Source organism: Mesorhizobium sp. WSM4832, from assembly GCF_055811115.1.
Genome location: NZ_JBVVQH010000002.1, coordinates 226,587 through 284,257 on the forward strand (window position 1 = coordinate 226,587; position 57,671 = coordinate 284,257).

At 62.8% G+C, this 57,671-nt stretch carries 50 protein-coding genes and 1 tRNA gene (2 of these 51 cut by a window edge); 24 read left to right on the plus strand and 27 right to left on the minus strand.

The features are described from left to right. Positions 1-81, plus strand: partial view of a PA3715 family protein gene (locus AC0L2L_RS04150; protein WP_473576373.1) — the end only. 756 nt of this gene lie to the left of the window's left edge; 81 of the gene's 837 nt are visible here — the last part of the coding sequence; the start codon falls outside the window, past its left edge; the stop codon is at positions 79-81. A gap of 42 nt (positions 82-123) precedes the next feature. Here the strand turns inward: AC0L2L_RS04150 and AC0L2L_RS04155 are convergent, their stop codons facing one another. The 3 genes from AC0L2L_RS04155 to AC0L2L_RS04165 all read right to left on the minus strand — a co-directional run bounded on the left by AC0L2L_RS04155 (position 124) and on the right by AC0L2L_RS04165 (position 2,278). Then, positions 124-381 (minus strand): hypothetical protein, encoded by a 258-nt coding sequence (locus AC0L2L_RS04155; RefSeq protein ID WP_473576375.1) that lies wholly within the window; start codon positions 379-381, stop codon positions 124-126. After that, positions 378-749 (minus strand): hypothetical protein, encoded by a 372-nt coding sequence (locus AC0L2L_RS04160; protein WP_473576376.1) that lies wholly within the window; start codon positions 747-749, stop codon positions 378-380. The genes AC0L2L_RS04155 and AC0L2L_RS04160 overlap by 4 nt, the downstream gene beginning before the upstream one ends. Positions 750-865: 116 nt before the next feature. After that, positions 866-2,278, minus strand: a complete 1,413-nt coding sequence (locus AC0L2L_RS04165) for a pyridoxal phosphate-dependent decarboxylase family protein (RefSeq protein WP_473576377.1) — start codon at positions 2,276-2,278, stop codon at positions 866-868. 182 nt (positions 2,279-2,460) lie between these two features. Between AC0L2L_RS04165 and AC0L2L_RS04170 the strand changes: the two genes are divergently transcribed. Both AC0L2L_RS04170 and AC0L2L_RS04175 read left to right on the plus strand, forming a co-directional pair. Continuing rightward, positions 2,461-3,414: a LysR substrate-binding domain-containing protein gene (locus AC0L2L_RS04170; RefSeq protein WP_473576379.1), complete on the plus strand. Its 954-nt coding sequence runs from the start codon at positions 2,461-2,463 to the stop codon at positions 3,412-3,414. A gap of 314 nt (positions 3,415-3,728) precedes the next feature. Then, entirely contained in the window at positions 3,729-4,136 is a 408-nt protein-coding gene (locus tag AC0L2L_RS04175; protein ID WP_473576381.1) for an MAPEG family protein, read from the plus strand. A gap of 57 nt (positions 4,137-4,193) precedes the next feature. On the opposite strand, the gene AC0L2L_RS04180 is transcribed toward AC0L2L_RS04175, so the two are convergent. Next, positions 4,194-5,648: a glutamate synthase subunit beta gene (locus AC0L2L_RS04180; RefSeq protein WP_473576383.1), complete on the minus strand. Its 1,455-nt coding sequence runs from the start codon at positions 5,646-5,648 to the stop codon at positions 4,194-4,196. A 143-nt stretch (positions 5,649-5,791) separates the two neighbouring features. After that, entirely contained in the window at positions 5,792-10,528 is a 4,737-nt protein-coding gene (gltB, locus tag AC0L2L_RS04185) for a glutamate synthase large subunit (protein WP_473576384.1), read from the minus strand. A 491-nt stretch (positions 10,529-11,019) separates the two neighbouring features. Here gltB and AC0L2L_RS04190 point away from each other — a divergent pair, with 491 nt between their 5' ends. Then, positions 11,020-12,069 carry a threonine aldolase family protein gene (locus AC0L2L_RS04190; protein ID WP_473576645.1) on the plus strand — a complete coding sequence of 350 codons (1,050 nt, stop codon included), beginning with the start codon at positions 11,020-11,022 and terminating at the stop codon, positions 12,067-12,069. Between the two features lie 25 nt (positions 12,070-12,094). Then, the gene (locus tag AC0L2L_RS04195) at positions 12,095-12,988 is read left to right on the plus strand and encodes an MBL fold metallo-hydrolase (protein WP_473576386.1); all 894 of its coding nucleotides are present in this window, start codon (positions 12,095-12,097) and stop codon (positions 12,986-12,988) included. 130 nt (positions 12,989-13,118) lie between these two features. Here AC0L2L_RS04195 and AC0L2L_RS04200 read toward each other — a convergent pair whose 3' ends face one another. Beyond that, on the minus strand, positions 13,119-13,871 hold the full coding sequence (locus tag AC0L2L_RS04200) for a sulfite exporter TauE/SafE family protein (RefSeq protein ID WP_473576387.1): 753 nt from the start codon (positions 13,869-13,871) through the stop codon (positions 13,119-13,121). A 139-nt stretch (positions 13,872-14,010) separates the two neighbouring features. Beyond that, positions 14,011-14,475, minus strand: a complete 465-nt coding sequence (locus AC0L2L_RS04205; protein ID WP_473576388.1) for an Hsp20 family protein — start codon at positions 14,473-14,475, stop codon at positions 14,011-14,013. 520 nt (positions 14,476-14,995) lie between these two features. On the opposite strand from AC0L2L_RS04205, the gene AC0L2L_RS04210 reads away from it, so the two are divergent. Further along, the gene (locus AC0L2L_RS04210; RefSeq protein WP_473576389.1) at positions 14,996-15,952 is read left to right on the plus strand and encodes an alpha/beta fold hydrolase; all 957 of its coding nucleotides are present in this window, start codon (positions 14,996-14,998) and stop codon (positions 15,950-15,952) included. Positions 15,953-15,997: 45 nt separating this feature from the next. On the opposite strand, the gene hisN is transcribed toward AC0L2L_RS04210, so the two are convergent. Together hisN and AC0L2L_RS04220 are read right to left on the minus strand one after the other, a co-directional pair. Next, complete coding sequence (hisN, locus tag AC0L2L_RS04215) at positions 15,998-16,771, minus strand: histidinol-phosphatase (RefSeq protein WP_473576390.1); 774 nt, start codon at positions 16,769-16,771, stop codon at positions 15,998-16,000. Between the two features lie 357 nt (positions 16,772-17,128). Continuing rightward, complete coding sequence (locus AC0L2L_RS04220; protein WP_473576647.1) at positions 17,129-18,046, minus strand: N-formylglutamate amidohydrolase; 918 nt, start codon at positions 18,044-18,046, stop codon at positions 17,129-17,131. Positions 18,047-18,234: 188 nt separating this feature from the next. On the opposite strand from AC0L2L_RS04220, the gene cpdR reads away from it, so the two are divergent. The 3 genes from cpdR to AC0L2L_RS04235 all read left to right on the plus strand — a co-directional run bounded on the left by cpdR (position 18,235) and on the right by AC0L2L_RS04235 (position 19,265). Next, entirely contained in the window at positions 18,235-18,597 is a 363-nt protein-coding gene (gene cpdR, locus AC0L2L_RS04225) for a cell cycle two-component system response regulator CpdR (RefSeq protein ID WP_006199474.1), read from the plus strand. Positions 18,598-18,712: 115 nt separating this feature from the next. Then, positions 18,713-18,787: transfer RNA gene (locus tag AC0L2L_RS04230), tRNA-Val, on the plus strand. 265 nt (positions 18,788-19,052) lie between these two features. Next, positions 19,053-19,265: a hypothetical protein gene (locus AC0L2L_RS04235; protein WP_473576392.1), complete on the plus strand. Its 213-nt coding sequence runs from the start codon at positions 19,053-19,055 to the stop codon at positions 19,263-19,265. Between the two features lie 87 nt (positions 19,266-19,352). Here AC0L2L_RS04235 and AC0L2L_RS04240 read toward each other — a convergent pair whose 3' ends face one another. Further along, positions 19,353-20,084 carry a hypothetical protein gene (locus AC0L2L_RS04240; RefSeq protein WP_473576393.1) on the minus strand — a complete coding sequence of 244 codons (732 nt, stop codon included), beginning with the start codon at positions 20,082-20,084 and terminating at the stop codon, positions 19,353-19,355. Positions 20,085-20,973: 889 nt separating this feature from the next. Next, positions 20,974-21,321, minus strand: a complete 348-nt coding sequence (locus tag AC0L2L_RS04245) for a DUF1330 domain-containing protein (protein ID WP_473576649.1) — start codon at positions 21,319-21,321, stop codon at positions 20,974-20,976. Positions 21,322-21,694: 373 nt separating this feature from the next. Between AC0L2L_RS04245 and AC0L2L_RS04250 the strand changes: the two genes are divergently transcribed. Continuing rightward, on the plus strand, positions 21,695-23,755 hold the full coding sequence (locus AC0L2L_RS04250; RefSeq protein WP_473576395.1) for an alginate lyase family protein: 2,061 nt from the start codon (positions 21,695-21,697) through the stop codon (positions 23,753-23,755). Between the two features lie 85 nt (positions 23,756-23,840). Here AC0L2L_RS04250 and AC0L2L_RS04255 read toward each other — a convergent pair whose 3' ends face one another. Beyond that, entirely contained in the window at positions 23,841-24,995 is a 1,155-nt protein-coding gene (locus AC0L2L_RS04255) for a dihydrodipicolinate synthase family protein (protein WP_473576397.1), read from the minus strand. Between the two features lie 242 nt (positions 24,996-25,237). On the opposite strand from AC0L2L_RS04255, the gene AC0L2L_RS04260 reads away from it, so the two are divergent. The 14 genes from AC0L2L_RS04260 (at position 25,238) to AC0L2L_RS04325 (ending at position 41,239) form a co-directional block, all read left to right on the plus strand. After that, positions 25,238-26,281 carry a LacI family DNA-binding transcriptional regulator gene (locus tag AC0L2L_RS04260; RefSeq protein WP_473576398.1) on the plus strand — a complete coding sequence of 348 codons (1,044 nt, stop codon included), beginning with the start codon at positions 25,238-25,240 and terminating at the stop codon, positions 26,279-26,281. Continuing rightward, positions 26,278-27,294: a Gfo/Idh/MocA family protein gene (locus AC0L2L_RS04265; RefSeq protein ID WP_473576399.1), complete on the plus strand. Its 1,017-nt coding sequence runs from the start codon at positions 26,278-26,280 to the stop codon at positions 27,292-27,294. Before AC0L2L_RS04260 ends, AC0L2L_RS04265 begins: the two co-directional genes overlap by 4 nt. Then, positions 27,291-28,892: an acyl CoA:acetate/3-ketoacid CoA transferase gene (locus AC0L2L_RS04270; protein WP_473576401.1), complete on the plus strand. Its 1,602-nt coding sequence runs from the start codon at positions 27,291-27,293 to the stop codon at positions 28,890-28,892. Before AC0L2L_RS04265 ends, AC0L2L_RS04270 begins: the two co-directional genes overlap by 4 nt. Next, entirely contained in the window at positions 28,885-29,661 is a 777-nt protein-coding gene (locus AC0L2L_RS04275; protein ID WP_473576402.1) for an enoyl-CoA hydratase/isomerase family protein, read from the plus strand. Before AC0L2L_RS04270 ends, AC0L2L_RS04275 begins: the two co-directional genes overlap by 8 nt. A gap of 9 nt (positions 29,662-29,670) precedes the next feature. Next, positions 29,671-31,182 (plus strand): aldehyde dehydrogenase family protein, encoded by a 1,512-nt coding sequence (locus tag AC0L2L_RS04280; protein ID WP_473576403.1) that lies wholly within the window; start codon positions 29,671-29,673, stop codon positions 31,180-31,182. Between the two features lie 59 nt (positions 31,183-31,241). Further along, positions 31,242-32,495, plus strand: a complete 1,254-nt coding sequence (locus tag AC0L2L_RS04285; RefSeq protein ID WP_036257900.1) for an ABC transporter substrate-binding protein — start codon at positions 31,242-31,244, stop codon at positions 32,493-32,495. 125 nt (positions 32,496-32,620) lie between these two features. After that, a complete protein-coding gene (locus tag AC0L2L_RS04290) occupies positions 32,621-33,580 on the plus strand; it encodes a carbohydrate ABC transporter permease (RefSeq protein ID WP_473576405.1) in 960 nt (319 codons plus the stop codon). Next, on the plus strand, positions 33,577-34,521 hold the full coding sequence (locus AC0L2L_RS04295) for a carbohydrate ABC transporter permease (protein WP_473576406.1): 945 nt from the start codon (positions 33,577-33,579) through the stop codon (positions 34,519-34,521). The genes AC0L2L_RS04290 and AC0L2L_RS04295 overlap by 4 nt, the downstream gene beginning before the upstream one ends. Positions 34,522-34,544: 23 nt before the next feature. Beyond that, complete coding sequence (locus tag AC0L2L_RS04300) at positions 34,545-35,660, plus strand: ABC transporter ATP-binding protein (protein ID WP_027165212.1); 1,116 nt, start codon at positions 34,545-34,547, stop codon at positions 35,658-35,660. 6 nt (positions 35,661-35,666) lie between these two features. Continuing rightward, complete coding sequence (locus tag AC0L2L_RS04305; protein WP_473576408.1) at positions 35,667-37,184, plus strand: FAD-dependent oxidoreductase; 1,518 nt, start codon at positions 35,667-35,669, stop codon at positions 37,182-37,184. Further along, the gene (locus AC0L2L_RS04310; RefSeq protein WP_473576409.1) at positions 37,181-37,942 is read left to right on the plus strand and encodes a 3-ketoacyl-ACP reductase; all 762 of its coding nucleotides are present in this window, start codon (positions 37,181-37,183) and stop codon (positions 37,940-37,942) included. The genes AC0L2L_RS04305 and AC0L2L_RS04310 overlap by 4 nt, the downstream gene beginning before the upstream one ends. A 12-nt stretch (positions 37,943-37,954) precedes the next feature. Further along, entirely contained in the window at positions 37,955-39,583 is a 1,629-nt protein-coding gene (locus AC0L2L_RS04315) for a GMC family oxidoreductase (protein ID WP_473576410.1), read from the plus strand. Positions 39,584-39,593: 10 nt separating this feature from the next. Next, entirely contained in the window at positions 39,594-39,911 is a 318-nt protein-coding gene (locus tag AC0L2L_RS04320; protein ID WP_473576411.1) for a Dabb family protein, read from the plus strand. 92 nt (positions 39,912-40,003) lie between these two features. Continuing rightward, the gene (locus AC0L2L_RS04325; RefSeq protein WP_473576412.1) at positions 40,004-41,239 is read left to right on the plus strand and encodes an MFS transporter; all 1,236 of its coding nucleotides are present in this window, start codon (positions 40,004-40,006) and stop codon (positions 41,237-41,239) included. Here the strand turns inward: AC0L2L_RS04325 and AC0L2L_RS04330 are convergent. From AC0L2L_RS04330 to AC0L2L_RS04400, 15 genes are all read right to left on the minus strand, one after another. Beyond that, a complete protein-coding gene (locus AC0L2L_RS04330; protein ID WP_473576413.1) occupies positions 41,226-42,071 on the minus strand; it encodes an EamA family transporter in 846 nt (281 codons plus the stop codon). The two genes, AC0L2L_RS04325 and AC0L2L_RS04330, sit on opposite strands and share 14 nt — an antisense overlap. A gap of 7 nt (positions 42,072-42,078) precedes the next feature. Further along, positions 42,079-42,996, minus strand: coding sequence for an endonuclease/exonuclease/phosphatase family protein (locus AC0L2L_RS04335; protein WP_473576415.1), 918 nt, complete (start codon positions 42,994-42,996; stop codon positions 42,079-42,081). Positions 42,997-43,207: 211 nt separating this feature from the next. Beyond that, positions 43,208-44,761 (minus strand): cation:proton antiporter, encoded by a 1,554-nt coding sequence (locus AC0L2L_RS04340; protein ID WP_473576417.1) that lies wholly within the window; start codon positions 44,759-44,761, stop codon positions 43,208-43,210. Between the two features lie 138 nt (positions 44,762-44,899). Further along, on the minus strand, positions 44,900-45,964 hold the full coding sequence (locus AC0L2L_RS04345; protein ID WP_473576418.1) for an ABC transporter ATP-binding protein: 1,065 nt from the start codon (positions 45,962-45,964) through the stop codon (positions 44,900-44,902). 16 nt (positions 45,965-45,980) lie between these two features. Continuing rightward, positions 45,981-46,772 carry an ABC transporter permease gene (locus AC0L2L_RS04350; protein WP_473576419.1) on the minus strand — a complete coding sequence of 264 codons (792 nt, stop codon included), beginning with the start codon at positions 46,770-46,772 and terminating at the stop codon, positions 45,981-45,983. Then, the gene (locus AC0L2L_RS04355; protein WP_473576421.1) at positions 46,769-47,686 is read right to left on the minus strand and encodes an ABC transporter permease; all 918 of its coding nucleotides are present in this window, start codon (positions 47,684-47,686) and stop codon (positions 46,769-46,771) included. The genes AC0L2L_RS04350 and AC0L2L_RS04355 overlap by 4 nt, the downstream gene beginning before the upstream one ends. Positions 47,687-47,750: 64 nt before the next feature. Continuing rightward, positions 47,751-48,857, minus strand: coding sequence for an ABC transporter substrate-binding protein (locus tag AC0L2L_RS04360; RefSeq protein ID WP_473576422.1), 1,107 nt, complete (start codon positions 48,855-48,857; stop codon positions 47,751-47,753). A gap of 246 nt (positions 48,858-49,103) precedes the next feature. Continuing rightward, complete coding sequence (locus AC0L2L_RS04365; RefSeq protein WP_473576423.1) at positions 49,104-50,276, minus strand: iron-containing alcohol dehydrogenase; 1,173 nt, start codon at positions 50,274-50,276, stop codon at positions 49,104-49,106. 20 nt (positions 50,277-50,296) lie between these two features. Then, positions 50,297-51,682 carry an aldehyde dehydrogenase family protein gene (locus AC0L2L_RS04370; protein WP_473576424.1) on the minus strand — a complete coding sequence of 462 codons (1,386 nt, stop codon included), beginning with the start codon at positions 51,680-51,682 and terminating at the stop codon, positions 50,297-50,299. A gap of 15 nt (positions 51,683-51,697) precedes the next feature. Beyond that, the gene (locus tag AC0L2L_RS04375) at positions 51,698-52,117 is read right to left on the minus strand and encodes a type II toxin-antitoxin system VapC family toxin (RefSeq protein WP_473576425.1); all 420 of its coding nucleotides are present in this window, start codon (positions 52,115-52,117) and stop codon (positions 51,698-51,700) included. Further along, positions 52,107-52,607, minus strand: a complete 501-nt coding sequence (locus AC0L2L_RS04380) for a DUF7662 domain-containing protein (protein ID WP_473576426.1) — start codon at positions 52,605-52,607, stop codon at positions 52,107-52,109. Before AC0L2L_RS04380 ends, AC0L2L_RS04375 begins: the two co-directional genes overlap by 11 nt. Before the next feature lie 73 nt (positions 52,608-52,680). After that, the gene (locus AC0L2L_RS04385) at positions 52,681-54,051 is read right to left on the minus strand and encodes a glutamine synthetase family protein (protein WP_473576427.1); all 1,371 of its coding nucleotides are present in this window, start codon (positions 54,049-54,051) and stop codon (positions 52,681-52,683) included. A gap of 86 nt (positions 54,052-54,137) precedes the next feature. Then, positions 54,138-55,694: an amino acid permease gene (locus AC0L2L_RS04390; protein ID WP_473576429.1), complete on the minus strand. Its 1,557-nt coding sequence runs from the start codon at positions 55,692-55,694 to the stop codon at positions 54,138-54,140. 209 nt (positions 55,695-55,903) lie between these two features. After that, positions 55,904-57,433 (minus strand): amino acid permease, encoded by a 1,530-nt coding sequence (locus AC0L2L_RS04395; RefSeq protein ID WP_473576430.1) that lies wholly within the window; start codon positions 57,431-57,433, stop codon positions 55,904-55,906. A gap of 20 nt (positions 57,434-57,453) precedes the next feature. Continuing rightward, positions 57,454-57,671, minus strand: the 3' portion of a protein-coding gene (locus AC0L2L_RS04400; RefSeq protein ID WP_473576431.1) for an N-formylglutamate amidohydrolase. Its footprint extends 607 nt past the window's final position; 218 of the gene's 825 nt are visible here — the last part of the coding sequence; the start codon falls outside the window, past its right edge; the stop codon is at positions 57,454-57,456.

The window sequence follows — 57,671 nt, forward strand, 5'->3', positions numbered from 1 at the left end:
CTGAAGCGGACCTATCGGCTGCGCTATGACGGCAGCCGCTATGCGTATCCGGCGTCGCTCAAGGCCCTGGAGCCGCCGTGAGACGGCCTCTCAGGTCACTCAGACATCGTGTGCACGCCAGCGTCATTTGCCCGGGATGACGGGCCTGGGAGCGCGCGAGCGTAAAACGATAAGGGTTACCGTGCGCGGCGTTGCAAGCATTCCGCGCATAAGTTGCAAAATTGGCGAAAAATGACTAAAGGTCGGCTCTTCTCCCACGATGGCGGACTGCTCACAGCGTGCTTGGCCGGACCCCGGTCGCCCGAATGAAGGTGAATACGCCTTGCCCTTGAACGACAACGCTTCGACAATGGCGGCATCGCCATCGATTTGAATACTCAATCGTCGAGCCAGTAATAGCGAAAACATCCGAATTTTTGCGTGCCAGGCGCGAGCTTGGCAGCAACGGCTATGCCGGAAGGATTCTCCGATGACGTGGGCGATACGGGCACGATGACGTAGCCCTGATTGGCGAATTGCAGTTTCATCTCGCCGAGATGGCGCTTGAAGCCGCCTTCTATTTGACTCCGAGGATATCGCATGCCGTTAAGGCAGGCACGGATCAGAATATCTGAATATAATTGGGCGCTGGCAATTCTCACAGCCTCTTCGGAAATCAACTTCTCTCGGACATTCGCGTTATCGCACAGGACAGGCCCCGCCGACAAAGCCAACACCAGCATCGTAGCCAAGACAAACGACCTTCTCATGGATGCCTCCTGATCAGGATCGGGTAACGCTAAGCCTCACTTGTCGACATTGCATCGGACACATCGAGGCCGCGATCCGATCCGTTCCGGTCCATTTTCGTGTCGATTCAACTTCGTCAATTCGCGACGCTTTCGGCAAATTCCCGCGTTAATACCGCGGCTGCGGCCGCAATGGCTCGCTTCACATCCTGTTCGGTAGTGCGCCAGTTGACCACGCTGACCCGCATAGCGCGCCGCCCGCGCCAAGTTGTTCCGGAAAAGAAAGCCTCCCCTGTGGAATTGATCCTTTGAATCGTTGCATCGGTGAAGGCATCGTTCTGTTCGGATGATGCGCCCGGACGGCTGAACCGAAGCAGGCCCTGATTGAGCATCGGCCGGGCCAGAATCTCGGCTCCGGGCAGTTCGCCGATCCCTTCGACTATGTCGGCGCAGTGAGCGCAGCAGCGGTCAACCAGTGCCTCAACGCCGCTTCGGCCAAGTTCCTTGAGCGCGGCGTACACAGGGATGCCCCTCGCGCGGCGAGAATATTCTGGATTCCAGTCGACTTGATCGCGCACGTCGGTGGCGGGTGCGACGTAGGACGCGCTTGAAGCCATCGCCGCGCGATGTGACACGGAGTCCCTGACGATCACAATACCACAGTCGAACGGGACGTTCAGCCATTTGTGCCCGTCGGTGGCCCAGCTATCAGCTAGCTCCACTCCGTCGAGCACGTGGCGATGTCTGCGGCTCGCCCGCGCGAACAGACCGAAGGCGCCATCGACGTGAACCCACGCTCCTGCAGACTGCGCCACCGGAATCAGTTCCTCGAATGAATCGCACGCGCCGATGTTAAGATCAGCGGCATTCAGCACGAGCAGCGCAGGACCGTCGTTGGCGGAGAGTGCCTTCGCAAGTGCATCGGGAAAAACCCGGCCGAATTCGTTAGTTGCGAGCAGTTCGATAGCTTTTCGGCCGATGCCGAGAAGGCGCGCTGCACGCTCTACGGTGACGTGCCCTTGGTCGCTCGTGAGGACCTTGATGGGCGGCGCTCCGAATAGCCCGCTTTCTTCGACATTCCAGCCGATGCGCTTCAGTAGCGCGAACCTGGCCGCCGCCAGCGCCGTCGCATGCGCCATCTGACAGCCGCTCGTGAAGGCAAAGGACGCCTCGCGCGGCAGGCCGAGCAGATCCTTGATCCATTCGCCTGCTGTGTCTTCGATCACAGCAGGCGCAGGGCCGGCGGAATAGAGTGCTGCGTTCTGATCCCAAGTGGCGACAAGCCAGTCGGCTGCGAGGGCGGATTCCAGTGCGCCGCCGATCACCCAAGCAAAAAAACGTCCGCCCGCGCTGCCATGCATCCCGGCGTTGGCTCCCGCAGTCAGCGACTTAATGACTTCTTCCGGGCTGCTGCTCTGGTATGGCAGGGGACCCGAAAAGGATCGCCTAAGCTCCTGCAGCGTAGCCGTCGCCGCCACGGATCGGCATCCCAAGCCGTCGATCCATTCACGTGCTGCCTGGTAAGCGAGGTCTAGAGCCGTGCCCATCATGTATCCTTGTCTTGTTGCGCGCGGTTGCCGCAACGTTCACGCCACTTCTCGGAGACTGTTGCGTCGGGAGGAAACGGACCATTCCCTCGTGCAGCCAGCTTGCCGGATATTTATTGATTGCACGAACGAAAAGGCTTTAGGTTGGACATCAGCAAGGTTGGCGAATGGGGCACTTGCCGCTTATGACCAGGCACGCAAGCTCACTGCTGGATACCGGCATCCTGCTGGGACTGGACAGCTCTCTTCTACGAACACTGCTTGCCGTAGTGGATGCAGGCAGCTTTGTTGGCGGTTCGCGGATAGTCCACCGGACGGCATCCGCCGTCAGTATGCAGATGAAAAGGCTGGAAAGGCAGGTCGGACGTCCAATATTTGCGCCTTATGGCCGTTCGGTAACATTGACGCCCGAAGGCGAAGCTCTGCTCACATATGCTCGGCGCATTCTCGACATCGCCGAGGAGGCGGTAACACGCTTCAATTGCATCTCCCCCGAAAGCTTAGTGCGGCTGGGCATTCCGGATCTTTACGCTTCAGTGTTTCTTCCCTCTATTCTCGCTAGCTTTGCAGCGAGGTATCCATCCATCGAAATTGACGTGACTTCCCGCGTGAGCACTGCACTATTCCATTTATTGGACGACGGCGAACTTGACATTGCTCTCATCACGTCAGGCACCCTGAATAGGGTAAGTTCGCCTGAAGCGCGGGTCTTTCGTGATCAACTCATTTGGGCCGGGCTTCCAAACGGAAACGCTCACCGTCAGCGCCCGCTGCCTATTTCCGTCCCCCCACTTAGCTGCCCATGGCGGAAAGCAGCCGTCGATGCGCTGGATGCCGCCGGCATTTCTTACCGCGTCTCGTGCACCAGTGAAAACTTCGCCGGTCAGCTTGCACCTGTCCAGGCCGGCCTGGCGGTCGCGCCATTACCTCGTGTGACTCTGCCAACCGATTTTGCGTCATTCGGAGCCGACCACGGGCTTCCGCCAATCGGTTTTTGTGAACTGGACTTGAGATACGCCCCTGGCAGGCGCAACCAAGTGGTTTCAGCCGCCGCCGACCATATCCGGGTATACTTCGAAGCTACGACGTTCGGGGACCGGGCGATGTCTGGTAAGGTGAGTCCCGCTTGGCAGCGCTGATGAGCTTCGGTCAGACTGGCCCAGAACCTGCCATCGCAGCCATTCGCTCCGAGAAATTTCAGGTGCTCTGACACCGCTGGTTGTCTTCTGAGGGCCGTCCGAGGCGTGGTGCAAACTTATGTGCGACGGTCGCCCGGAATCGACGGGTTGTGTGTCGACAGTTGCAATCCGGATGGCGAATGCCTGAGAATCATCAACAATTTCAAGTGCAATGAGTCTAGGCTAATCTGGCACCGAACAACCGCGCCAGATGGAACAATGGCATTATCCACTGACGGCAATATCCCACGGCTGCGGTCAGGATTGGGGGCGAAATGTCAGCGACGGGCTACGCGTTGACCGGGTTCATAGCTTGGGCGCTTTGCTTGCTCATCTGGATGGAGGTCGTGCGGACCTATCTCGTTGTGACGGGCCGGGTGCCAGCAAATGGTTTCAGCCCCGACAACGCCGGCCTGTCGCCCTTTATGCAGCGACTGGCGCGGGCTCATGCGAATTGCATCGAGGGCCTGCCCATATTCGGAGGTCTCATGGCGCTGGCGATCATGACCTCTCGCGTTTCGATCACCGATCCTGTTGCGTACTGGTTCCTCGCGGCTCGTGTCACGCAGTCGATCATTCATTTGACGTCGACAAGCCCAACGGCGGTCAAGGTCCGATTTTCGGCGTTTGCGGTCCAGATGGCCGTCGGCGCCTACTGGGCGGCAGCGCTACTGGTGAGCTAGCCCGAGCATTTTTTCGCCCGAGCGGAAGCACTTGACGTTCATAGAACGCGTCCGACCTCAGCGCGGCAGTACCGTCGATCCCATCAGCGCCTCGTCGATCGAGCGCGCCGCCTGGCGGCCCTCGCGGATCGCCCACACCACCAGCGACTGGCCGCGGCGCACGTCGCCTGCCGCATAGAGCTTGTCGACGCTGGTTTTGTAGTCGCGGTCGTTGGCCTCGACATTATTCGAGCGGCGGCTGTCGGTGACGACCTTGATCTCGCCGTCGAGCTCCTTCATCAGGCTGTCGCTCGCCGGTCCGGCAAAGCCGATGGCGATGAAGGCGAGGTCGGCGCGGATCACGAATTCGCTGCCGGCGATCGGCTTGCGCTTGTCGTCCACCTCGCAGCAGCGGACGCCGGTCAGCTGACCGTCCTCGCCGATGAATTCGAGCGTCGCCACCTGGAATTCGCGCTCGGCGCCCTCGGCCTGCGAGGAGGACGTGCGCATCTTCGTCGCCCAATACGGCCATACCGACAGCTTGTCTTCCTTTTCCGGCGGCTGCGGGCGGATGTCGAGCTGGGTCACGCGTACCGCGCCCTGGCGGAAAGCGGTGCCGATGCAGTCGGACGCGGTGTCGCCGCCGCCGACCACGACGACATGCTGGCCGCCGGCGATGATCGGGTGCGAAGGCCACGCCACCGACTGGATCGGCTCGCCGCCGACACGGCGGTTCTGCTGCACCAGATAGGGCATGGCGTCATAAACGCCGCTGAGATCGCTGCCCGGAATGCCGGCCGGACGCGGCGTTTCGGAGCCGCCGCAATAGAGCACGGCGTCATATTCTTCGAGAAGTTCGGCGACCGGCTTGTCGACACCGACATTGACGCCGCAATGGAAGGTGACGCCCTCGCCCTGCATCTGCTCGATGCGCCGGTCGATGTAGTGCTTCTCGATCTTGAAGTCCGGAATGCCGTAGCGCATCAACCCGCCGGGGCGGCTCTCGCGCTCATAGACATGCACGTCGTGGCCGGCGCGGCCGAGCTGCTGCGCCGCCGCCATGCCGGACGGGCCGGAACCGATGACGGCAACCCGCTTGCCGGTCTTCTTTTCCGGCGGATAGGGCCGGATATGGCCGGTCTCGTAGGCCTTGTCGGCGATCGCCTGCTCGACCGTCTTGATGGCGACCGGAATGTCCTCGAGGTTCAGCGTGCAGGCTTCCTCGCAAGGCGCGGGGCAGATGCGGCCGGTGAACTCCGGGAAATTGTTGGTCGAATGCAGGTTGCGGATCGCGTTGTCCCAATCGCCATTGTAGACGAGATCGTTCCAATCCGGGATCTGGTTGTGGATCGGACAGCCGGTCGGCCCGTGGCAGAACGGAATGCCGCAATCCATGCAGCGCGCGGCCTGTTTCTCGACCTCCTTGTCCGACATCGGCAGCGTGAATTCTCGGAAATGCCGGATGCGGTCCGAGGCAGGCTGGTACTTGTGCACCTGCCGGTCGATCTCGAGAAAGCCTGTTACCTTGCCCATAGTCCAGTTCCTGCTGTCCGAAGGCACGCTTTTGTCGGCGCACCCGTTAACCCCATAAGGCTGTCATGGCAACCGCAGTCCGGGGTCAGGATTGTTGGTGAGGATGGCGGCCGGAAAGTCATCTTCCCGGCCATGCCCGAAGCCTATTCCGCCGCCACGCTCATGCGCATGCGTTCCATCTCGATCAGCGCGCGGCGGTATTCGACCGGCATGATCTTGCGGAATTTCGGCCGGAAGTTCTGCCAGTCGTCGAGGATTTCGCGGCCGCGCACCGAACCGGTGAAATGCACGTGGTTCGAGATCAGCTGATAGAGACGTTCCTCGTCATGGCTGGTCATGTCGCCCGACACGTCGACGCGGCCCTTGTGGTCGAGGTCGCCGCCGTGATGGAGCAGCCTCTCCATCAGGTCGTCCTCTTCCGGAACCGGCTCCAGCTCGACCATCGCCATGTTGCAGCGCTCGGCGAAATCGCCCTTCTCGTCCAGCACATAGGCGACGCCGCCCGACATGCCGGCCGCGAAGTTGCGCCCGGTCTTGCCCAGAACCACGACGATGCCGCCGGTCATGTATTCGCAGCCATGGTCGCCGACGCCTTCGACGACGGCCGCCACGCCCGAATTGCGCACGGCGAAACGCTCGCCGGCGACACCGGCAAAGTAAGCCTCACCCTCGGTGGCGCCATAAAGCACCGTGTTGCCGACGATGATCGAGTCAGCCGCCACGATCTTGGCCTCGTCCGGCGGGCGGATGACTATGCGGCCGCCCGACAGGCCCTTGCCGACATAATCATTGCCGGCGCCGACGAGCTCGAAGGAGACGCCGCGGGCCAGGAAGGCGCCGAAGGATTGGCCGGCGGTGCCGGTCAGCTTCACCTGGATCGTGTCTTCGCGCAGGCCTTTGTGCCTGAAACGCTTGGCCACTTCGCCCGACAGCATGGCGCCCGTCGACCGGTCGACATTGCGGATGTCCACCTCGATCTTGACCGGCTGCTTGGCATCCAGCGCCGGCTTCGCCAATTCGATCAGCTTGCGGTCGAGCACGTCGTCGATCGGATGCTTCTGCCGCTCGGTCCAGTGCAGCGCCTCATGCGGCGCGTCCGGCTTGAAGAACATCTTCGAGAAGTCGAGCCCGCGCGCCTTCCAATGCTGGATGACGTCGCGCTTTTCCAGGAGATCGGTGTCGCCGATGATCTGGTCGAGATGCGTGAAGCCCATTTCGGCAAGCAGCGCCCGCACCTCTTCCGCCACGTAGAAGAAGAAGTTGATGACATGCTCGGGCGCGCCCTTGAAGCGCTTGCGCAGCACCGGATCCTGCGTCGCCACGCCCACCGGGCAGGTGTTGAGGTGGCACTTGCGCATCATGATGCAGCCGGCCGCGATCAGCGGCGCGGTCGAGAAGCCGAACTCGTCGGCGCCGAGCAACGCGCCGATGATGACGTCGCGCCCGGTGCGCAATCCCCCGTCGACCTGCAGCGCCACTCTGCTGCGCAGGCCGTTGAGCACCAGCGTCTGGTGCGTTTCGGCCAGGCCCATTTCCCAGGGGCTGCCGGCATGCTTGAGCGAGGTCAGCGGCGACGCGCCGGTGCCGCCATCATAGCCGGAGATGGTGATGTGGTCGGCGCGCGCCTTGGCGACGCCCGCCGCGACCGTGCCGACGCCGACCTCCGACACCAGCTTGACCGAGACATCGGCCGCCGGATTGACGTTCTTCAGATCGTAGATCAGCTGCGCCAGATCCTCGATCGAATAGATGTCGTGATGCGGCGGCGGCGAGATCAGGCCGACGCCGGGCGTCGAATGCCTGACCTTGGCGATGGTGGCGTCGACCTTGTGGCCAGGCAGCTGACCGCCCTCGCCGGGCTTGGCGCCTTGGGCTACCTTGATCTGCATGACATCGGAATTGACCAGATACTCCGCCGTAACACCGAACCGCCCCGAGGCGACCTGCTTGATCGCCGAACGTTCCGGGTTCTTGCCGCCGCCGGGCAGCGGCAGATAACGGTCGGCCTCTTCGCCGCCCTCGCCGGTGTTCGACTTGCCGCCGATGGTGTTCATGGCGCGCGCCAGCGTCGTGTGCGCTTCCCGCGAGATCGAGCCGAACGACATTGCCCCGGTCGAGAAACGCTTGACGATCTCGGCCGCCGGCATGACGTCCTCGATCGCCACCTTCTTGCGCCCGGTCTGTTCCGCCAGCCTGATCTTGAACAGGCCGCGGATGGTCTGGGCGCGTGCGGTCGCGCTGTCGATTTGCGCCGAATAGTCCTTGAACGTATCCCATGAGCCCTGCCGCACGGCGTGCTGCAAGGTGGCGACAGCGTCGGGCGACCACATATGCGCCTCGCCGCGCATGCGGTACATGTATTCGCCGCCGACTTCGAGGCTGTTGCGCAGCACCGGATCGCTGCCGAAGGCATCGCTGTGGCGGCTGAGCGTCTCGGTGGCGATCTCGTCCAGGCCGACGCCTTCGATCAGCGTCGCCGTGCCGGTGAAATACCTCTCGACGAAATCCGACTTCAGCCCGATGGCGTCGAATATCTGCGCGCCGCAATAGGACTGGTAGGTCGAGATGCCCATCTTGGACATCACCTTGAGGATGCCCTTGCCGATCGACTTGATGTAGCGCGAGACGACCTCGTGCTCGTCGACCTCTTCCGGCAGCTCGCCGCGCTTGTGCATGTCGAGCAGCGTGTCGAAAGCGAGATAGGGGTTGATCGCTTCCGCGCCGTAGCCGGCCAGGCAACAGAAATGATGCACCTCGCGCGGCTCGCCGGATTCGACGACCAGCCCGACCGACGTGCGCAGGCCCTTGCGGATCAGGTGGTGGTGCACCGCCGCTGTCGCCAGCAGCGAAGGAATGGCGATGCGGTCCGGACCGACCTGGCGGTCGGACAGGATGATGATGTTGTAGCCGCCGGCGACCGCCGCTTCCGCCCGCTCGCAGAGCCGGTCGATGGCGCCCTGCATGCCGGCAGCGCCTTCGTTCGAGCCGTAGGTGATGTCGATCGTCTTGGTGTCGAAGCGATCCTCGGTGTGGCCGATCGAGCGGATCTTCTCGAGATCGCCATTGGTGAGGATCGGCTGGCGCACTTCGAGCCGCTTGCGGCGCGATGTGCCGACGAGATCGAAGATGTTCGGCCGCGGTCCGATGAAGGACACCAGGCTCATCACCAGCTCCTCGCGGATCGGATCAATCGGCGGATTGGTGACCTGGGCGAAGTTCTGCTTGAAATAGGTGTAGAGCAGCTTCGACCTGTCCGACATCGCCGAGATCGGCGTGTCGGTGCCCATCGAGCCGACAGCTTCCTGCCCGGTGGTCGCCATCGGCGCCATCAGGAGCTTGGTGTCCTCCTGCGTGTAGCCGAAGGACTGCTGGCGATCGAGCAGGCTGACATCCTTGCGCAGCGCGCGCGGCTCGACCGGCTTCAAATCCTCGAGGATGAGCTGCGTGTTGGCCAGCCAGGTCTTGTAAGGGTGTCTGGTCGCGATCTCCGACTTGAGCTCCTCGTCGGAGACGATGCGGCCCTTCGCGAGATCGATAAGCAGCATGCGGCCGGGCTGCAGCCGCCACTTCTGCACGATCTTCTCCTCCGGCACCGGTAGCACGCCGGCCTCCGACGCCATGATGACGCGGTCGTCATCGGTGACGATGTAGCGCGCCGGGCGCAGGCCGTTGCGGTCGAGCGTGGCGCCGATCTGGCGGCCGTCGGTGAACACTACGGCTGCCGGACCGTCCCACGGCTCCATCAGGGCGGCATGGTATTCGTAGAAAGCCTTGCGGTCGGCGTCCATGAGCTTGTTGCCGGCCCAGGCTTCCGGGATCAGCATCATCATGGCATGGCTGAGCGAATAACCGCCCTGGAACAGGAACTCGAGCGCATTGTCGAAGCACGCCGTGTCCGACTGTCCTTCATAGGAGATCGGCCACAGCTTCGAGATGTTGTTGCCGAACAGCTCGGAATCGACCGAGGCCTGGCGCGCCGCCATCCAGTTGTTGTTGCCGCGCACCGTGTTGATCTCGCCATTATGCGCGACCATGCGGTAGGGGTGCGCCAGCTTCCACGATGGGAAGGTGTTGGTCGAGAAGCGCTGGTGGACCAGGATCAGCGCCGTTTCGAAGCGCGGATCCTTGAGGTCCTTGTAATAGGCGCCGACCTGGTAGGCCAGGAACATGCCCTTATAGACGATGGTGCGCGCCGACAGCGACACACAGTAGGAACCGATGTCCTTGTTGTCGTTCTCGGCATAGATGCGGCCCGAGATCACCTTGCGCAGCAGATAGAGCCTGGCCTCATATTCCTCGTCGTCGGGAATGTCGGCCGTGCGGCCGATGAACACCTGCCGGTGGAACGGCTCGGACGCCACGATCTCGGGCGCCTTCGACAGCGACGAATTGTCGACCGGCACGTCGCGGAAGCCGATGAGCGGCAGTCCTTCCGACTGCGCCGATTCGGCGATGATCTCCTCGATGTGGGCGCGAAGCGCCGCGTCCTGCGGCATGAACCAATGGCCGACGCCGTACTGGCCGGCCGGCGGCAGCTCGACGCCCTGCGCCGCCATCTCCTCGCGGAAGAACCCGTCCGGGATCTGCACCAGCAAGCCGGCACCGTCGCCGACCAGCGGATCGGCGCCGACGGCGCCGCGATGGGTGAGGTTCTCCAGCATCATCAGACCGTCCTCGACGATCTGGTGCGACTTCACGCCCTTCATGTTGGCGATGAAGCCGACGCCGCAGGCATCATGCTCGTTGCGCGGATCGTAAAGGCCTTGCGCGGTCATGCCGCTGGCAGTTCGGAGGTCTTTGGTCAGGACGGTATTTTTAACGGCTGGCGCTTTCGTCTGCGCGGCCTGGCCGTTCATCGCAGATGGCGTCAGTTCCGTCATCGTCCTATCCTCCGTTCTTCACCTTGACCTGAATTGTCTCAGGGCGCTGGTTTGCCTTGGGAAGCACAATGCTTCCCCTTCATCCTGCTGCACGTCTCGCGAAATCCATCGAACCATATGGCTATACGCCCGGTTCGCATCCGGTATCGTACAGGCCAGAGCCGGGCCGTCTACCCGCCGCTCGCGACAATGGCCGGAATGGCAGTGATGATACGCCAGTCCAGCCTGTTTTGTGCGACAAAATAAGACAGCACTACTGTCCTAAATTTTTTATGGCAGAAATCCGGCAGCCACACAAGACCGATTCACAAAAATCTTGGCAGCACTGCGACACAAAATTTCGTGACAAGCGCTGGAAACGCAAGCTTTGGTCCCGGCCTTTTTCGGCTGCTGGCTGGCTTCACCGCTTTGCCAGCGATTGGCCCTTGCGCTTCGACGGTCGAAGCGGTCAAGTCGCGCCGCTTTTTGCCAATAACGATATGGACCTCTCGATGTTCTTTGCATCCGACAACTGGGCGGGCGTCCACCCCGACATTTCAGCCAACCTGTCGCGCCATGCCGCCGGCATTGCGACCGCCTATGGTGACGGCGACCTTGACCGCTCCGTCTATCGCCGCTTCAACGAAATCTTCGAGCGAGAGGTGCAGGTCTTCTTCGTCGCGACCGGCACTGCGGCCAACGCACTTTCGATGGCTGGATTGAACCGTATCGGCGGCATCGCGCTTTGTCATTCCGAAGCGCATATGAATGTCGACGAGTTCGGCGCGATGGGCTTCTACACCGGCGGCGCGCGCACGGCGCCGGTCCCGGGACCGCTGGGGCGAATGAACCCGGAAGCTCTCGACCGGGCTATAAAGCGCTATTCGCAAGATCTGGCCCCGGCCGGTCAGCCGATGGCGGTCACTGTCACCCAGGCAACCGAGGTCGGCACGATCTACAGCGTTGACGACGTCAAGGCGATCGCTGAGGTGAGCCGTCACCATAAACTGCCGCTGCACATGGACGGCGCGCGCTTCGCCAATGCCATTGCCGCGACAGGCGTCAGCCCGGCCGAAATGACCTGGAAGAGCGGCGTCGACCTCATCTCCTTCGGCGGCACCAAGAACGGCTGCTGGATGGCTGACGCGGTGGTTATCCTCAATCCGGACGTCGGTAAGGATTTGCGCCTGCTGCGCCAGCGCGCCGGACAGACCTTCTCCAAGGCCCGCTTCATCTCGGCCCAGTTCGAGGCCTATTTCACCGACGATCTGTGGCTGCGGATGGCCGGGCACGCCAATGCGATGGCCGCGCATCTGGCTGAGACGATCGAAGATGCGCCGGCCGGCAAGCTCGCCTGGCTGCCGCAGGCCAATGAGGTGTTCGCCATCCTCGGCCGCGCGACAGCGGAAAAGCTGCAGGCAGCCGGTGCCAAGTTCTACGAATGGGGCGTGCCGCAGGGTTTCGAAGGGCACCTCGGTGACAATGAAGCGATCTATCGCTTCGTCGCCAGCTTCGCGACCACGACGGAAGAGATCGACCGCCTCGGCCAGTTGCTTGGCTGAGCTTCCTGCAATTGGGACCAGCTAGATGACAAGGCCTTCCCTTGGTTCAACGATGCGGCTGGTTCGTCCGGCGCCGAACGTGCTGGGCTTCTACGATGGCCGCATCGATGGCGTTCGCATCTGGTCGGACGAACCGAATTGGCTCGATGACGGCGCTTATACGCTCGGCATCTGCACCTATGCGATCGTCGATGGATCGCAGGCGCTTGTCTATGACACGCACATATCCCTGCCGCATGCCCGCTACATCAGGCGAACGCTCGAAGAGATGGGCGTAACCTCGATACGTGTCGTGCTCAGCCACTGGCATGACGACCATATTGCCGGCAACGAGGTGTTCAAGGATTGCGAGATCATCGCCAACCGCCTCACTGCCGCGGCGCTTGAACGCGGCCGGGCCGACATCGAGGGCGGCAATCCGCCGATCAGGCCGCTCGTGCTGCCCAACAGCATGTTCGAGAACAGCCTCAGCCTGACGGTCGGATCAATCCCGATCGAACTGCGCCAGGTCGAAATCCACAGTCATGACGGCACGGTGCTGCTGATGCCCGACGCCGGCCTGCTGCTGGCGGGCGACACGTTGGAGGACTCCGTCACCTATGTCTCGGAGCCGGAACGCCTGAACGAACATCTGGTCGACCTCGAGCGCATGGCCGGCTGGCGGTTCGATCGGATCCTGCCCAACCACGGTTCCTTGGAGGCAATCGAGGCCGGCGGCTATGACAGAAGCTTCATCGCGGCGACCCAGGCCTATGTTCGAAAGCTGCTTGCCTGCCGGCAGGACCCCGACTTGGCGAACCATGACCTGAGGACCTTCGGCGCCGACATATTTGCCACGACCGCGACCGAGTATTTCGCGCCATACGAAGCGGTCCACCGGCAGAACGTCGCGACTGTTGTCGCGGCAAAGGACCAATAGGATGCGCTAGAGCAATTCCAGGAAAAGTGTGAGCGTTTAAGTCCGACGTCTTCGCCGTAACCTTCCGTCCGGAATTGCGTTAAAACAAAGAGATAGAGCGGTTCGCCGTTTCCGTGAAACGGGAAACGCTCTAGGCCAGGAAGGGCCGCATCAAAAGTTCGAAGCCGAGCAGGATCAGGAAGATCAGGAACCATCTGCGAAAGGTTGCCGGACTGATCTTCCGGCGCAGGATCTGCCCCAGCCACATGCCGAGCAAGGCCGGCAGCACGGCAAGCGAGGACATCGCCAGATGTCCGGCGTCGAACGCGCCATGCGAGGCAAGGCCCAGCGCCAACGCGATTGTCGACACAGTGAAGGAAAGACCGAGCGCCTGGATGAGATCGTCCCGGCTCAGGCCCAGCGCCTGGATATAGGGGACGGCAGGAACCACGAAGACGCCGGTGCCGCCGGTAACCAGGCCGGTGAGGAAACCCACGACAGGCGAAAACCAGCGCTCTGCTCTCACAGGAAGCGAAGGCTGCCGCGCCAGCAATGTGTAGGCGGCGTAAAGAAAGAGAGCCGCGCCGAGGCCGGCCGTCGTCCATTTGACATTGTCGCTGGCGAGCAGCCAGGCGCCGATAATCGTGCCCGCCAGAATGCCGGCCATCATCAGCCAGAGACGGCGCAGGATGGCAGAGAAGCTCGGGCCGGCGAAAAGCTGCCAGACATTGGTAATGAAGGACGGCACGATGAGCAGCGATGCCGCCGTCACCGGCGGCATGATGGTGCCCAGCAATCCCATGGCCAGCGTCGGCAGGCCCATGCCGGTCACGCCCTTGACGATACCGGCGAGCAGGAAGGTGATTGCGATCGTGGCCGTCGGCAACACGGAAAAATCGGACATCGCCCTTCATGATCCGCCGCTGCGTGGTTCAAAAGAGCCAGAAAGCCTCGTTGCCGATGGCACAACAAAAAGCGGCGCCTCGCGGCGCCGCTTTCGTCTCGGGAGGGAGACGACTTGGGTCTTGGATCGAGCTCGCGGGTTACGCGGCCTTGGCTTCGATCTGCTTGGCCTTGTCCGAGGACTGGGTGATCGCGATCTTTCGCGGCTTCAGCTCCTCGGGAATGTTGCGCGTAAGGTCGACGAAGAGCAGGCCGTTCTTCAGCGTAGCGCCCTGGACCTCGACATGATCGGCAAGCTGGAATCGGCGCTCGAAGGAACGCGAGGCAATGCCGCGATAAAGCAGCTCGGAACCCTCGCTGTTGTTCTCTTCCTTGCGCTCGCCCTTGACGGTCAGCACGTTGCGGTGGGCTTCGATCGAAATCTCGTCTTCCGAGAAGCCGGCAACGGCCATCGAGATGCGGTAGGCGTTCTCGCCGGTGCGCTCGATGTTATAGGGCGGGTAAGTCTGCACGCTCTCGGGCTGGCCGAGCGAGTCGAGCATGGTGAACAGCCGGTCGAAGCCGACGGTCGAACGATAAAGCGGGGAAAAATCAACGTGACGCATGAGGTGTTCTCCTGTTGAGCAACATGGTTTGCGTATGGCCCGGTGCGAAACCCTCGAAAGGCGTTCCGGGTAGGCCAGCGGCCCCGGTATCGGCGGCCGCAACCTTCATTTGGGAAGCGGAAAAAGCCATTTCAAGGTTTTTGACCGGCACAAAGCCGCCATGTTGATGAACGGCAGATGAACCCGGGCTTCGGCATCCGTTCAGCCAGGCCTCGCTAAGCTTCGGCCAAGTTGGAGCAATTCCAGGAAAAGTATGAAGCGGTCAGGCTCGGCGACTTCACCGCAGCCTTTCCATCCGGAATTGCGTCAAGACGAAGAGACAAGCGGCGCCTTCACCCGGCGCCGCGACGAGGCCGAACCGGGTGCAACGTCCCTTCCTCCCGGATCGACAGAGGCCGGAAGTGCGCCGCAGGCACTTCCGGCCTTCCACGTTCGTGACGCCTTTGCTTTTGCCGCCTGGCCGTCTATCACCATGCCGACGCCTCGCCCGTCCGGGCAACAACAACCAGCGACGCGCCGAATGACGGATCTTTTCCACCACACCGAGGATAATCCCGCGCCGCAGAATGCCGCGGGCGGCTTCTTCACCACACCTGACGGCAAGAAGATCCGCTACGGCGTCTTTGCCGCCGTCGCTCGCCCGCTGCAGGGCACGGTGGTTCTGCTGACCGGGCGCAACGAATGCATCGAGAAATATTTCGAGACCATCCGCGACCTCGCCGATCGCGGCTTCGGCGTCGCCGTCCTCGACTGGCGCGGCCAGGGTGGTTCCAGCCGGCTGCTGGGTAACCGCCAGCGCGGCTATGTCCGCAGCTTCCGCGACTATACGCGCGACCTCGAGCAATTCTTCGAGGAGATCGTGTTGCCCGACTGCCGCGGCCCCTATTACATCCTCGCCCATTCGACCGGAGCCGTGATCGCGCTGCTTGCCTCGCCGTCGATGGTCAATCGCGTGCGCCGCATGGTGCTGCTGGCGCCTTTCCTCGCCGTGCCCGATCTGCCGGTTTCGATAGGCACACTGCGGCGCGTCTGTGCGGTCCTCTGCGCGCTGGGACTCGGCCGGCTTTATGCCGCCATGGGTCCACGGCCGAAAGTGCCGCCGCCTTTCGAGGCAAACAAGGTGACGTCGGATCCCGCGCGCTACCGGCGCAATGTCGGCATCTACGAGGCCTGGCCGCAGCTCGCGCTCGGCGGCCCGACCATCCGCTGGCTGAAGGCCGCCGCCGCGGCCGCGGAAGCCGTCAGCGATCCGGATTTCATGGCAAGGGTCCAGGTGCCTATGCTGATCGTCGCGGCTGGCGCAGACCGCGTGGTCTCGACCAGGGCCGTTGAAGCCTACGCCAGGAAACTGCGCGTCGGCTCGCTGCTGATGATCGACGGCGCGGAACACGAACTCCTGCAGGAGAAGGACATCTACCGCGAACAGCTCTTGGCGGCTTTCGATGCCTTCATCCCCGGCACCGGCGACGCCGCCTGATCGCGCTTTAAATCCGGCCGCTGCCGGCCGTCGCCGCGGCGCCGGTCAACCGCGCAGCGCGGCCATTGCCGCCGCATGAAGCTCGGGCGTCGCCGCCGCCAATATGTCGCCGCCGTTTTCCGCCGGCCCGCCTTCGAAAGTGGTGATGACGCCGCCGGCCTTCTCGATGATCGGGATCAGCGCGACGATATCGTAGGGTTTCAGGCCCGGATCGGCGACGATGTCGACGCTGCCCGCCGCCAGCATGGCGAAGGCGTAGCAGTCGGTGCCGTAGCGGGCGAGCTGGACCTTTGTCTCGAACTGGTCGTAGCGCTTGCGCGCATCGCCGTTGAACAGCGCAGGCGTGGTCGTGAACAGCGTCGCTTGCGCGAGATCGGTCGTCTTTCGGGTTGTGAGCCTGCGCGGGCCGCCCGGTCCTTCGAAATGCGAACCGGAAGCGTTGGCATAAAACAGCTCGCCGGTGAAAGGCTGCGACATCATGCCGGCGACCGCGTCGCCATCGACGGTCAGTCCGACCAGCGTTCCCCAAACCGGGATGCCGGAGATGAAAGCGCGCGTGCCGTCGATCGGGTCGATCACCCAGACATGACGGCTGGTTATGTTCTGGCTGCCATGTTCCTCGCCGAGAATGCCGTGATCGGGATATTCGGAAGAAATCAGCGCCCGGATCACCCGCTCGGCCTCACGATCGGCCTCCGTCACCGGATCGAAGCTTCCCGCCAGCTTGTTGGTAACCACCCCCTGGCTGCGGAAGCGCGGCAAGGTTTCCGCGGCGGCGGCATGCGCGATGCGCCGCATGAAATCGAGGCTGATATCCAAATCGCTCTCCCCATCGCGGCCTTTGCCAGCCGCTCTTTCTCGCAGAACAGGCGCGCCGAAGACCAGTCAAGCGGCCGCTATCTGTTGCCCGAATGCCACATTTGAGCCGCCGAAGCGGAATTTCCACATCATATTGAATTAAAAAAGCCTGGTGTCGATTGACATTTGTGCGCCGCACAATAATTTTGTCATCGGACAGGTTATCCTGTCCATGCCCTCCTTGGGCGTTTCCTCCCTAGACTTCGACCGTGTCGTGAAAACGATGCGGTCTTTTTTTCGGGCAATTCCGGGAAAAGTGTGAAGCGGTTTTCCGTCCGGAATTGCGTTTATAAAGAACTCGGCGCGCCGACCGCGCCGTCATTCCGCCGCCAGCGGCAGATCGACGAAATGATCGTCGGGCATCGACATGAGGTCGGCCGAAAAGCGGGTCAGGTTGTCGGCCAGGGCATCGAAGCCGGCCGATTTCTGGAACGTCCGCTCATCCATATAAAGCCCGCGATTGACCTCGACCTGCAGCGCATGCAGATGCCGCGCCGGCCTGCCATAATGCTCGGTGATGAACCCGCCGGCATAGGGCTTGTTGTGCGCGACCGTGTAGCCCATGCCGACAAGCAGGCTGATCGCCATTTCGGTGAGCGCCGGCGAGGCCGAAATGCCGAACCGGTCGCCGATGATGAAGTCGGGCCGCGCGCCGTTGTCACCGACGCGGATGCTGGCCGGCATCGAGTGGCAGTCTATCAGCACGGCGTAGCCGAACCTGGCATGCGTCCTGGTCAGGAGCCGCTTCAGCGCCTCGTGGTAAGGTTTGTACACCGCTTCGATGCGCGCCACGGCTTCGGCCAGCGGCAGGCGTCCGGGATAGATGTCGAGCCCTTCGCCGACCAGTTTCGGCACGGTGCCCAGTCCGCCCGCGACACGGGCCGAGCGGATATTGCAGAAGGACGGCACCGGCTCGGCGAACATGCGCGGATCGAGTTCCCAGGGCTCGCGGTTGACGTCGAGATAGGCGCGCGGGAAATTGGCCGACAGCAGCGGCGCGCCGAGTGCAACGGCGCCGCCGAAAAGCTCCTCGACATAGCAGTCCTCCGACCGGCGGATGGCGTTGCGGTCGAGCCGAGCCATGGCCAGGAAACGCTCGGGATAATGGCGGCCGCTATGCGGTGAGTTGAAAAGGAAGGGGACGCGCTGTTCGGCGCCCGATCGGATTTCGAAGGGTGGAACGACCGAAAAATCCTCGGCTGCCGTCTTCAATTTGCACGAACCAGGAAACAGCATTGCATCATGACGTAAAACTGCCACCTTGCGTTCGGCATGTCCAGCATTTCAGGCGGCGAAACCGCACCTCGAGGCGGATGCGGGATGCCCTTCATTCACTTGATGTTTACCGACGCAACCTCATATACAGGATGGTTAACGGCCTTGCCCGGCGGCAGGCCTGGGGCGGGTGATTCGGACGGGACATGATGGCACGCATTCTGCTGGCGGAAGACGATGACGATATGCGCCGCTTCCTCGTCAAGGCGCTGGAACGCGCCGGCTACCAGGTGAGCGATTTCGACAATGGCGCCAGCGCCTATGAGCGGCTGCGCGAGGAGCCTTTCTCGCTGCTCCTGACCGATATCGTCATGCCGGAGATGGACGGCATCGAGCTTGCCCGCCGCGCTACCGAGATCGACCCGGACCTCAAGGTGATGTTCATCACCGGCTTTGCCGCGGTCGCGCTCAATCCCGATTCCAAGGCGCCCAAGGACGCCAAGGTGCTGTCGAAACCCTTCCACCTGCGCGATCTCGTCAACGAGGTCGAGAAGATGCTGCAGGCGGCCTGAGGCACCTTCGGCAGCCATCGGCGCGCGCCGCGCCGATGCGACAAACGGAAGCCGTCTTTCCACATTCCCACTATTGACGCGCCGGATCAAAAGTGGTGTATGCGCGGCTTCGGATGGGCGTGTAGCTCAGCGGGAGAGCACTGCATTGACATTGCAGGGGTCACAAGTTCAATCCTTGTCACGCCCACCATCCTTCCAATAACTTAGCTAAGCCCTGCGCTGGTTGGCACGAACGGCTTGTATAGGCTTTCCGTGGATTGCCTCACCTGCACGCGGAAAGCGGTTCCTGACGTTGCCGAGCTGGTGAACCGGCTCGGGCCTGATCGCCTTGCTTGCATTGGGACCTAGTGAAGGTCATCTTCTGCCACGAGTGTCGCGAAGCCGACCGCGATGACCACAACTTGCAATTACCAATCACACGATGGCACCAGAGCGGCACGGGAGGGAGCAGCACCATGATGAATACGTACGTCCAAGCGTATCGAGAAAACGGCGTAGAGGAAGTGAATGGTTTTTTGAAGCGGACCTTCAAAGACGATAGCGAAGGTCTTGTAATTGAACTAGGGCGGCTTGAGGAAACCGGCCTCTGGCGAATTTTGTGGCACCGAAGCGGGCGCACAGGGCGTCACGATTTCGGGGTGGTCACGGACTACTTGGGCGGCGATTGAAGCCGCTGCGTCTACCGCCGCCGCCAGGGACGACCGAGGCATACTGAGCGGAGTTGCCGTGAGGTGAAGGTGAAGGAAGGGATGGAGTTAAGCGGCGGACTTGAAGGCTTCTTGCGGAGAGTCAAGAGGAATGATCCTGGCAGTTCGGCTAAGAAGCCGAATATGCGGTGTCTTCTCAGGATCAGTCGGCACGGCAATGCGAACCGTCTTGTCCGCACCGATGTCCTTCACATCCAGGAACTTTGCTATGGCCGAGTTCACTGCAGCTGGGTAGGGAGTAACCAGTTCAAAAAGAGCTGGTCGACCGTCAAGGCTAACGACAGCATCGAATTCCCAAGCGTCTGTATAACCCACAAACTGCTCGCTCCGTTGAATGGTCCTTGCGGGGAAGGCACTCTTGAGAACGTCCCAAAGCAGCCGACGCTGGTCACCGGCCCGCTTCTCTGAAAGCGCTTCTGCAGTGCTATCAACGGCATATTTTGAGGCATTGCCAACAGCTATAGCTGCGGCAACTAAAGCTTCGCGCGGCACCTCGAGGTCGAACAGCATATGGCTGTCATACCGCACAGCAAACCGCTCGGCCGCGCGCTTAGCGATGTTGTTGTAGATATGGCTTCCGCCCATAAGGTCGGCTTCTCGCCGGCCAGACCCAAAATCGGAAACGATATATCCGTCCGGCGTCTGCTCCATGCGAAGGACGACCCTGCTTCCACCTGGGTAGAGGAGCGGAGTCACTACGACTGGTATGCCGTTCGTCTCCTTGGCATAGGACAGCGCTTGTGCTACTTCTTTGGCAACCGAGTTGGCTGTGATGTCCATAGGTCAGAGCAGCCTTTCTTGCCATTCTGGCGCTGGCAATTTGCTAGCGCCATCGATGTTGAAGTGCACTTCAACCAGTCTCAGCATATCACGAAACGACGCGGGCTCGCTATCCACAGGGATCGCAGATGGTAAATTTTGGAATGGGCCAAAGGCTTTACGGCCTAGCCGAGAGTTGTCCCAACAATGATGAATGTGGGACGTTTCAACGATCGGTGGCGTCTTCAGTTTTTTCCAATGGCGGTTGATATGGGGAGAATATGGCCAACAGTCGAGGCGCGCGATAGGTATCCACCCATCGTTTTCGACCTGCAAGAGAGCGGTTACGTCTTCTTGGGGACGGTTTCGCCAAGCTTGTATGCGAAGCTCGACCCCTTCAAGAGCGGCACCGGACTGATCAGCGAGAAGAGACACTAGGACGAGTTGGTCTGACTCGTTGGCGCCCTCGCCGGCCTTCTTCCTCGAACTACTGCTGATCTCCCAGCTAGGCCAACCGAAGATGGCTTTTGGCATCTCCGCGATGCCGATCCAGCGCTCTACCAGAGTTCTGTCGCGAGGCGAGTCCTCGGACGCATCCATAAATAGTCCCCGTGTGCCTCGGTCATTCCACAGTGCTGGACTTCCTCAGCACTCGACGAATAACCAGCTTTGTATCTGGGGAACTGTCGCAAGGGAAGATCGGTACCTTGGCACAGAAACGGCACAGATATGTTTGAATGTTTTTACTCTGTTTATGTTCTTTTGCGGGCAGATTTCGCAATGAACTCAATGAACGCACCGGATCGACATTGCAGGGGTTATAAGTTCAATCCTTGTCACACCCACCGTCCTTTCAATAACTTGAACATTCCGTCTGGCACGGAACTTCTTGCGGCACTGCTGACGGCTGCTACCCAAGATCCCCTTCGAACATGACGAGCACGCGGTTCGACGCTTTCAGCGCGAACCGCTTGGCTTCCTCGTAAGCCGGGTCGGCGTAGCAGGCCTTGGCGATCTCCAGGGACGGAAATTCCACAAGGATCATGCGCCGGGCATCACGCGCCTCTATGAGCAGAGGCGGCTGTTTTGTCGTGTTGATCCGTGCCTGGTACTTTTCGCCGATAGGCTTCCAAAGGCGGCTGTATTCGGCCTGCGCCTCCTGATCCGAAATCTCGGTTCCGACGACGCTTGTCCAGTGAGCCTGGGAATCGGCGGTTGTGACGGGTAATTGGCAAGCATCCTTTGCTTCTCCAGCTATTGCGGCGCATCTACTGAATAGAGCCGTGACACGATCCGACTAACAGGCTACGCAGAGCCGAGTTCGGGAGGATCATTCTAATTCCAATCGAGACACAGTTCTTCTGTCAGCCAGCAACTGCAAGCGGACTGCGATTTCCGGCCGCGAGCCTCGACTCGTGAGCTCTGGCCCGACAAAACGCCCGGTCTGGTTGCGCGTCTATCTTGAGCTCAAGCGCGCAGGCAAACTCGCCGGCGCGCCGCTTGCCACCCTCGCCCGCATTCGCGAACGGGCGAAAAACAAGGCCGTCCGCGATCGTCTGGCACGACAGCGTGTCGATGCTGCCCGCAGAGCCTACGAGACGTCGCGGTCTGCCCCTGTGAAGGACAGCTTCATGCTCGTCCGCATCATCGGCAATGACCTGGAACCGCGACACAGGAAGGGCCAGTCATACGACAATGTCCGGTTCATCCTGGACAACGAACCGGTCTTTTCGGACTGCGAGAAATTCTGGATCGTCAATCGGATTGTCGACCCGAGCGAGGAAGCGCGCATCGTCGACCTGCTGCAAAGCCGCGGTCAAAGCTTTCACGCAATCCCGTTCGATCTCGACAGCTACCGGCAAATTCCCTGGAACACCGACGGGCTGGCGGCGAACGAATCCAGGTTTACCAATGCCGACAACCGGCCGGGCGGGCAGAATGCCTCGCGTTACGAAACGCATGTCCGGCACCGCAAGAACCTCTATGCGATGAACAATAACGGCGCGCGCAACGCGGCGCTGGAAATTGCCCGCGGGCGGGCCAAATGGCTGATGGCCTGGGACGGCAATTGCTATCTCACAGCGCCGGCCTTCCAGCAGATCCGGACGGCGATCGAGCACAATCCCTATTTTCACTATGTCGTCGTGCCGATGGCGCGCATCGTCGACAACGCGCTTCTCCTCGACGAGACCTTCACGCCGCCGGCGGAGGAAGAGCCGCAGATCATTTTTCGAAGCGACACGACCGAGCTGTTCGACGAAAATTACGGCTATGGGCGCCGGCCGAAGATTGAAATGCTATGGCGGCTCGGCGTCCCCGGACTATGGGACCGGTTTCGCGACGATGCATGGGACATCCCGCGCCCCCGCCTTGCGGCGGATGCCGGGCTTTTCCAGAATGCGGGCTGGGTTGCGCGCCTGGATTCAGGGCGTTCGCACCTGGAAGTCGGCCGGGCCGGTTTCCGCGCCCGGCTGGGCAAGCGCGACGAGGCGATCGTCGGCATGCTCGACCGCTGCGATGCCAGAGCAGCCGCCCAAAAGCTCGATCCCTTGCGCCTGGCTTACTACGACGAGGATATGCTGGTCGCCGTGCGCCACGGGCAAAACCCGCATGTCCAACAAGAGCTGCGTGCCGGCGCGGAGCAGGCGCTCCTTCGCGGTCCGTTCAGCGTCATGGACAAGAGCGGCCGTGCCCCGAGCGGCGATCCGCATGACTATTTCCAGCCCGCACCATATTGGTGGCCGGATCCGCGAAAGCCGGATGGTCTTCCCTTTATCCGGCGCGACGGCGAACACGCTCCCGGCACCGCACTGTATGCCACGGGCAGTGAAGCCTACGATCGAACACGCCTGCAGCGGGTTCTCGACGACACCACCGTGCTTGCCCTGGCGACGACCGTGCTTGGCGACTTGCGCTACGCCAGTCATGCCGCACGGCTCGTCCGTACGTGGTTCGTGGACCCCGCGACCAGAATGAACCCGAACATGCGCTATGCGCAGGTGCGACGCGGGCGCGACAACAATGAAGGCCCGGGATACGGCATCCTTGAACTCGCGGACCTCTACTTCTTCCTCGATGCGGTCAGGTTGATCGAGCGGACTGGAGCGCAGGGCGAGCGCGACAGCCATGGCTTCAGGGCCTGGCTTTCTTCATATTGCGAATGGCTGGATACCGCGCCGGCCGCGAAATTTGAATTCTACCGGCTGAACAATCACGGTGTTTTCTTCGATCTGCAACGGGCGGCCATCGCAGCGTTCCTGGGTGACGGCGCAGCACTTGCGAAAACGGGACTCTATGCCCGCGAAAGGATCGCTGACCAGATCGCGGCCGATGGCCGCCTGCCAGAGGAACTGTCACGCACCCGCCCGAGGCACTACGCCATGTTTGCCTTGCAGGGATGGACGGCGCTGGCGCGAATCCTGTCCTCGGTCGGCGACGATCTCTGGGGCTATCGGGCCAGGGGCGGACAGGGGCTGGTCGAGGCTCTGCGCTGGGTGGCGGCACATGCCGATACCCTGGCCACGATACGCGGCGAAAAATTCGACGAGGAGCGCATCCAGCCCTTGCTGGACGATCTGGCGCGGCATGATGGCGGCGAAACCATGCCCGCAGGCATGCAACCGGAAGCAATGAAGCTGGTCTTCCATCCGGACTGCGCGATCCCGCCATTCTGGATATTGCGGCGGCCCTGATTTCTCATGCGGCGCCTGCGCACCAGCACCGAGCCGACCAATACAGATGTGCCGGCGGAACGCAAATCCCGCGCGGGGGATCGGCTCAGATGCCGGCCACCGCCAACAGGGTCTTCATCCTGGCGGCGGCAAGGTCAGGGTCGGCTAAGAGACCGGCCAGGTCGGAGAGGCGAAAGACATCCGCGTAGTGGCATATGCCGCGCGCCGACTGCATGCCGCCCACCATCGTGAAGTGATCCTGATGCCCGTTCAGCCAGGCCATGAAGACGATGCCGGCCTTGTAGTATTCGGTCGGCGCCTCGAAGATCTTTCGCGACAGCGGCACGGTCGGCGCCATCAGCGCATCGTAACCGGCCTTGTCGCCCTCCGCCAACTTCGCCAGCGCGGCGTTCGCCACCGGCGCGATGGCGTCGAAGATGCCGAGCAGCGCGTGCGAGTGCCTCCTGCCGTCTCCGGCGATCAGCTCCGGATAGTTGAAATCGTCGCCGGTGAACATCACGACCCCGTCGGGCAGCCGGTCGCGCAGCAGCACTTCCTTGCCGGCGTCGAGCAGCGATATCTTGATGCCTTCGACCTTGCTCGCGTGCCGCTCGATGATGGCCACGACCGTGTCGAGCGCGGTATCGAAATCATTGCTGCCCCAATAACCCTTGAGCGCCGGATCGAACATGTCGCCCAGCCAGTGCAGGATGACCTTGCCCGACGCCTGGCTCAGCATGCGGTCATAGACGCGGGCATAATCGTCCGGCCCCTTTGCCACCGCCGCCAGCGCCCGGCTCGCCATCATGATCGCCTTGCCGCCCTCGCCTTCGATGAAGGCGAACTGTTCTTCATAGGCGCCAACAACGTCGTCGAGCGTTTTGGCCGCCGCCGGCGCCAGATGGTCGGTCCCCGCGCCCGAGGCGAGGTCGGCGCCCGGCACCGTTTTAGCCTCCGCGATCGAGCGGCGGATCAGTTCCTTCGCGCTCGCCCAGTCGAAACCCATGCCGCGTTGAGACGTATCCATGGCCTCGGCGATGCGGAAGCCGAGGCGCCACAGATGGTGGCGAAACGCCATGGTCCTGTCCCAGTCGACCGCCGGCCGCGACCACGGATTGGTCATCGCGAAGGGGTCGGCAACGACATGGGCGGCGGCATAGGCGATGCGCGAAAAATGCGCGCCTGTTTTCGGCTCGACCGGTTTGCCGACAAGCCGGTAGCTGACCCGCTCGCCGTTTCCCGCAGGCAAGATGATGTCCATCGAACTCTCCCGTTGCAGCCGCTATAAATGGAACGTTCCAATAAATCAATAAGCTTTAGGATTCCAGATATCCGAGCCGGCGAGAGCAGTGCCAAAACCTAGAAACCCTTGCAGTGCCTGTGTCTTTGAACCGCTCCAATCAATTTTTGGAATCCCACAAGAATCTCGATTGACTCCGATTTCGAACGATGATTAGAACGTTCCAATAAATTCGCTCAGAAAATGTGGAGGATGGGACGAGGATGGCCAGCCGGGCCAAGGCAACGATCCTGGACATTGCCCGCGAGGCCGGCGTGTCCAAATCGACGGTGTCGCTCGTGCTGCAAGGCAGCGGGCTGATCCGGCCTGAAACCGCGGTCAAGGTGCGCAAGGCGATCGAGGATGTCGGTTATGTCTACAACCGCGGCGCCGCCAATTTGCGCAAGGCCCATTCCAATGTCATCGGCATGGTGATCAACGATCTCACCAATCCCTTCTTCGCCGAGCTTGCGGTCGGCATGGAGCGCGTCTTCCAGGCGGCGGGCGTGGTCCCCTTCATCGCCAACACGGCGGAGAACCCCGTGCGTCAGGAAGAGGTGCTGAAATCGCTGATGGAGCAGGGTGTGGCCGGCCTGATCGTCTCGCCGGCGCGCGGCACCATGCCGGGCGCCTTCCGCCGCATCGAAACGGCCGGTGTGCCGATCGTCTTTGCCATGCGCCGGTTGCCCGACAGCCGCATCCCGGTGATCGCGCCGGACAATCATCGCGGCGCGGTGCTTGCCACCGAGCATCTGATCCGCAAGGGTCATCGCCGCCTGGCGTTCTTCGGCGGCTCATCGGACCTCGTCGTCTATCACGAGCGGGTGGGCGGTTTCCTCGAGGCCTGCGAAACGCTTGGCATCCCTGCCGCTGACCGGTTGATTGTCGAAGGCGAGACCAGCCGTAAGGGCGGCATGGCTTGCCTGGAGACAGCACTTGCTGCGGCCCAGCCGCCGACGGCAGCACTCTGCTTCAACGACGCCGTTGCCTTCGGGGTAATGCTGGCGCTGCGCCGGCGCAATCTGGAAGCAGGAGCCGACTTTGCCGTCGTCGGCTTCGACGACGTGGCGGAGGCCGAGCATTACAGTCCGGCCCTGACCAGCGTCGCCGTCGACACCGCCGGCCTCGGCGAGCGCGCGGCCCACGTCATGCTGAAGATGATCCAGTCGCGCACTACGCGCGCCGAGGACCATATCGGCGCCGTCAGCCTCGTCGTCCGGGAAAGCAGCGGCCCGGATCGCAACAAGCAAGTGGGAGACGCGGCATGAGCGTGCGATGGGGACTGATCGGCGCCAGCACGATCGCCAGACAGTTCATGATCAATGCCATGCGAGCGCAGGCCGATGGCGAGGTCGCTGCCGTGATGAGTTCCAGCGCGGAACGCGCCGAAGCTTATGCCCGGGAAAATGGCATCCCGGCGGCCGTTTCGACGCTCGACGCGCTGTTCGCGGCCGACATCGACGCCGTCTACATCTCGACCACAAACGAGTTGCACCTCGAACAGGGGCTTGCGGCGATCAAAGCCGGCAAGCATGTGATGTGCGAGAAGCCGCTGGCGCTTAACAGCTCGGATGCACGCAAGATGGTCGCCGCCGCCAAGGCGGCCGGCATCGTCTTCGGCACCAACCATCATCTGCGCAATGCCGGCGCCCATCGCGCCATGCGCGAGGCGATTGCCGCCGGCCGTATCGGCAAGCCGGTCGCCGCGCGCGTCTTCCACTCCGTCTATCTGCCGGAAAACCTGCAGGGCTGGCGCATCACCAGGCCCGAGGCCGGCGGCGGCGTGGTGCTCGACATCACCGTCCATGATGCCGACACACTGCGCTTCGTGCTCGGTGACGATCCGGTCGAGATCTCGGCCTTCACCCAGTCAGCCGGCATGGCTGGCGGCGGCCTGGAGGATGGCGCCATGTGCATCTGGCGCTTCAAGTCCGGCGTCATCGCGCAATCGCATGAGGGCTTCACGACGAAATTCGCCGGCACCGGTTTCGAGGTGCACGGATCGGATGGCTCGCTGATCGCAAGCAATGTCATGACGCAGAAGCCGGTCGGCTCGGTGCTGCTGCGCACTGCGAAGGGCGAGGAAGAATTGAGCTTCGACCGCGAGGATCTCTATACGCGTTCGCTGCGCCAGTTCCACGCCGCGATCCGCGGCGAAGGCCAGCCTTCAGCCACCGGCGAGGACGGCATCTGGTCGCTCGCATCCGCCGAAGCCGCCTTGCAATCGTCGAAGACCGGCAAGGCCGTGACGATCGACCCGCAACTTGGGGGTCTCGCGTGAGCAAGCTCGTCTCGGCGGCCCACGCCGCCAGCCTGATCAAGGACGGCATGGTCGTATCGGTGTCGTCGTCGAGCGGCCTCGGCTGCCCGGACGCGGTGCTCGCCGCGATCGGCGAGCGCTTCGACGCGGAAGGCCATCCGAAGCACATCACCACGTTGCACCCGATCGCCGCTGGCGACATGTACGGCATCAAGGGCATCGACCATCTCGCCAAGCCGGGCTTGCTCAAGCGAACGCTCTGCGGCTCCTATCCGTCAGGTCCTTCCTCTTCCGAGCCGCCGCAGATCTGGAAGATGATCGGCGACAATTCGGTCGCCGCCTACAACGTGCCTTCCGGCATCCTGTTCGACATGCATCGCGAGGCCGCCGCCAAGCGGCCCGGCGTGCTGACCAAGGTCGGCCTCGACACGTTCGCCGATCCGCGCCACCAGGGCTGCGCCATGAACGCCGCGGCCAGCGAGCCGATCGTTTCGGTGCAGCAGTTCGACGGCGAGGAATGGCTCTATTTCCGCGCCATCGTTCCCAACATCTCCATCATCCGCGCCACTTCCGCCGACGAACGCGGCAACCTCACCTATGAGCATGAGGGCGCCTATCTCGGCGGCCTCGAGCAGGCGCTGGCTGCCCGCAACAATGGCGGCATCGTCATCGCGCAGGTCAAGCGCGTCGTCGAGAACGGCACGCTGAAGCCGCATGATGTGCGCGTTCCAGGCATCCTGGTCGACCATATCGTGGTGGCGCCCGACCAGTTGCAGACGACGCTGACACCTTACGACCCAGCGATCTCGGGCGAGATCTTCCGGCCGCTGTCGACCTTCCGCAACGCGGAGATGAACGTCCAGAAGGTGATCGCCCGCCGGGTCGCCATGGAATTGCGCGACGGCATGGCCGTCAACATCGGCTTCGGCATCTCGGCCAACGTGCCGCGCATCCTTCTCGAGGAAGGCCAGCACGGCAAGGTCACCTGGGTGATCGAGCAGGGCGCGGTCGGCGGCGTGCCGCTGCTCGACTTCAAGTTCGGCTGCGCCTCGAACGCCGAGGCGATCATGCCTTCGCCGCATCAGTTCATCTATTTCCAGGCCGGCGGCTTCGACGCTTCGCTGCTGTCCTTCCTGCAGATCGACCGCCACGGCTCGGTCAACGTCTCGAAGCTCTCGGCGCGGCCGCATGTGACGGCCGGCGCCGGCGGTTTCGTCGACATCACGTCGAGGGCGAAGAAGATCGTCTTCTCCGGCTTCTTCAATGCCGGCGCCAAGCTTTCGCTGGCCGACGGCGCCATCCGCATCGACCAGGAAGGCAAGGTCAGGAAAGTGGTCGACGAGGTCGAGCATATCTCCTTCTCCGGCAAGCGCGCGGTCGCGCAAGGGCAGGACATCACCTACGTCACCGAACGCTGCGTGATGAAGCTGACGCCGGGCGGCCTGATGGTGACGGAACTCGCGCCCGGCATCGATCTCGAACGCGATGTGCTGGCGCAGGCCGACATTCCGCTTGGCGTCGCCAACGACCTCAAGGTCACGCCCGCGGCGCTCTATCGGGACAGGCCGATCGGCCTGTCGCTAAACGGCGGCGCCTCGCTCGGAGGCGCGCATGGCTGAGCGTCTCGTCACCTTCGAAAAGGACGGCGCGATCGGCATCGTCACGCTGCGCCGGCCGGAGAAATTCAACGCGCTTGACATTCCGATGCTGCGTGCGCTCGAAGCAGCGCTTGATGACGCCGAGCTGGCCGAGGGCGTGCGCGTCGTGCTGATCCGCGGCGAAGGCAAGGGCTTTTGCGCCGGCGGCGACGTCGAGGCCTGGGCCGCGATGAGCGCCGCCGACTTCCAGGTGCAATGGGTGCGCTACGGCCACCGCGTCTTCGACCGGCTGGCGCGGCTTCGGCAGCCCACCATCGCGGTGCTGTCCGGCCATGCGCTGGGCGGTGGGCTGGAACTCGCGGCCGCCTGCGATTTCCGCGTCGCCGAAAACCAGGTGAAGCTCGGCTTTCCAGAGACTTCGATCGGCGTTGTGCCGGGCTGGTCCGGAACGCAGCGCGCCGTGCGCCGCTTCGGCGCGCAAGTCGTGCGCCGCATGGCGCTCGGCGGCGAGATTTTGCTGGCGGCCGAGGCACTGGCGCTCGGGATCGTCGACCGCGTCGTCGAAACCGCCAAAGCGTTCGGTGAGGCCAAGGCCTGGGCTGAAAAAATCGCCGAGCGCGGCCCGCTGGCGACGGAAGCCGCCAAGCTGATGATCGGCGTTGCCGAGGGCGAGGAGGATGCCGCCGCGACCGAGGCGCTGGCCAGCGGCTTCGTCGCGCTCACGGCCGACCTCAAAGCCGGCGTCGGCGCTTTCAAGGCCAAGCAGAAGCCGGAATTTTCGAGATCCTAGAGAAGAACGATGAACGCACCGCTCAACATCTCCATGCCGGCCGAGGCATCGCAAGCGCCGAAGGCCTACAAGCTGCTGATCGACGGCAAGCATGTCGATGCCCGCGACGGCCGCGCCATCGAGCGCGCCAGCCCCGGCCACGGCTTCGTCGTTTCCCGCTACGCGCAAGCAGGCGCCGCTGAAGTCGACGCCGCCGTGCGGGCCGCGCACAAGGCCTTCGAGACCGGCCCGTGGCCGCGCATGAAGGCGTCCGAACGCGCCGCGGTTCTGCTGAAGGCCGCAGACCTGATCGAGACACGGCTGGAAGAGATCGCCCGGCTCGATGCTCTGGAATCCGGCAAGGCTATCGCCCAGGCACGCGGCGAGATCGGCGGCGCCGTCGACATCTGGCGCTACGCCGCCTCGCTGGCCCGCTCACTCTCTGGCGAAAGCTACGCCAATCTCGGCGATTCCATGCTGGGCGTGGTGCTACGCGAGCCGATCGGCGTCGTCTCGCTTATCACGCCGTGGAATTTCCCCTTCCTGATCATCAGCCAGAAACTGCCCTTCGCGCTCGCCGCCGGTTGCACGGCGGTGGTGAAGCCGAGCGAGATGACGTCGGCCTCAACCTTCGTGCTCGGCGACATCCTGCTCGAGGCCGGACTGCCGGCCGGCGTCGTCAACATCCTCGCCGGCTTCGGCGCCGATGTCGGTGCGCCAATGGTCAGCCATCCGCTGGTCGAGATGGTCTCCTTCACCGGCTCGACCCGCGTCGGCAAGATGACCATGGCCGCCGCCTCGAATTCCTTGAAGAAGGTATCGATGGAGCTCGGCGGCAAGAACGGCCAGATCGTCTTCCCGGACGCCGACCTCGAGGCGGCGGCGGATGCCGCGGTGTTCGGCGGTTTCTTCGACGCCGGCGAATGCTGCAATGCCGGCAGCCGCCTGATCGTGCACGAGGCGATCGCCGACGAGTTCCTCGGCGCGGTCAAGGCGCTTGCCGCAAAGGTCCGCGTCGGCGATCCGCTCGACGACCGCACCAAGGTCGGCGCCATGATCTCGGCCGACCATATGGAAAAGGTAGCCGGCTATGTAACGGCGGCGAAAACCGACGGCGGCGATGTTTTTGCCGGTGGCGCCCGGCTCGCATCCAATGCCGGCCAATATCTCGATCCAACCATCATCCGCAACGTTACGCAGGACATGGCGATCGCCCGCGAGGAAGTGTTCGGACCGGTGCTGTCCGTGCTCACTTTTGAAACGATTGAAAAGGCATTGCGCATTGCCAACGACACGCCCTATGGTCTGTCGGCAGGGGTATGGAGCGGCAGCATCGACACGTGCATGTCGGTGGCGCGCGGTGTGCGTTCGGGGACGGTTTGGGTGAATACGTTCATGGAAGGTTATCCCGAACTGCCCTTCGGCGGCTACAAGCAGTCCGGTCTCGGACGCGAACTCGGCAAACGCGCCGTCGAAGACTATACCGAAGAAAAGACTATCCAGTTTCATCAAGGCCAGCGCACCGGATGGTGGGTCGGCTGAGTTGGGAGAACCCCGGCGGACACCCGCCGGTTATGTGTATGCAACAAGGGAGGAAGTACATGTTGCGCAAACTGCTTATCGGAACGGCTCTTGCGACGAGCTTTGCGTTCTCGGCGCATGCCGCGGACGTCAAGGAAGTGCAGATGCTGCATTGGTGGACGTCGGGCGGCGAAGCGGCTGCTCTGAACGTGCTGAAGCAGGATCTGGCCAAGGAAGGCTATGCCTGGAAGGACGTGCCGGTGGCCGGCGGTGGCGGCGACGCCGCCATGACCGCGCTGAAGGCGATGGTCGCGGCCGGCAACTATCCGACCGCCTCGCAGATGCTCGGCTACACCGTGCTCGACTATGCCGCCGCCGGCGTCATGGGCGACCTGACCGAGACTGCCAAGAAGGAAGGCTGGGACAAGTCGGTTCCGGCGGCGCTGCAGAAGTTCTCCGTCTATGACGGCAAGTGGGTGGCCGCTCCGGTCAACGTCCACTCCGTCAACTGGCTGTGGATCAACAAGGCGGTGATGGACAAGATCGGCGGCACCGAGCCGAAGACCTTCGACGACTTCGTCGCGTTGCTCGACAAGGCCAAGGCTGCCGGCGTCACCCCGCTCGCGCTCGGCGGCCAGAACTGGCAGGAAGCCACCATGTTCGACTCCGTCGTGCTGTCGACCGGCGGTCCGGAATTCTACAAGAAGGCCATGAACGACCTCGACGAGGACTCGCTCAAGTCCGACACGATGAAGAAGTCGTTCGACAACCTCGCCAAGCTCGTCGCCTATGTCGACCCGAACTTCTCGGGCCGCGACTGGAACCTCGCCACCGCCATGGTCATCAAGGGCGATGCGCTGGTTCAGGTCATGGGCGACTGGGCCAAGGGCGAGTTCCATGCCGCCAACAAGACCCCCGGCACCGACTTCCTGTGCTACCGCTTCCCGGGCACCGACGGCTCGGTGATCTACAACTCCGACATGTTCGGCATGTTCAACGTTCCGGACGACCGCAAGGCCGCCCAGGTCGCGTTGGCCACCGCCACCCTGTCGAAAAGCTTCCAGTCGGCCTTCAACGTGGTGAAGGGTTCGGTCCCGGCCCGCACCGACGTGCCGGACACCGACTTCGACGCTTGCGGCAAGAAGGGCATCGCCGACCTGAAGAAGGCCAATGAAGGCGGCACGCTGTTCGGCTCGCTGGCCCAGGGCTACGGTGCCCCGCCGGCCGTCGCCAACGCCTACAAGGACGTCGTGTCGAAATTCGTCCATGGTCAGATCAAGACCTCCGACGAGGCCGTGACCGAACTGGTCAAGGCAATCGACGACGCCAAGTAAGGCTTCAACTTGAACTCATCTCCCCCGCTTCGGCGGGGGAGATCTCCCGTCGAAAAAAGGTGCGGGACAAACCCTGGTGCGTTTCGCGCCGGGCAGCTTCCGACCAACCGGTACTGGATGAGCCGATGAGCACAGTTGCCGAAACCCAGATCAAGCTGACACCGGAGCACGACGCCCGCCCTGGCGCCTCCGTCCGTTCACGGCTGCAGGACCTGTTGCCGAAGATCGTCCTGGCGCCAAGCTTCGCGGCGACGATCGTCTTCGTCTACGGCTTCATCCTATGGACGATCTATCTGTCCTTCACCAACTCCAAGACCTTTCCGTCCTATGCCATTACCGGCGGCCGCGCCTACCAGCGACTGTGGCGCTGGACGTTCGAGAGCGACCCGCCGTCGAGCTGGTACACCTCGATCACCAACATGGGCATTTTCGGCTTCCTCTACATCGCGATCTGCCTGGCGCTCGGTCTGTTCCTGGCCATCCTGCTCGACCAGAAGATCCGCGGTGAAGGCGTGTTGCGGCCGATCTATCTCTATCCGATGGCGCTTTCCTTCATCGTCACCGGCGTCGCCTGGAAATGGTTCCTCGACCCCGGCCTCGGCCTCGAGCAGACGCTGCACCAGTGGGGCTGGACGAGCTTCCACTTCGACTGGATCAAGAACAAGGATTTCGTTATCTACACGGTGGTCATCGCCGGCGTCTGGCAGGCTTCCGGCTTCGTCATGGCGATGTTCCTGGCCGGCCTTCGCGGCATCGATGGCGAGATCATGAAGGCGGCGCAGATCGACGGCGCTTCCACCTTCCAGCTCTACCGCCGCATCGTCATTCCGCTGCTGCGGCCGGTGTTCCTGTCCGCCTTTATCGTGCTCGCCCACCTCGCCATCAAGTCCTATGACCTGGTCGTGGCGCTGACCAGCGGCGGACCCGGTGGCTCGGCCTGGCTGCCGTCGAACTTCATGTATGAGTTCACCTTCAAGCGTAACGAGATGGCGGTCGGCTCGGCAAGCGCGGTGATCATGCTGATGACCATCACCGCCATCATCGTTCCGTATCTCTATTCCGAGCTCAGGGAGAAGTCGCGATGAGCGCCGTCACTTCACCTGCCCGCCAGGCGTCAAGCGGCGCCAGAGCCAGGACGATCAACCGCATCGTCATCTACGGCCTGCTCGCGCTGTTCGCGATCTTCTACCTGATGCCGCTCTTCGTCATGTTGGTCACCTCGTTCAAGACCATGGACGAGATCCAGAACGGCAACATGCTGTCGCTGCCGCATGCGCCGACTTTCGCGCCATGGATAAAGGCGTGGAGCGAAGTCTGCTCGGGCCTGACCTGCGTCGGCATGAAGGGCTATTTCTGGAACTCCATCAAGATGGTGGTGCCGGCAGTGCTGATCTCGACGCTGCTCGGCGCGCTCAACGGCTACGTGCTGACCAAATGGCGCTTCCGCGGCCACATACTGGTTTTCGCCATGATGCTGTTTGCCTGCTTCATCCCGTTCCAGTCGGTGCTCCTGCCGATGGCGACGATCCTCGGCAGCCTCGGCCGCTTCGGCGTCACCTTGCAGAACGCGACCGGCTTCAATTTCGGCCTCGGCAATTCGACGGTCAATCTCGTCTTCGTCCACGTGGTCTACGGCCTTGGCTTCACCACGCTTTTCTTCCGCAACTATTACGAGGCCTTCCCGACCGAGTTGGTCAAGGCGGCACAGGTCGACGGCGCCTCCTTCTTCCAGATATTCCGGCGCATCATGCTGCCCAACTCGCTGCCGATCATCGTTGTGACGGTGATCTACCAGTTCACCAACATCTGGAACGACTTCCTGTTCGCCTCCGCCTATGCCGGCTCCGGCGACGTGATGCCGATGACGGTGGCGCTGAACAATGTCGTCAACACCTCGACCGGCGTCGTCGAATACAACGTCAACATGGCGGCGGCGATGATCGCCGCCCTCCCCACCCTGATCGTCTATGTCGTCGCCGGCCGCTATTTCGTGCGCGGGCTGATGGCAGGCGCGGTCAAGGGCTGACCCTCTTTCTTGAAGGAACGATCATGGCTTTTCTGGAAATTGATGGGCTGAAGAAGCGCTTCGGGAATGTCGAGATCCTGAAGGGCATCGATGTCGAGCTCGAAAAGGGCGGCTTCCTGGTGCTGGTCGGCCCGTCCGGCTGCGGCAAGTCCACGCTGCTCAACACCATTGCCGGCCTGGAGCAGATCACCGAGGGCGAGATCCGGGTCGAGGGCCGCGCGATCAACGACCTGCATCCTTCGAAGCGCGACATCGCCATGGTCTTCCAGAGCTACGCGCTCTACCCGAACATGACGGTGGCCGGGAACATCGCCTTCGGCATGGAGATGCGCGGCGTGCCGGCGGCGGAACGCCAGAAGGCGATCGACAAGGTGGCCAAGATCCTGCAGATCGGCCACCTCCTAAAGCGCAAGCCCAGCCAGCTTTCCGGCGGCCAGCGCCAGCGCGTCGCCATGGGCCGCGCGCTGGTGCGCGACCCGAAACTCTTCCTGTTCGACGAGCCGCTCTCCAACCTCGACGCCAAGCTGCGCGTCGACATGCGCATCGAGATCAAGCGCCTGCATGCGACCACCGGCACGACGATCGTCTACGTCACGCACGACCAGATCGAGGCGATGACGCTGGCGACCAAGATCGCCGTCATGCGCGACGGCGAGGTGCAGCAGTTCGGCACGCCGGCGGAGATCTACAACAACCCGACCAACATCTTCGTCGCCGACTTCATGGGTTCGCCTGCGATGAACCTTGTCCCGGCGACGATCGGCGGCAATGGCTCCGGTCTGTCGGTGGTGCTCAAGCCAGACGCGCGCGCTGCGATTTCGCTGCCTCTGGCCAACGCCCCGGCGGGTCTCTCGGCGTTCAAGGAGAAGCCGGTCATCTTCGGCGTCCGCCCCGAGGCGCTGACCGATCCGGAAGGTGCGGAGCGCAATGCCTCCAACATCGCGACCGCCGATTGCCACATCGAGGTGATCGAGCCGGCCGGCTCCGATACTTTCGCCGTTACCAATCTCGGCGGCAAGGCTGTAGTGGCGCGGCTGCGCGCCGATGCCAAGATTCAGCCGGGCACCGTCACGCCGCTGGCCTTCAACCTGACCAAGGCGGTGTTCTTCGATCCGGCGACCGAGAAGCGCATCCTTTAAAAAGCTATGGCAAACCCGGATATCGTCATCATCGGCTCCGGCATCGGCGGCGCCACGATTGCTTCCGGCTTGGCCGGCAGCGGCGCCTCGATTCTGATCCTGGAGCGCGGCGAGCCATTGCCGGCAACGCCGCATGCGCGCTCGACGCGGTCGATCTTCGTCGACGAGCATTACCGGCCGAAGGAGATGTGGCGCGAGGCCGGCGGCCCGGCCTTCAATCCCGGCAACTACTACTATGTCGGCGGCAATTCGAAGTTCTTCGGCGCGGTCCTGATCCGCTACCGCAAGGAGGATTTTTCCGAGCTCGAGCATTTCGGCGGCGTCTCGCCGGCCTGGCCGTTTTCCTATGACGAATTCGAGCCATGGTACTCGAAGGCCGAGCAGCTGTTTCGCGTGCGCGGCATGCTTGGCGAGGACCCGACCGAGCCGTTCCACTCGATCCCCTATGCTTTTGGACCGGTGCCGGACGAGCCGCCGATCGCTCGCGCCCGCGCCGAACTGAAGAGCCTTGGCCTGCATCCGGCGTCGCTGCCGCTCGGCGTCGATATCGAGGCCTGGTTGAAGGACGGCAAGACCGGTTGGGACGCGTTCCCCAACACCGGCCAGGGCAAGATCGATGCTCAGACCGGACCGCTGGCCACGGCGCTTACTGACAACAACATCCGGCTCGAGACCGGTGCCCATGTCGACTGGCTTGAAACCGCGCCGGACGGCAAGACGATTACCGCCATCCACTATACGCAGAATGGCGCGCAAAAAACGCTGTCGCCGAAACTCGTCATCCTCTCGGCCGGCGCGGTCAACTCGGCCGCCATCCTGCTGCGTTCGCCTTCGGCCCATGATGGCAAAAAGGTGGGCAAGGGCCTTGCCAACAGCTCCGACCAGGTCGGTCGCAATTTCATGAACCACAATTCGAGCGCCATGCTGGCGATCGACCCGCGCCGTCGCAACGATAGCGTTTACCAGAAGACGCTGATGCTCAACGATTACTACCTGTCGGACGGCAAGGGCGGCAAACCGCTCGGCAATGTGCAACTGCTCGGCAAGATCGATGGCAACATGCTCAAGGCCAATGTGAAGCGGTTGCCGAAATTCGCGCTCGATTTCATAGCCGGTCACGCCATCGACTGGTATCTGATGTGCGAGGACCTGCCCGATCCTGAAAGCCGCATCTTGGTCGATGGCAAGGAGATCGTCATGCAATGGCGGCGCTCCAACATGCAGTCGCTGGACGGCCTGACCAAGGTGATGCGCGAGAATTTCCGCGCCTGCGGCTATCCGATCGTGCTCTCGCGCCCCTTCGACAAGCGCACGCCGTCACATCAGTGTGGCACCGTGAAGATGGGCAACGATCCAGCCACCTCGCCGCTCGATCCATTCTGCCGCGCCTATGACCACCGGAACTTGTTCGTCGTCGATGGCGGGTTCCTGCCGACATCGGCGGCGGTTAATCCGGCACTGTCGATCGCAGCGCAAGCGTTGCGGGTGGCTGATCATATCCGCAAGACGGATCTCGCCGCATGACCCGCCCGGCGGCCATCGTCACCGGCGGCGCGCGCGGCATCGGGCTCGCCTGTGCTGAAGCGCTGGCTGACGCCGGCTTCGACATCCTCGTCGCGGACCTTGCCCAGGACCCCACCAAACGTCTTGTAGAGAACATCACGATGCGTGGTGCGGCATTCGCCTACCGTCGCTGCGATATTGCCAATCTTTCTGATCACACGACGCTTGTCGAAGCAGCCCTGCACGCCTTCGGCCACATCGATTGCCTGGTCAACAACGCCGGCGTCGGCGCCGTGGTGCGCGGCGACCTGTTGGAGCTGAAACCGGAGAATTTCGACCGCACGCTAGGCATCAACCTGCGCGGCACGATGTTCCTCAGCCAGGCGGTTGCCAAGGCGATGCTCGGCGCGCCAGCAGGCTCGGCCAGGTCGATCATCACCATCACGTCCGTCAGCGCCGCCATGGCCTCGCCGGAGCGCGCAGACTACTGCATCTCCAAAGCCGGGCTTTCGATGTGGGTCAAGAACCTGGCGCTGCGGCTAGCAGCGGAAAATATCGGTGTCTTCGAGGTGCGGCCGGGCATCATCCGCACCGACATGACCGCCGGTGTCTCCGCCAAATACGACGCGTTGATCGACGGTGGCCTGGTGCCCGCCAAGCGCTGGGGCGAGGCCGGTGATATCGGCGGCGTCGTGGCCGCGCTCGCGTCTGGCAAATTCGGCTTTTCGACCGGATCGGTCATCGATGTCGACGGCGCGCTTTCCGTGCCTCGCCTATGAGTAGGTGGAACCATGGCTGACTACATCATCGTTGGCGCCGGTCCGGCCGGCTGCGTTCTCGCCAACCGGCTGAGCGAGGATCCGGCGAATTCGGTGCTGCTGCTTGAAGCCGGCGGCAAGGACTGGCACCCGCTGATCCACATGCCGGCGGGTTTCGCCAAGATGACCAAGGGCATCGCCTCCTGGGGCTGGTCGACCGTGCCGCAGAAGCACATGAAGGACCGTGTCTTCTGGTACACGCAGGCCAAGGTGGTCGGCGGCGGCTCGTCGATCAACGCGCAGATCTACACGCGCGGCAACGCGCGCGACTACGACGCCTGGGAAAAGGAAGAGGGTCTCGCCGGCTGGAGTTACCGCGACGTGCTGCCCTATTTCAAGCGCGCCGAAAACAACCAGCGCTTCGCCAACGACTATCACGGCGACCAGGGCCCGCTCGGCGTTTCCAACCCGATCTCGCCGCTGCCGATCTGCGAGGCCTATTTCCGCGCCGGCCAGGAGATGGGCATCCCGTTCAACCCGGATTTCAACGGCGCTGCCCAAGAAGGCGTCGGCTACTACCAGCTCACCCAGAAAGACGCGCGGCGCTCGTCCGCGTCCGTCGCCTATCTGAAGCCGATCCGCGACCGCAAGAACCTGACGGTGAGGACCGACGTTCTGGTGACACGCGTCGTCGTCGAGAAGGGCCGCGCCGTCGGCGTCGAGATCGTCGAACGGCCGGGTGGTGAGAAGACGCTCCTGCGCGCCGAGCGCGAGGTGATTGTCTCGTCCGGCGCCATAGGCTCGCCGAAGCTCCTGATGCAGTCGGGCATCGGTCCAGCCGACCATCTGAGGTCGGTTGGCGTCACGCCGGTGCATGACCTGCCCGGCGTCGGCTCCAACATGCAGGATCATCTCGATTTGTTCGTCATTGCCGAATGCACCGGCGACCATACTTACGACAACTACGCCAAGCTGCACCGTACGCTATGGGCGGGTCTGCAGTATCTGCTGTTGAAGAAAGGGCCGGTTGCTTCCAGCCTCTTCGAGACCGGTGGCTTCTGGTACGCCGACCCGACCGCCGCCTCGCCCGACATCCAGTTCCATCTCGGCCTCGGCTCCGGCATCGAGGCCGGCGTCGAGAAGCTGAATAACCCCGGCGTGACGTTGAACTCCGCTTTCCTGCGCCCGCGCTCGCGCGGCACGGTGCGGCTGAAAAGCGCCGATCCCGCCGACCATCCGCTGATCGATCCGAACTACTGGTCCGACCCGTATGACCGCGACATGTCGATCAAGGGCCTGCGGTTGGCGCGCGAGATCATGCGGCAGAAGGCGCTTGCCCCCTACGTGCTGCGCGAGGTGCTGCCAGGCCCTTCGCTCGCCACCGACGACGAGTTGTTCGACTATGCCTGCCGCACCGCCAAGACCGATCATCACCCGGTCGGCACCTGCCGCATGGGCCATGACGCGATGGCTGTGGTGACGCCGGATTTGAGGCTGCGCGGCATCGAAGGCCTACGCGTCTGCGACGCCTCGGTGATGCCCCGCGTGCCCTCCTCCAACACCAATGCGCCGACCATCATGGTTGGCGAAAAAGGCGCCGACCTCATCCTCGGCCGCGAGCCGCTGCCGCCGGCCGTGTTCAAAGGCAACCAGGCGGCATGAGGCATCAACGATGATCCGGCATTGCGTCTTTGTCCGCTTTCGCGACGACATACCTGCAACCGAGCGTGCGGCGATCCATGCCGACCTCGAAGCGCTGCGCACAGTCATCGACGGCATGGGGAAGGTGCAGTTCAGCGCCAATGTCAGTCCGGAGCCGTTCGCACGCGGCCTCACGCATGGCTTCACAATCGATTTCCGCGATGCCTCTGCCCGTGACGCCTATCTCGTGCACGAAGCGCATCAGCGCGCCGGCGCCCGTCTGGTTGCGGCACTTGAAGGCGGCACCGACGGGCTGATGGTCATCGATCTTGAGGTGACGCAAATGTGACCGCTCGCCGGCTTAAAACCGGCTGCTGTCCCGTTCTCTTTTGCCCGCCGTGGAACATATCGCTCCTTGGGGGATGCCAAAGGAGGATCGCCTTGAACCTCACCACCGAGCAGAAGAAAACTGTAACTGCATCTTTCCTGGGCTGGACGCTCGATGCGTTTGATTTCTTCCTTCTGACATTCCTGCTCACCGATATTGCCACTGAATTCCAGACCGATGTTCCGGCGGTCTCCAAAGCACTGTTCCTGACATTGGCGACGCGCTTCATCGGCGCGTTCTTCTTCGGCATGCTTGCCGACAAATATGGCCGCAAGCCCATCCTGATGCTCAACATCGTCAGCTATTCAGTGATCGGAGCTTTAGCCGCCTTCTCGCCCAATCTCGGCATATTCCTGGCGCTGCGCGCCCTGTTCGGCATCGCCATGGGCGGTGAGTGGGGTTTGGGCAGCTCGCTCGCCATGGAGTCCATCCCGCCCCGCGCCCGCGGCATGGTCTCGGGCATCCTGCAATGCGGTTATCCGGCGGGCTATCTGCTGGCGGCGGTGGTCTACGGGCTGCTCTACGGCCAGAAGATCGGCGACTTCACCTTCGGCTGGCGCGCCATGTTCCTCTTGAGCTTCGCGCCGGCGCTGATCGTGCTTTTCATCCGCTCGCATGTGCCGGAATCGCCCGCCTTCGCCGAAGGCCGGACGCAGGCGCGTCCGGGCCTTCTTGAAACGTTACGGAGGCACTGGCGCATCGCGCTCTATGCCGCGGTGCTGATGATGTTCTTCAACTTCTTCAGCCACGGCACCCAGGACCTCTACCCGACCTTCCTGAAGAAGCAGCATGGCTTCGACCCGCACACGGTGAGCTGGATAACCATCGTCGCCAATATCGGCGCCATCGTCGGCGGACTGGCGTTCGGCGCGTTGTCGGAAAAGATCGGCCGTATCAACGCTATCACGATCGCATGCCTGATCGCCTTACCGGCAATTCCGCTCTGGGCCTATACGACGACGCCCTTCATGCTGGCGCTCGGCGCCTTCGTCATGCAGGTGGCGGTCCAGGGTGCCTGGGGCATCATCCCGGTGCATCTCAACGAGCTTTCTCCGGGCTCCGTGCGCGCGACGCTGCCGGGTTTCATCTACCAGGCCGGCAACCTCGCGGCGTCGTATGGCGGTCCGTATCAGGCCGGCATAGCCGAAGCACCCGGAGGCAGCTATGGCTATGCGCTGGCGTTGTTCGCGGGCGTGGTCGCGGTCTGCATCATCGTCGTCATCCGTTTTAGCCCGGAACGGCGTGGGCAAGTGATGACGGTGCTCGATCGCGACGTCAGCCGAGTCTGAGTGCGACGACGCCGGCGACGATGCCGAGCGCGGCGGCCGCGCGCCAGGCCGTCATCTTCTCGCCCAGCGCCAGCACCGAGATCAGCATGGCGAACAGGATCGAGGTCTCGCGCAGCGACGCGACCGAGGCGATCGGCGCCTTGGTCATCGCCCACATCACGATCCAGTAGGCCGCGCCGCTGAGCACGCCGGTGAAAAGCCCTGCCTTCCAGTCGCGCGCCAGCACCGGCAACGACTGCGGCCCACGAAAGACGACGCACAGCACCAGCGCCCACGCTGCGTCGCAGACGAACAGCCACGCGGCATAGCTCGTTGCCGTGGCAGCCAATCGCGCACCGCTGCCGTCGGATAGCGTATAGCTGGCGATGAAGATCGAGGTGCCGAGCGCGAAGCCGACCGCGCGAAGATTGAAACGTTCGAGATGGACGCCGCCGCGAAACGACATCACCAGCGTGCCCGCCGACAGAAGCACGATGCCGACGATGGCGAGCGGCGCCGGAACCTCGCCGAGCATGACGATGGCTCCCATCGCCGAGAGCAATGGCGCGGTACCCCGCGCCAGCGGATAGGTCTGCGCGAAGTCGCCGGCCTTGTAGGCGCCGATCAGGAACGTCCGGTAGCCCATATGGAAGATCACCGAGGCGAGAATGAACGGCCACACCTCCGCTTTCGGCACTTCCACGAAAGGCAGCGCCAGCAGCGCCGCAAACCCCATCCCGAGCGTCATCAGCGTGATCGACAGGAAGCGGTCGAGATGGACCTTGACCAGCGCGTTCCAGATCGCGTGCATGGCGGCCGCCGAGAGCACCGCGAGGAAGACGAACGGCGTCATGTCCGGTTCACCTGCCCGTCGGCCCCGGAGCGATGCCCGGCGTTTCCAGATCGATGTCGACCCTGAGCGGAAAATGGTCGGACGCGATCTGGCCGATGTCGGCTGCTACCGAACGCACCCGTCCGGCCAGCATGCCGCCGACGAAGCAATGGTCGAGCCGGCGTTTGGCCAGCCTGCCGTCGATGATCTTTTCGTGCGTGTGGAAGTCCGCGACTGGCTCGCTGGCAACAGCGGCGGCGTCGACGAACCCGTCTAAATAGGCAGCGCCGCGATGGTAGGGCGCGCTGCCGACGATACACCGGTATTCGGCGCTGCCCGGCTCCATGTTGAAGTCGCCGAGCCAGATCGCCGCCAGCGGGCTTTCCGGCTCCGGCTGGCCATCCGACCAGTTGCGCTGCGGTTCGTCGTCGACGCCGCTCCAGGGACCGCCCTCGAACCGCGCGCGTCGATGTTCGGCATTGAGATAGTCGATCTGCTCCAGCCGCTCCTCGGCCGCAATATGCGCCAGGTGCAGCGAAAGCACACGCACCGGTCCAGCCGGTGTGCGGATCATGCATTCGAGCGCCGCGTTGCGGGTGTTGAGCGGCCTGAGCGTGCGCCGCATCGGCAGTGTGTGCAAGCGCGACCAGACGATCGGCAGCTTCGACAGCACCATCGTGCCGAACTGCCGGCGGCGGTTGACGACGCGGCCGTCGCGCTTCTCGCTGGCGTCCATGTCGAAGGCGGGGCCGTAGGCCCAGTAATAGCCGGGAAGCAGGCTGGACAGGATCTCGGGCTGGTCGTCCTCATTGCTGCGCTGCCAATGCCGCTCGACCTCCTGCAGCGCGATGATGTCGGCGCCCTCCACCAGCCTGGCGCAGCGGCTGAGATCGTAGCGCCCGTCGCTGCCGTAGCCGTACTGGATGTTGTAGCTGATCAGCTTCATTGATTAACCGGCTCACTTCCGACGATCGCAGTAGAGCAATTCCAGGAAAAGTGTGAGCGGTTTTCTGTCCGGAATTGCGTCAAACAAAGAGACAGAGCGGTTCGCCGTTTCCATGAAACGGTGAAACGCTCTAGCGCCCGGTCCACTGCCTTGCAATGGACCGCGGCGGCAAGTGGAATAGTCCAATGGAGACCGGCGAACCCAGCGCACTCTAATAAGTGGTGAGCGGCTGATAGCTTCCGGCCGGCGACGCCGCCAGCTCCGACCAGTCGATCTCCTCTTCCAGCCGGTGATAGGCCTCGTCGCCGATCGTGCCGTTGCGGCGCAGTTCCTCCAGCGTGTCGCGCTGCCGCTTGATGGCATAGAGGCGCAGCCGGTCGTATTCGGTCGCTGCCTGCGCGTCATCCGGATTTTCCGCGATCCGGCGCTCGGCCTCGTATTGCTCGCGCACGACGGCGGCCGCGGCCGACGTCTTGCGGCTCAGCACGTCGAGCGCGGCCTGCATGATGGCGACACGCGCCTCGGCCACTTCGCGGTCTATCGTTGTATCCGGATCGAAGTTGAGTATCCGCAGCAGCGGCTTCAGGCTCATGCCTTGCAGCACCAGCGTGCCGAGAACGACCGCGAAGGCGGCAAGCGCGATTGGATCGCGGCCGGGGAAATTGGCCGGCAGTGCAATGGCCACCACCAGCGTCACCAGCCCGCGCATGCCGCACCAGCCGACGAGCACGGCGCCGCGGAAGGTCGGCGCGTCCCGCCTTTTGTCTTCGCCGTCGAAACGGGCGAACCATCGGATGACCGCAACGTAACTCGCCACCCAGACGAGGCGCGCCACGATGACGACGGCCAGCACCGTCGCGGCGAAGAGAAAGGCCTCGCCTTGCCCGTCGCCGGACAGCCGGCCGACGATCGACCGGGCCTGAAGGCCCATCAGCACGAAGGCCAGAACGTTGAGCACGAACACCGCCGACTCCCAGACCGAATAGGTGCTGACACGGCGTCTCGCCGACATGCGGCGCGGTCCGGTGCGCGCGATGGTGATGGCATAGACGACGATGGTGATGATAGCCGAAAGGCCGAGCTTATCGGCAATGATCCAGACGGCGAAGGTTCCGGCGAACTGCACCACGGTGCTGCTTGCCGCATCCTCGATGCGCGTAAGGGTGAGCAGCGAGAAGCGGCCAAACAGGTAGCCGGCGACAACGCTGCCGATCGTCGCCAGCAGGATGACGGGCACGGCGTCGCTCAGCACGAGCGAGCCGATGGCGGCCGAAACCGATATCCGGTAGATCAACAGCGCCGTGGCGTCGTTGAGCAGGCTCTCGCCCTGTAGAATGGCGGTGAGCCGATGCGGCACTTTGAACTGGTTGAGCACCGCGCTTGCCGCCACCGCGTCCGGCGGCGCGACAATGGCGCCGAGCGCTATCGCCGCCGCGACCGGCAGCCCGGCCATCTTCCAGCCAACGAAGGCGACGGCCACGGTGGTGAAGATGACGGCGCCGAGCGCCAGCAGCGCCAGCGACAGCCGGTAGCGCTTCAGGTCGCGCAGCGAGGTATCGTAGGCGGCATCGAGCAGCACCGGCGCGATGAACAGCGCAAGCGCCAGTTCCGGATCGATCTCGATCGTCGGTGCGCCGGGCACGAAGGCAATCCCGACCCCGGCAAGCGCCAGCAGCGACGGGTAAGGGACTTCCAGCCATCGCGATACCGCTGTCAGCGCAACCGCAATGAGAAGCAGGATGAGGGTGATTTCGAACAGCGCCATGGCTCATCGTAGCGATGGAACCAGGCGTTTGGCACTGCAAAAGTGAATGGTGAATAGTCAATGGCAATCAGCGAAGAGAGTACCTTACGTGCTCAGATTCCTGATGGCGCCCATTCACTATTCACCACTCACTCTTTCCTAGTGCAGAACCAGCATATCGCCCGACGAGAACGAGATGTCCGCCTTGTCGCCGACGGCTGGCGGCGGCGTAGTCGGATTGTTGAAGGTGTCGAGCGACACCGTGTTGCCGCCGATGCCGACGCGCACGCGGATGACCGAGCCGAGGAAATGCACTTCGGCGATCTCGCCCGACAGGCTGGCGTCATGGCCGGGCTGCCGTCCGAGCGAGATAGCCTCCGGCCGCAGCGCCAGCGACAGCGTATCGCCGGACTTCGAGCCGTTGAGCTTGCCCTTGAGAGAGACTTCCTGGGTGTCGACCTGCACCTTGCCCGAGGCGGCGTCGGTGACCTTGCCTTCCAGCACGTTGAGCGTGCCGACGAAATTGGCGACGAACTTGGTTGCCGGCCGGTTGTAGATCTCGAACGGGGTGCCGACCTGCTCGGCCTTGCCGCCATACATGACAGCGATGCGGTCGGAGATCGACAGCGCTTCCTCCTGGTCATGCGTCACGAAGATGGTGGTGATGCCGAGCTTCTTCTGGATCGAGCGGATTTCCTCGCGCAGCGATACACGCACCTTGGCGTCGAGCGCCGACAGCGGTTCATCGAGCAAAAGCAGTTTTGGCTTCGGCGCGATGGCGCGGGCCAGCGCGATGCGCTGCTGCTGTCCGCCGGAGAGCTGGTAGGGATAGCGGTCGCCCATCTGCGGCAGCTTGATGATGTCGAGCATCTCGGCGACGCGCCTGTCGGCGTCGGCCTTGGGCATGCCGGCAACCTTGAGACCAAAGGCGATGTTCTGCGCGACGGTCAGGTTGGGGAAAAGCGCATAGGCCTGGAACACCATGCCGACATTGCGCTGATTGGGCTTCAGCCGGGTGATGTCCTTGCCGCCGACCACGATCTTGCCGGCCGAAGGCTCCTCGAAACCGGCGACCATGCGCAGCACCGTCGTCTTGCCGCAGCCGGACGGCCCGAGGAAGGAGACGAATTCTCCCGGTTCGACGTCGAGATTGAAATCCTGCACCACCGTTGTGGCGCCGTAGGACTTTCGCACATGCTGGATGGACAGGAATGGCTCGGCCATGGCTTTTTCTCTCAGGTCAATTCGGTCTGTTCGCCGATTTCGGCGCGAAACGGGACAGGATCTGGATCAGCGACATGCAGCCCCAGGTAATGGCGAAGGCGATGATGGCAAGCGCCGCCGGCTCATAGGCGCGGTTGGCGCCGATATTCTGCAGGTACGGCCCGAAGGCCGGCCGGTTGAGCAGGCTGGCCATGGTGAACTCGCCGATGACGATGGCAAAGGTGAGGAAGGCGCCCGACAGCACCGCGATCAGCACATTGGGCAGGATAACCCGGGTGATGATCGTAGCCCAGCCGGCGCCGAGGATTTGCGCCGCTTCCGTCAGCGTGCGCACGTCGATGGTGCGAAGGCCCGTGTCGACCGCGCGATACATGTAAGGGAGCGCCAGTGTTGCGTAGCCGATCACCAGCAGGGCGCTGGCGCCGAGATCGCTGGCCAGGAACGGCAGCGGTGAATTCGACCCGTACATGCGGATATAGCCGAACACGATGACGATCGCCGGGATGACCAGCGGCAGCAGCGTGATGAACTCGACGATCGGCCTGATTTGGGGCAAGCGCAGCCGGATCCAATAGGCGGCCGGCACCACGACCAGCACGCCGAGGATGATCGTGAAGATCGCCGCGACCACCGAATAGAGGAACGTTGCCTGGAAGCGCGGGTCGCCGAGCACGACCTGATAGGCATCGAAGGAGTGGACGCCGCGCCGCATGCGCAGCGAAAACTCGAAGGTCGCCAGCAGCGGGATGAAGAAGTAGGCCGTGCCGATACCGAAGACGACCCAGGCCCAGAATTTGCCCGACTTCATTTCAGCCACCTCTCGGAACGGGTCCGGAACCAGATGTAGAAGACATTCGCCAATCCGGTGATGACGATCATGCCGAAAGCGATGGCATAGCCGAGCTGCGGGTTATGCAGCACGTCGCCATTGATCTGTGAATAGAGCTTGATCGGGACGATGTTCAACTGCGGGCCGGCGAACGCATAGGCCGTCGCGATGGCGCCGAAGGCATTGGCGAACAAAAGGATGACGGTGCCGAGGAAGCTCGGGAACAGAACCGGTATCACCACCATGCGCCAGTATTGCCACTGGGTAGCGCCAAGCGTGGCGGCCGCCTCGTTCCATTCCTTCTTCAAGCCATCGATCGCCGGCACGATGATGACCACCATCAGCGGGATCTGGAAGAAGAGATAGACCACGATCAGGCCCCACGTGGTCAGGAAATTGAACCCCAACGCGTAGATGTTCAGGTTGAATATGTCGCGCAGCAGCACCGTCACGATACCGACGCGGCCGAGCGTTGCGATGAAGGCGAAGGCGAGCGGCAAGCCGGCAAAATTCGAGGCGACGCCGGAGAAGGTCAGGGTTGCGGATCGCACCCAACCGGGCAGGCCGCCACGCACGATGGCGATAGCGATGGCCAGTCCGGCAAACGCGCCGACGATGGCCGACCAGAAGCTAATCTTGATCGAAACCCAATAGGAATTGCTGATCGAAGGATCGCTCACCAATTGCAGGACGTTGTCGAGCGTGAACCTGCCTTCCCCGGTCTGAAACGCGCCGATGACGAGATAGAGCGTCGGCATGATCAGGAACATCAGGGTGAAGACGAAGAACGGCGCCACGCCGACCCATTGCGTCGGCAGGCGGAAAGCAGTCGCCTCGTTCGGCGGCGCGGGCTTGGTGGCAACTGACTGATTTGAAAGCGATAGATCGGTCATGCGCCCGGCACCGTCTTCGAGGGAAAGCCGGGCGGCCAGGTGGCCGCCCGGTGGATTTCAAATCTTACTTGACGTTGGCGCCGACGGTGGCGTCCCAGTTCTTGCTGATGGCTTCCTTGGCCTTGCCCTGCTCGTCGAGCGTCGGGAACGCCGCCGCGGCGTAGGATTCAGCCGGCGGCAGCTTGGCCAGAACGTCCGCCGGAATCTTGCCGTTCTTGGCGAGATCGTTGAAGCGGATCGGGTGGCAGTAGCCCTTCAGCCAGCCTACCTGGCCTTCGTCGGAGTAGAGGTATTCCATCCACAGCTTCGCGGCATTCGGATGCGGCGCGAAGGCGCTGATCGCCTGCACATAGACACCGGCGACAACCCCGGTCTTCGGCACGATCACGTCGACGGGCGGGTTGCCCTTGAGCGTGTCGCGGCCGGCAAGCGCGTTGTAGTCCCAGTTGATCAGGATCGGCGTCTGGCCCTGGGCTAGCGTCGCCGGCTTGCCGACGACCGGAACGAAGTTGCCGGCGGCGTTCAGCTTCTTGAAGAAGTCGAGGCCGGCGGTGCCGGCGGCTTCACCGGCGGCGGCGCCCGACGACAGTCCGGAGGCATAAACGGCCTGGATGGCTTGGTTCGATGCGCGGGGGTCACCGGCGAGCGCGACCGAGTTGGCGAATTCCGGCTTCAGGAGGTCTGCCCAGTCGGCCGGCGATTCCTTGATCAGGTCCTTGTTCACCATGAACGACAGCACGCCGTAATAGTCGCCATACCAGGCGCCGTCGGCATCCTTGGCGCTGTCCGGGATCGAATCCCAGGTCGACACCTTGTAAGGCATCAGCAGGCCGTCGGCCTTAGCGGTCGGGCCGAACGACAGACCGACGTCGATGACGTCGGGCGCCTGCGGGCCCTTGTTGTCCTTGTTGGCCTTGATCGCCTCGACCTCGTCGCCCGAGCCGGCATCCGGGTTGAGTTCGTTGATCTTGATTTCCGGATACTTAGCCTTGAAAGCGTCGATCACTGCCCCGTAGCCGCACCAGTCATGCGGAAGCGCGATGGTGGTGAGCTGGCCTTCAGCCTTCGCGGCCTTGACGAGATCGTCCATCGAATCCGCGGACGAAATCACCGTCGACGCAAAGAGCGCCGCGGCCGAGAGGGAAAGCACTTTCCCCGTGAACTTGAACATGTGTTCTCTCCGTTGAACTGGCACCGCTAGGCGCCTGCGATGCGGGTATCGTTTTCGTGTGACAGCCAGATGAAGGCTTTTTGAAACCGGAGCCCCGCGGCGAAAAAAGTTAACTCTTTTTAACGGACTGTAGCAATTAGCCCGCGCTTAATTTTCCGGCTAATGGTTATTTGCTTTGATTTTTGCCCGCTCTCCCTCTCCTTTGCACATCCCCTTGTTCAACTGTTCGGCATTGCAAGCCGGCTTTCATACCTCGCCGGCGATGGCGTTTTCGAGCAGCGTCAGCGCCGCCTTCTTGGTGAGCTTGACCGGGTTGCCGCCCGCCGTCGGGTCAACCACCGCCATGTCGGCGATCAGCGCCTTGCGCTTCTTGTCCATGTCGAGGCCCTTGATCAGTCCGGGCAGCGCATGCGGAACCTTGAGCTCCTTGCGCAGCTTGATAATGGCCTTGGCGAAACCATCGAAGCCGCCTTTGATGCCGCAATAGGCGGCGAGCCGCGCGATGCGCTCCTCGATGCTGCCCCGGTTGAAGGCCAGCACATAGGGCATGAACACCGCATTGGTCATGCCGTGATGGGTGTCGTAGAGCGCGCCGATCGGATGCGACAACGAATGGATGGCCCCCAACCCCTTCTGGAACGCGGTTGCGCCCATGGCCGCCGCGCTCATCATGTGGGCGCGGGCGACCAGATCCTTGCCATTGGCAAAGGCCTTCGGCAGGTTCTCGAACACCAGCCGGATGCCCTCCACCGCGATGCCGTCGGCCATCGGATGATAGCCCGGCGCGCAATAGGCTTCCAGACAATGCGCAAGGGCATCCATGCCGGTGCCGGCGGTGATGAAGCCGGGCATGCCGACCGACAGTTCCGGATCGGCGATGACGATTGCCGGCAGAAGCTTGGGGTGGAAGATGACCTTCTTGGTGTGGGTCTCCTCATTGGTGATGACGCCGGCGCGACCGACTTCCGATCCGGTACCGGCGGTGGTCGGCACCGCGATGATCGGCGCGATCGCATCCGAATTGGCCCGGGTCCACCAGTCGCCGACATCCTCGAAGTCCCATACCGGCCGCGTCTGCCCGGCCTGGAAGGCGATGAGCTTGCCGAGGTCGAGCGCCGAGCCGCCGCCGAACGCGATGACGCCGTCATGCTTGCCCTTCTTGAACACGGCGACGCCGGCGGTCAGGTTGGATTCGACAGGGTTCAGCCGCACCTCCGAGAAGACGCCGTACGGGACCTTGGCATCGTCGAGGACCTTCAGCGTCGAGGCGACGACCGGCAGTTTTGCCAGGCCCGGATCGGTGACGAAGAGCGGGCGCTTGATGCTCGTGGCATTGAGCACCTCGGGCAATTCCTTGATGCGCCCGGCGCCGAAGCGGACGGTGGTGGGGTAGTTCCATTTGGAGATGAGCTTGGACATGGATTGCTTTCGAAAAAAGATCAGATTGCTTCACGCAGGTGATAGGATTTCGGCCTGGTCAGATTGTCGTAGCCGATGGCCGAGAGCGAGGCGCCCTTGCCCGTGTCCTTGACGCCGGTCCAGACCAGCGCCGGGTCGAGATAGTCGCAGCGGTTCATGAACACAGTGCCGGTCTCGACGCGGTCGCCGATGGCGATCGCGCGCTCCGTGTCGCGCGTCCAGATCGAGGCCGTCAGTCCATAGGGACTGTCGTTCATCAGCGCGATCGCCTCCTCGTCGTTGCGCACCTTCATGATGCCGACGATCGGGCCAAAACTTTCCTCGCGCATGACGCTCATCTGGTGGTCGACGTCGGTGAGCACTTCCGGTGCCAGATAGGGCGAGCCGGCCTTGTCGTTCTCGACCTTCATGTTGACATGCGCCCGGGCGCCCTTGCGCAGCGCTTCGGCCTTCTGGTCGCGGATCAGGTCGGCAAAGCGCGCCTGCGCCATCGGCCCCATCGTCGTCGCCTGCTCCAGCGGGTTGCCGACGACATAGTTCTTCGTCTCGGCGACAAAACCCTCGACGAACTCGTCATAGACCTTCTCATGCACATAGACGCGCTCGATGCCGCAGCAGCACTGGCCTGAATTGAAGAAGGCACCGTCGACCAGGTTGGCGACCGCATGGTCCATCTTGGCGTCGGGCAGCACATAGGCCGGGTCCTTGCCGCCAAGCTCGAGGCCGAGCGTCATGAAGGTGCCGGCCGCGGCCTTCTCGATGGCGCGCCCGCCGCCGACCGAGCCGGTGAAGTTGACATGGTCGATCTTGCCCGAGCCAAGCAGCTTCTCGGTCTGGGCGTGGTTCATGACCAGGTTCTGGAACAGGCCTTTGGGCAGGCCCGCCTTGTCGAAAGCCTGGCTGAAACGCTCGCCGACCAGCAGCGTCTGCGCGGCATGCTTGAGGATGACGGCACTGCCCGCCATCAGCGCCGGCACGATCGTGTTGACGGCAGTGAGATAGGGATAGTTCCACGGCGCGATCACCAGCACCACGCCGAGCGGCATCTTCTTCACATAACGGCGGAACCCGTCCTTCGGATTTGAGGCCAGGACCGGCTTCAGCGCAGCTTCAGCGATCTCGACCATATAGCTGGTGCGTTCCTTGACGCCGCCGAACTCGCCGCCATAGCGTACCGGCCGGCCCATCTGCCAGGCGATTTCAGGCACGATCTCGTCGGTCATCGCAACCAGCGCCTCGAGCATCGCCAGCATGTATTTGCCGCGCTCGACGACCGGCGTCTCGGCCCATTTCTCCTGCGCCGCCTTGGCGCGCTCGACCGCCGCGTTGATCGCCTGGTCCGTCGCGACCGGCCGCTCGGCATAGATCGAGCCGTCGATGGGGGATTTCAGTTTTACGGTTTCCAAGAAGACGTCTCCAAATCAACAAGGGACTGTTTTGACGAAGCCGGCCGCGCCATAGGCAAGGATGGCGCGGTCGCGGGTGATGATTGCCAGGTTCCTCGAACGCGCCGTGGCTATGATGATCCGGTCCGCCGGATCGTTGTGAACGACACCTGGCAGGAACGAGGACTCCACCAAAAGCTCGCTGTCGATCCCCTCCACGCTCGTTGCGCCGGCTTGCACGAACCCTTCGAACCAGGCGAGCGGCGACTTGATGAATGGAAGCCGGCCCTTGGACACAAGCATTCCGATTTCCCAGGCCGACATGACGGAAACGGCGATCACGCCGCCATTTTTTCGCGCGCTTGTCACCTTATCGACCGCCGTCCTCGCGACCGGCTGTTCGGTCGAAAGCCACAGCATGAAGCATGTGTCGAGCAACACTCCGTCAGTCGTCATACACTTTGCCCCAGTCCGGATCCGCAGGGGCGGTGTAGTCGACGTCCGGAAGAAGCGTGAGTGTCCCGGCCATGCATCCAAACAACGGATCGGCGCCCCGAGGCGGCACAATGTATTCTTCGCTCTTGCTGCTCATATTCGGAGCATTCTTGAAATCCACCCTATCCTCCATAAAGCCCTGGCTGCGCCTCGAACCCCTTTTCCCGGTTTGCCCGCCGGCAGGCTTGGGATGGGCTTGAGCACTTCCTTGCGGAGAGCGCCGAAAGACCAGATTTTCGCCAGCTATGTTGACCGACTCCGTCTGGAACCCCGCGGCCAGCCACTCCTTTGTCATCGGATTGTTGCTGGGATTGTTGCTCCACCAAGCGGGATACTGCTTGGACGCCGGCAGCTTTTCGCCCAGCAGCCTCTCGATGTCGCTGAACGACATCGGTACCCGCTCACCGGCTTGAGCCATGAGATACGAACGCAAAGGCGAATACTTTCCCATTTTCACGCTCCTGAACTCAACCAGGCTGGAAATTACAGCTTTAGTTAGGTTCAGTCAAACGCAGATTACAGCTTTAATACCGCTCGAATCCCCGGTGCAGTTCCCAATCCGTGATGCGGCGGTCGTATTCGAACTGCTCCCAGCGGGCGGTGTGCACGTAATGTTCGATCACATCGTCGCCGAATGCCTGCTTCAGCATCTTCGACTTGGTCAGCGTCTCGGTCGCGTCGCGCAGCGTCTTCGGGATTTCCGGCAGGCGCGAGGCCTGGTAGGCGTCGCCGACGAACGGCTTCTGCAGTTCCAGCTTCTCGTCGATGCCGGCGAGACCCGAGGCGATCAGCGCCGCGAAGGCGAGATAGGGGTTCAAGTCCGCGCCGCCGATGCGGCACTCCATGCGGATGCCCTTGGTGCCCTCGCCGCAGAGCCGGAAGCCGGCGGTGCGGTTGTCCTCGCTCCACATGATCTTGGTCGGCGCGAAGGTGCCGGCCTGGAAGCGCTTGTAGGAGTTGACGTAGGGCGCCAGGAGCCAGGTGAACTCCTTGGCGTATTTGAGCTGGCCGGCCGCCCATTGCTGGCCGAGGCTCGATAGCGTCCACTCAGCCTTCTTGTCGAAGAACAGCGGCGTCTTGCCGTCGGCGCTCCACAACGAATTGTGGATGTGGCTGGAGTTGCCAGCGAGCCCGTAATTGTACTTGGCCATGAAGGAGATGGCCTTGCCTTCGGAGTGGGCGATTTCCTTGGCCCCGTTCTTCAGTATGACGTGGCGGTCGGCCATGTCGAGCGCTTCGGCATAGCGCACATTGATCTCTTCCTGGCCGGGACCCCACTCGCCCTTAGAGTTCTCGATCGGAATGCCGGCCGCTTCCATCTCGTTGCGAAGCCGGCGCATGACGCCTTCTTCCTTGCTGGTGATGCCGATCTGGTAGTCGCCGATATAGGGCGAAGCGCTATCGAGCCCCTGCCAGTGCTTCTTGCGCGCGGAATCATAGGTCTCGCTGAACAGATAGAATTCGAGCTCGGAAGCGAAATAGCCGATATAGCCGCGCTCCTGCAGGCGCTTGACCTGCTTCTTCAGGATGGCGCGCGGCGAGTGCGCGAGGTCGTCATGTGTATGGTGGTCGAGCACATCGCAGATCACGAGTGCCGTCTTCTCCAGCCATGGAACACGTCGCAACGTCGACAGATCGGGCTTCATGACGAAGTCGCCATAGCCCTTCGACCAGCTCGCCGCCTTGTAGCCCGGCACCGGCTCCATATCGATGTCGCAGGCGAGCAGATAGTTGCAGCCATGCGTCTCGCCATAGGCGGAATCGACGAAATACTGAGCCAGGAAGCGTTTTCCCGAGAGCCGGCCCTGCATATCGACGATGCAGGCCAGCACCGTGTCGATCTCGCCGTTCGAGACCGCTTTCTTCAACTGATCGAACGAAAAATTCCCGGCCATTCCTTTGGCACTCCAGCGCTTGTCGATTGAAAGGGAGAGAAGAGCCATGGCCGGCGGAGTGCCGGCCATGGCCGTTAAGCGAAGTATCAGTGGCCGGTTTCGCCGACCGCCTGTTCGGCCGCCTTGATCGCTGCCTGGCGTGCCGCGATGATGTCGCCGAGCGGCGGCCCCTGGAAGCGGTTGCGCTCGAAGGCGAACCAGACGATCGCCGTCAGGATGAAGAAGCCGACGGTGATGTAGAGCGCCCAGTCGTTCGGTGGCTGGATGCCGATGACGAAGATCAGGATCATCGACAGGAGCGACAGTGTCGAGAACAGCATGAAGATGCCGCGTCCCATGTTCCACGGGCCCATCTTGTCCCACTTCGGCGTTCCCCACGCCGCCATGCCGAGCACGATCGGCACGATGAAGGAGAGGAATAGGAAGATGACGGTGCAGGACACCACGATCGTGTAGGCCGAGGTGCCGGCGACCGAAACCACCGACGAGCCCCAGACGAACAGCACCGACAGGATCGACGCCGTCCAGATCGCCGCCACCGGCGTGCGGTAGGTCGGGCTGACCTTGGAAAGCGCCGACGAGCCCGGCAGGCCGCCGTCGCGCGAGAAGGCGAAGATCATGCGCGAGGCCGAGGTGACGGTGGCGAGACCACAGAGCAGCTGCGCCAGGAACACGACGAGGTAGACGAACTCCTTGACGCCGGGGCTGACACGCTGGTCGAAGGCCCAGAAGAACACGTTCCAGCCCTGCTTGGCGGCATCGTCCATGTTCGGGATCATCAGCACGAAGGCGGCCAGGAACAGATAGCCGAACAGCGCCGACCAGATGACCGACATGACCATCGCGCGCGGTACGGAAGAGGCCGCCTTGATGGTTTCTTCCGACGTATGAGCCGAGGCGTCATAGCCGGTGATCGTATAGATCGGCAGCAGTAGGCCGAGCGCGAACACCCATGCGTTCGACACCGATGGCCAGACGCCTGCGCCGGCATCGCCCGAATAGTTATGGAAGGTGAAGAGACGGCTGAAATCCCAGGTTTCGGCCGAGAGCAGGCAGACGATGGCGATCAGGATCGAGCCGAAGAAGATGAGATAGCCCGAGAAGTCGGTCAGCTTCGCCGTCAGCTTGATGCCGAGATGGTTGATCAGCGCCTGGGCGCCGGTGATGACGATCAGGAAGATCATCTGGTTTGTCAGCGTGCCCTCGATCCCGAGCGTCGGCCCGAAGGCGCCGAGGAAGAACGTCCAGGTGCCGACATTGATTGCGCCGAGCACGGTGATCAGGCCAAGCAGATTGAGCCAGGCCGTCACCCAGCCGGTGCCGCGGTTGCCGAGGATCGAGCCCCAGTGATAGAGGCCGCCGGCTGTCGGATAGGCCGAGCTGATCTGCGACATCGCGACCGCGAATGTGAGCGACACGAAACAGCCGACCAGCCAGCCGATGCCGATGCCGATGCCGCCGGCGCCCGACGTCGCCTGCGCCAGCGAGTTGATGCCGCCGGACAGGATGCAAATGATGGAGAAGGAGACCGCGAAGTTCGAGAAGCGGCTGAGGCGCCGCTCCAGTTCCTGGGCGTAGCCCATGCTGTGGAGGACCTTGATGTCCTCCGCTTTGTCAACGTCGCTATAGTCCGGTGTCGTCATGTTGAAATTCCCCTATGGTTCTTGGCCGGCCGATCCCGCATGTCGACCATACAGGCCAGCACTGTATCAATCTCGCCGCCCCAGACCTCATTTTTCAATTGATCGAACGAGAAATTCCCGGCCATTCCGTAACAACCTTCAACGCCGAAATTGACTGTCGACAGGATGCCCGATCGGCCTGAGCCGATCAGGCGATTTTACATCTGCCGTCAGCTCGCAATCTGGCCAACGGCCTGTTCCGCCGCTGCGATCTCCGCCTGACGACGAGCGATATCGGCGCCGATCGGCGGACCCTTGAAGCGGCGGGATTCGATGCCGAACCACAAAACGGCGAGCAGGATGATCAGGCCGATCGCATAGTTGATGAGGATGTCGAAGGGCGGTTGGATGCCGGCATACATCAGCACCAGCACACCAAGCACGGTGATGACGGCGAACGGCTTGGACCAGATGCCGAGGCGGAACGGACCGAATTCGGTCCAGCTCTTGCCTTCCGCAAGCAGGCCTGCCGCCACCGGCATCGCATAGGACACATAAAGGAACAACGCACAGCCGGCTGCCAGGGCGGCAAAGGCCGGCGAGTACAGTGTCGCGGCGATCGAGAGCACGACGCCGAGCCAGATGGCCGGGACGGGCGTGCGCCAGGTCGGCGAAACCTGCTTCCACAAAGACGACCCCGGCAGGCCTCCGTCACGCGAAAAGGCGAAGATCATGCGCGAGGTCGATGTGAGCCCGGCCAGCGCGCATAGGTAATTCGCCAGCACGATGCAGATGCCGAGCAGATCCTTGAGCCAGGTCGGCGCCGGCAGATTGTTGAACAGGTTGAACCAGGCATTGCCGCCGTCCTTGGCGGTCGCCACCAGATCGGGGCTCGCCAGCACGAAGGAGACCGCCATGACGAAACCGAAGACGAGAGACCATAGGACAGCGTGGATCATGCCCCTGGGCACCGCGACGCGGGCATTGTGCGTTTCCTCGGCGGTATGAGCCGAGGCGTCAAAGCCGGTGATCGTATAGAGCGGGTAGAGCAGGCCGATCAGGAAGGCCACGAGCGCGGTGCGGGCCGTCGGAACATAGCCGCCGCCGGGATCGCCGGTCGTGTTGACGAAAGTCGTCAGCCGGGCAAGATCGAAGCCATGCGCGCCCCAGATCAGGAAGGTCAGCGTCAGCACCACCGCAACAACGAGGATGAGGTAGCCGGAAAAGTCGGTCAACCTTGTCGTGGTCTTGATACCGAGATGATTGAACAGGCCCTGGGTGACCGTGATGATGACGACTGCACCGGTCTGCTGCCAGAAGCCCCAGGTCGATGTGTCCAAACCGAGGATCGGACCCGCGACGAGCCCCTGAAACAGCAGGTAGACGCCGACATTCACCGAAGCGACGACGAAGATCAGGCCGAGCAGATTGATCCAGGCTGTTGCCCAACCCCAGCCGCGCCCGCCAAGAATAGAGGACCAGTGGTAGAGGCCGCCGGCGGTGGGATAGGCCGAGCCGATCTGGCCCAGCGAAGCGGCGACCACAAGGGCGAAAACACCGCCGACGACCCAGCCGACGGTCGCCTCGAACCCGCTGCCGGTGCCCATGGCCAGCGGGAACGACGTGATGCCGCCGGCCAGAATGCAAATGATCGAGAAGGAGATGGCAAAGTTGGAGAAGCCGCTCATGCGGCGAGCCAATTCCTGGGCATAGCCCATACTGTGAAGGACTTTGACGTCCTCTGGATTGTCCGTTGTCATTTCGAAGTCCCCTTTGGTTCTTAGCTGGCCGTTTGTACTGACTTTCCGACTGCGCTGGTTCGAGAGCCCTTGACCTCCTCGGGCTCCAGATTCGAAAAAATGCCGGTGAGCAGATCCGCCCATCTCCGCTGCCCGGTCTCGCCGGAGATTTCATCGTTGCGGATTTCGATCATCGCGCAGGCAAGGCCGCGCGAACGCGCATGCCGCTCCAGCGTGAAATAGACGCGGTCGGCCGGCG

Excerpts from the sequence above, each read along its gene's own strand:
- AC0L2L_RS04160 (WP_473576376.1), bottom strand. The coding sequence starts at position 749 with ATGAGAAGGTCGTTTGTCTTGGCTACGATGCTGGTGTTGGCTTTGTCG.
- AC0L2L_RS04165 (WP_473576377.1), bottom strand. The coding sequence starts at position 2,278 with ATGATGGGCACGGCTCTAGACCTCGCTTACCAGGCAGCACGTGAATGG.
- AC0L2L_RS04170 (WP_473576379.1), top strand. The coding sequence starts at position 2,461 with ATGACCAGGCACGCAAGCTCACTGCTGGATACCGGCATCCTGCTGGGA.
- AC0L2L_RS04175 (WP_473576381.1), top strand. The coding sequence starts at position 3,729 with ATGTCAGCGACGGGCTACGCGTTGACCGGGTTCATAGCTTGGGCGCTT.
- AC0L2L_RS04180 (WP_473576383.1), bottom strand. The coding sequence starts at position 5,648 with ATGGGCAAGGTAACAGGCTTTCTCGAGATCGACCGGCAGGTGCACAAG.
- gltB (WP_473576384.1), bottom strand. The coding sequence starts at position 10,528 with ATGACGGAACTGACGCCATCTGCGATGAACGGCCAGGCCGCGCAGACG.
- AC0L2L_RS04190 (WP_473576645.1), top strand. The coding sequence starts at position 11,020 with ATGTTCTTTGCATCCGACAACTGGGCGGGCGTCCACCCCGACATTTCA.
- AC0L2L_RS04195 (WP_473576386.1), top strand. The coding sequence starts at position 12,095 with ATGACAAGGCCTTCCCTTGGTTCAACGATGCGGCTGGTTCGTCCGGCG.
- AC0L2L_RS04200 (WP_473576387.1), bottom strand. The coding sequence starts at position 13,871 with ATGTCCGATTTTTCCGTGTTGCCGACGGCCACGATCGCAATCACCTTC.
- AC0L2L_RS04205 (WP_473576388.1), bottom strand. The coding sequence starts at position 14,475 with ATGCGTCACGTTGATTTTTCCCCGCTTTATCGTTCGACCGTCGGCTTC.
- AC0L2L_RS04210 (WP_473576389.1), top strand. The coding sequence starts at position 14,996 with ATGACGGATCTTTTCCACCACACCGAGGATAATCCCGCGCCGCAGAAT.
- AC0L2L_RS04220 (WP_473576647.1), bottom strand. The coding sequence starts at position 18,046 with ATGCTGTTTCCTGGTTCGTGCAAATTGAAGACGGCAGCCGAGGATTTT.
- cpdR (WP_006199474.1), top strand. The coding sequence starts at position 18,235 with ATGGCACGCATTCTGCTGGCGGAAGACGATGACGATATGCGCCGCTTC.
- AC0L2L_RS04235 (WP_473576392.1), top strand. The coding sequence starts at position 19,053 with ATGATGAATACGTACGTCCAAGCGTATCGAGAAAACGGCGTAGAGGAA.
- AC0L2L_RS04240 (WP_473576393.1), bottom strand. The coding sequence starts at position 20,084 with ATGGACATCACAGCCAACTCGGTTGCCAAAGAAGTAGCACAAGCGCTG.
- AC0L2L_RS04250 (WP_473576395.1), top strand. The coding sequence starts at position 21,695 with ATGCTCGTCCGCATCATCGGCAATGACCTGGAACCGCGACACAGGAAG.
- AC0L2L_RS04255 (WP_473576397.1), bottom strand. The coding sequence starts at position 24,995 with ATGGACATCATCTTGCCTGCGGGAAACGGCGAGCGGGTCAGCTACCGG.
- AC0L2L_RS04260 (WP_473576398.1), top strand. The coding sequence starts at position 25,238 with ATGGCCAGCCGGGCCAAGGCAACGATCCTGGACATTGCCCGCGAGGCC.
- AC0L2L_RS04265 (WP_473576399.1), top strand. The coding sequence starts at position 26,278 with ATGAGCGTGCGATGGGGACTGATCGGCGCCAGCACGATCGCCAGACAG.
- AC0L2L_RS04275 (WP_473576402.1), top strand. The coding sequence starts at position 28,885 with ATGGCTGAGCGTCTCGTCACCTTCGAAAAGGACGGCGCGATCGGCATC.
- AC0L2L_RS04280 (WP_473576403.1), top strand. The coding sequence starts at position 29,671 with ATGAACGCACCGCTCAACATCTCCATGCCGGCCGAGGCATCGCAAGCG.
- AC0L2L_RS04285 (WP_036257900.1), top strand. The coding sequence starts at position 31,242 with ATGTTGCGCAAACTGCTTATCGGAACGGCTCTTGCGACGAGCTTTGCG.
- AC0L2L_RS04290 (WP_473576405.1), top strand. The coding sequence starts at position 32,621 with ATGAGCACAGTTGCCGAAACCCAGATCAAGCTGACACCGGAGCACGAC.
- AC0L2L_RS04295 (WP_473576406.1), top strand. The coding sequence starts at position 33,577 with ATGAGCGCCGTCACTTCACCTGCCCGCCAGGCGTCAAGCGGCGCCAGA.
- AC0L2L_RS04300 (WP_027165212.1), top strand. The coding sequence starts at position 34,545 with ATGGCTTTTCTGGAAATTGATGGGCTGAAGAAGCGCTTCGGGAATGTC.
- AC0L2L_RS04305 (WP_473576408.1), top strand. The coding sequence starts at position 35,667 with ATGGCAAACCCGGATATCGTCATCATCGGCTCCGGCATCGGCGGCGCC.
- AC0L2L_RS04310 (WP_473576409.1), top strand. The coding sequence starts at position 37,181 with ATGACCCGCCCGGCGGCCATCGTCACCGGCGGCGCGCGCGGCATCGGG.
- AC0L2L_RS04315 (WP_473576410.1), top strand. The coding sequence starts at position 37,955 with ATGGCTGACTACATCATCGTTGGCGCCGGTCCGGCCGGCTGCGTTCTC.
- AC0L2L_RS04320 (WP_473576411.1), top strand. The coding sequence starts at position 39,594 with ATGATCCGGCATTGCGTCTTTGTCCGCTTTCGCGACGACATACCTGCA.
- AC0L2L_RS04330 (WP_473576413.1), bottom strand. The coding sequence starts at position 42,071 with ATGACGCCGTTCGTCTTCCTCGCGGTGCTCTCGGCGGCCGCCATGCAC.
- AC0L2L_RS04335 (WP_473576415.1), bottom strand. The coding sequence starts at position 42,996 with ATGAAGCTGATCAGCTACAACATCCAGTACGGCTACGGCAGCGACGGG.
- AC0L2L_RS04340 (WP_473576417.1), bottom strand. The coding sequence starts at position 44,761 with ATGGCGCTGTTCGAAATCACCCTCATCCTGCTTCTCATTGCGGTTGCG.
- AC0L2L_RS04345 (WP_473576418.1), bottom strand. The coding sequence starts at position 45,964 with ATGGCCGAGCCATTCCTGTCCATCCAGCATGTGCGAAAGTCCTACGGC.
- AC0L2L_RS04350 (WP_473576419.1), bottom strand. The coding sequence starts at position 46,772 with ATGAAGTCGGGCAAATTCTGGGCCTGGGTCGTCTTCGGTATCGGCACG.
- AC0L2L_RS04355 (WP_473576421.1), bottom strand. The coding sequence starts at position 47,686 with ATGACCGATCTATCGCTTTCAAATCAGTCAGTTGCCACCAAGCCCGCG.
- AC0L2L_RS04360 (WP_473576422.1), bottom strand. The coding sequence starts at position 48,857 with ATGTTCAAGTTCACGGGGAAAGTGCTTTCCCTCTCGGCCGCGGCGCTC.
- AC0L2L_RS04365 (WP_473576423.1), bottom strand. The coding sequence starts at position 50,276 with ATGTCCAAGCTCATCTCCAAATGGAACTACCCCACCACCGTCCGCTTC.
- AC0L2L_RS04375 (WP_473576425.1), bottom strand. The coding sequence starts at position 52,117 with ATGACGACTGACGGAGTGTTGCTCGACACATGCTTCATGCTGTGGCTT.
- AC0L2L_RS04380 (WP_473576426.1), bottom strand. The coding sequence starts at position 52,607 with ATGGGAAAGTATTCGCCTTTGCGTTCGTATCTCATGGCTCAAGCCGGT.
- AC0L2L_RS04385 (WP_473576427.1), bottom strand. The coding sequence starts at position 54,051 with ATGGCCGGGAATTTTTCGTTCGATCAGTTGAAGAAAGCGGTCTCGAAC.
- AC0L2L_RS04390 (WP_473576429.1), bottom strand. The coding sequence starts at position 55,694 with ATGACGACACCGGACTATAGCGACGTTGACAAAGCGGAGGACATCAAG.
- AC0L2L_RS04395 (WP_473576430.1), bottom strand. The coding sequence starts at position 57,433 with ATGACAACGGACAATCCAGAGGACGTCAAAGTCCTTCACAGTATGGGC.